The 54,878-nt window shown below is 73.3% G+C and carries 62 protein-coding genes and 3 pseudogenes (1 of these 65 only partly in view); 37 read left to right on the forward strand and 28 right to left on the reverse strand.

Going from position 1 to position 54,878, the window contains the following annotated elements; genetic code table 11:
* Positions 1-36 precede the first annotated feature (36 nt).
* A complete protein-coding gene (locus AC1VL8_RS08185; protein WP_483074825.1) occupies positions 37-687 on the forward strand; it encodes a hypothetical protein in 651 nt (216 codons plus the stop codon).
* Complete coding sequence (locus AC1VL8_RS08190) at positions 647-1,450, forward strand: hypothetical protein (protein ID WP_483074826.1); 804 nt, start codon at positions 647-649, stop codon at positions 1,448-1,450. Before AC1VL8_RS08185 ends, AC1VL8_RS08190 begins: the two co-directional genes overlap by 41 nt.
* A gap of 31 nt (positions 1,451-1,481) precedes the next feature.
* On the opposite strand, the gene AC1VL8_RS08195 is transcribed toward AC1VL8_RS08190, so the two are convergent.
* Positions 1,482-2,237: an HNH endonuclease gene (locus tag AC1VL8_RS08195; protein ID WP_483074827.1), complete on the reverse strand. Its 756-nt coding sequence runs from the start codon at positions 2,235-2,237 to the stop codon at positions 1,482-1,484.
* Between the two features lie 607 nt (positions 2,238-2,844).
* Here AC1VL8_RS08195 and AC1VL8_RS08200 point away from each other — a divergent pair.
* Positions 2,845-3,879: a hypothetical protein gene (locus AC1VL8_RS08200; protein ID WP_483074828.1), complete on the forward strand. Its 1,035-nt coding sequence runs from the start codon at positions 2,845-2,847 to the stop codon at positions 3,877-3,879.
* A 183-nt stretch (positions 3,880-4,062) separates the two neighbouring features.
* Here AC1VL8_RS08200 and AC1VL8_RS08205 read toward each other — a convergent pair.
* From AC1VL8_RS08205 to AC1VL8_RS08220, 4 genes and pseudogenes are all read right to left on the reverse strand, one after another.
* Positions 4,063-5,220, reverse strand: a pseudogene (locus AC1VL8_RS08205) (hypothetical protein).
* Between the two features lie 161 nt (positions 5,221-5,381).
* On the reverse strand, positions 5,382-5,909 hold the full coding sequence (locus AC1VL8_RS08210; protein WP_483074829.1) for an SMI1/KNR4 family protein: 528 nt from the start codon (positions 5,907-5,909) through the stop codon (positions 5,382-5,384).
* Between the two features lie 66 nt (positions 5,910-5,975).
* On the reverse strand, positions 5,976-6,587 hold the full coding sequence (locus AC1VL8_RS08215) for a hypothetical protein (protein WP_483074830.1): 612 nt from the start codon (positions 6,585-6,587) through the stop codon (positions 5,976-5,978).
* Positions 6,584-7,105 (reverse strand): hypothetical protein, encoded by a 522-nt coding sequence (locus AC1VL8_RS08220; protein WP_483074831.1) that lies wholly within the window; start codon positions 7,103-7,105, stop codon positions 6,584-6,586. Before AC1VL8_RS08220 ends, AC1VL8_RS08215 begins: the two co-directional genes overlap by 4 nt.
* 270 nt (positions 7,106-7,375) lie before the next feature.
* Here AC1VL8_RS08220 and AC1VL8_RS08225 point away from each other — a divergent pair, with 270 nt between their 5' ends.
* From AC1VL8_RS08225 to AC1VL8_RS08235, 3 genes are all read left to right on the forward strand, one after another.
* A complete protein-coding gene (locus AC1VL8_RS08225) occupies positions 7,376-7,513 on the forward strand; it encodes a hypothetical protein (protein ID WP_483074832.1) in 138 nt (45 codons plus the stop codon).
* Between the two features lie 68 nt (positions 7,514-7,581).
* Positions 7,582-7,959 (forward strand): hypothetical protein, encoded by a 378-nt coding sequence (locus AC1VL8_RS08230; RefSeq protein ID WP_483074833.1) that lies wholly within the window; start codon positions 7,582-7,584, stop codon positions 7,957-7,959.
* 201 nt (positions 7,960-8,160) lie between these two features.
* On the forward strand, positions 8,161-8,874 hold the full coding sequence (locus tag AC1VL8_RS08235) for a hypothetical protein (RefSeq protein ID WP_483074834.1): 714 nt from the start codon (positions 8,161-8,163) through the stop codon (positions 8,872-8,874).
* Positions 8,875-9,057: 183 nt separating this feature from the next.
* Here the strand turns inward: AC1VL8_RS08235 and AC1VL8_RS08240 are convergent, their stop codons facing one another.
* On the reverse strand, positions 9,058-9,591 hold the full coding sequence (locus tag AC1VL8_RS08240; RefSeq protein WP_483074835.1) for a hypothetical protein: 534 nt from the start codon (positions 9,589-9,591) through the stop codon (positions 9,058-9,060).
* A 161-nt stretch (positions 9,592-9,752) separates the two neighbouring features.
* Positions 9,753-10,301, reverse strand: a complete 549-nt coding sequence (locus AC1VL8_RS08245; RefSeq protein WP_483074836.1) for a thermonuclease family protein — start codon at positions 10,299-10,301, stop codon at positions 9,753-9,755.
* A 442-nt stretch (positions 10,302-10,743) separates the two neighbouring features.
* On the opposite strand from AC1VL8_RS08245, the gene AC1VL8_RS08250 reads away from it, so the two are divergent.
* Complete coding sequence (locus tag AC1VL8_RS08250; protein WP_483074837.1) at positions 10,744-11,280, forward strand: hypothetical protein; 537 nt, start codon at positions 10,744-10,746, stop codon at positions 11,278-11,280.
* 186 nt (positions 11,281-11,466) lie between these two features.
* The gene (locus tag AC1VL8_RS08255; RefSeq protein WP_483074838.1) at positions 11,467-11,751 is read left to right on the forward strand and encodes a hypothetical protein; all 285 of its coding nucleotides are present in this window, start codon (positions 11,467-11,469) and stop codon (positions 11,749-11,751) included.
* A gap of 332 nt (positions 11,752-12,083) precedes the next feature.
* Here the strand turns inward: AC1VL8_RS08255 and AC1VL8_RS08260 are convergent, their stop codons facing one another.
* From AC1VL8_RS08260 to AC1VL8_RS08275, 4 genes are all read right to left on the reverse strand, one after another.
* A complete protein-coding gene (locus tag AC1VL8_RS08260; RefSeq protein ID WP_483074839.1) occupies positions 12,084-12,470 on the reverse strand; it encodes a hypothetical protein in 387 nt (128 codons plus the stop codon).
* A gap of 93 nt (positions 12,471-12,563) precedes the next feature.
* Positions 12,564-12,836, reverse strand: a complete 273-nt coding sequence (locus AC1VL8_RS08265; protein WP_483074840.1) for a type II toxin-antitoxin system RelE family toxin — start codon at positions 12,834-12,836, stop codon at positions 12,564-12,566.
* Complete coding sequence (locus AC1VL8_RS08270) at positions 12,833-13,108, reverse strand: type II toxin-antitoxin system Phd/YefM family antitoxin (RefSeq protein ID WP_483074841.1); 276 nt, start codon at positions 13,106-13,108, stop codon at positions 12,833-12,835. Before AC1VL8_RS08270 ends, AC1VL8_RS08265 begins: the two co-directional genes overlap by 4 nt.
* Before the next feature lie 90 nt (positions 13,109-13,198).
* Entirely contained in the window at positions 13,199-13,615 is a 417-nt protein-coding gene (locus tag AC1VL8_RS08275) for a hypothetical protein (protein WP_483074842.1), read from the reverse strand.
* A 16-nt stretch (positions 13,616-13,631) separates the two neighbouring features.
* On the opposite strand from AC1VL8_RS08275, the gene AC1VL8_RS08280 reads away from it, so the two are divergent.
* The 5 genes from AC1VL8_RS08280 to AC1VL8_RS08300 all read left to right on the forward strand — a co-directional run bounded on the left by AC1VL8_RS08280 (position 13,632) and on the right by AC1VL8_RS08300 (position 15,951).
* Complete coding sequence (locus AC1VL8_RS08280) at positions 13,632-14,396, forward strand: hypothetical protein (protein WP_483074843.1); 765 nt, start codon at positions 13,632-13,634, stop codon at positions 14,394-14,396.
* A 186-nt stretch (positions 14,397-14,582) separates the two neighbouring features.
* Positions 14,583-14,951 (forward strand): hypothetical protein, encoded by a 369-nt coding sequence (locus AC1VL8_RS08285; protein WP_483074844.1) that lies wholly within the window; start codon positions 14,583-14,585, stop codon positions 14,949-14,951.
* A 180-nt stretch (positions 14,952-15,131) separates the two neighbouring features.
* Positions 15,132-15,527 (forward strand): hypothetical protein, encoded by a 396-nt coding sequence (locus AC1VL8_RS08290; protein ID WP_483074845.1) that lies wholly within the window; start codon positions 15,132-15,134, stop codon positions 15,525-15,527.
* A gap of 71 nt (positions 15,528-15,598) precedes the next feature.
* The gene (locus AC1VL8_RS08295; RefSeq protein ID WP_483074846.1) at positions 15,599-15,856 is read left to right on the forward strand and encodes a hypothetical protein; all 258 of its coding nucleotides are present in this window, start codon (positions 15,599-15,601) and stop codon (positions 15,854-15,856) included.
* On the forward strand, positions 15,829-15,951 hold the full coding sequence (locus AC1VL8_RS08300; RefSeq protein WP_483074847.1) for a hypothetical protein: 123 nt from the start codon (positions 15,829-15,831) through the stop codon (positions 15,949-15,951). Before AC1VL8_RS08295 ends, AC1VL8_RS08300 begins: the two co-directional genes overlap by 28 nt.
* A gap of 10 nt (positions 15,952-15,961) precedes the next feature.
* Here AC1VL8_RS08300 and AC1VL8_RS08305 read toward each other — a convergent pair whose 3' ends face one another.
* The 3 genes from AC1VL8_RS08305 to AC1VL8_RS08315 form a co-directional block, all read right to left on the reverse strand.
* Complete coding sequence (locus AC1VL8_RS08305) at positions 15,962-16,213, reverse strand: PTS sugar transporter subunit IIB (RefSeq protein WP_483074848.1); 252 nt, start codon at positions 16,211-16,213, stop codon at positions 15,962-15,964.
* Positions 16,210-17,055: a PRD domain-containing protein gene (locus tag AC1VL8_RS08310; protein WP_389225571.1), complete on the reverse strand. Its 846-nt coding sequence runs from the start codon at positions 17,053-17,055 to the stop codon at positions 16,210-16,212. Before AC1VL8_RS08310 ends, AC1VL8_RS08305 begins: the two co-directional genes overlap by 4 nt.
* Positions 17,056-17,172: 117 nt before the next feature.
* A complete protein-coding gene (locus AC1VL8_RS08315; RefSeq protein ID WP_483074849.1) occupies positions 17,173-19,104 on the reverse strand; it encodes a beta-glucoside-specific PTS transporter subunit IIABC in 1,932 nt (643 codons plus the stop codon).
* Positions 19,105-19,509: 405 nt separating this feature from the next.
* Here AC1VL8_RS08315 and AC1VL8_RS08320 point away from each other — a divergent pair, with 405 nt between their 5' ends.
* The 5 genes from AC1VL8_RS08320 to AC1VL8_RS08340 all read left to right on the forward strand — a co-directional run bounded on the left by AC1VL8_RS08320 (position 19,510) and on the right by AC1VL8_RS08340 (position 22,568).
* Positions 19,510-19,785: an HPr family phosphocarrier protein gene (locus AC1VL8_RS08320; RefSeq protein ID WP_483074850.1), complete on the forward strand. Its 276-nt coding sequence runs from the start codon at positions 19,510-19,512 to the stop codon at positions 19,783-19,785.
* 54 nt (positions 19,786-19,839) lie between these two features.
* Positions 19,840-21,261, forward strand: a complete 1,422-nt coding sequence (locus tag AC1VL8_RS08325) for a glycoside hydrolase family 1 protein (RefSeq protein WP_483074851.1) — start codon at positions 19,840-19,842, stop codon at positions 21,259-21,261.
* Between the two features lie 141 nt (positions 21,262-21,402).
* Complete coding sequence (locus tag AC1VL8_RS08330) at positions 21,403-21,681, forward strand: ribbon-helix-helix domain-containing protein (RefSeq protein WP_483074852.1); 279 nt, start codon at positions 21,403-21,405, stop codon at positions 21,679-21,681.
* A complete protein-coding gene (locus AC1VL8_RS08335; RefSeq protein WP_483074853.1) occupies positions 21,663-21,941 on the forward strand; it encodes a toxin in 279 nt (92 codons plus the stop codon). The genes AC1VL8_RS08330 and AC1VL8_RS08335 overlap by 19 nt, the downstream gene beginning before the upstream one ends.
* Positions 21,942-22,052: 111 nt before the next feature.
* The gene (locus AC1VL8_RS08340; protein WP_483074854.1) at positions 22,053-22,568 is read left to right on the forward strand and encodes a hypothetical protein; all 516 of its coding nucleotides are present in this window, start codon (positions 22,053-22,055) and stop codon (positions 22,566-22,568) included.
* A 79-nt stretch (positions 22,569-22,647) separates the two neighbouring features.
* On the opposite strand, the gene AC1VL8_RS08345 is transcribed toward AC1VL8_RS08340, so the two are convergent.
* Together AC1VL8_RS08345 and AC1VL8_RS08350 are read right to left on the reverse strand one after the other, a co-directional pair.
* Positions 22,648-23,184 (reverse strand): SMI1/KNR4 family protein, encoded by a 537-nt coding sequence (locus AC1VL8_RS08345; RefSeq protein ID WP_483074855.1) that lies wholly within the window; start codon positions 23,182-23,184, stop codon positions 22,648-22,650.
* 22 nt (positions 23,185-23,206) lie between these two features.
* Positions 23,207-23,722, reverse strand: coding sequence for a hypothetical protein (locus AC1VL8_RS08350; protein WP_483074856.1), 516 nt, complete (start codon positions 23,720-23,722; stop codon positions 23,207-23,209).
* A 173-nt stretch (positions 23,723-23,895) separates the two neighbouring features.
* On the opposite strand from AC1VL8_RS08350, the gene AC1VL8_RS08355 reads away from it, so the two are divergent.
* Genes AC1VL8_RS08355 through AC1VL8_RS08385 form a run of 7 tightly spaced genes read left to right on the forward strand, consistent with a single transcriptional unit; the run spans position 23,896 to position 28,237 of the window.
* A complete protein-coding gene (locus AC1VL8_RS08355; RefSeq protein WP_483074857.1) occupies positions 23,896-24,393 on the forward strand; it encodes a hypothetical protein in 498 nt (165 codons plus the stop codon).
* A 25-nt stretch (positions 24,394-24,418) separates the two neighbouring features.
* Positions 24,419-24,715, forward strand: a complete 297-nt coding sequence (locus AC1VL8_RS08360; RefSeq protein ID WP_483074858.1) for a hypothetical protein — start codon at positions 24,419-24,421, stop codon at positions 24,713-24,715.
* Positions 24,715-26,013 carry a hypothetical protein gene (locus AC1VL8_RS08365; protein WP_483074859.1) on the forward strand — a complete coding sequence of 433 codons (1,299 nt, stop codon included), beginning with the start codon at positions 24,715-24,717 and terminating at the stop codon, positions 26,011-26,013. The genes AC1VL8_RS08360 and AC1VL8_RS08365 overlap by 1 nt, the downstream gene beginning before the upstream one ends.
* Positions 26,010-26,798, forward strand: a complete 789-nt coding sequence (locus tag AC1VL8_RS08370; RefSeq protein WP_483074860.1) for a hypothetical protein — start codon at positions 26,010-26,012, stop codon at positions 26,796-26,798. Before AC1VL8_RS08365 ends, AC1VL8_RS08370 begins: the two co-directional genes overlap by 4 nt.
* A complete protein-coding gene (locus AC1VL8_RS08375; RefSeq protein ID WP_483074861.1) occupies positions 26,795-27,397 on the forward strand; it encodes a hypothetical protein in 603 nt (200 codons plus the stop codon). Before AC1VL8_RS08370 ends, AC1VL8_RS08375 begins: the two co-directional genes overlap by 4 nt.
* Positions 27,394-27,906, forward strand: a complete 513-nt coding sequence (locus AC1VL8_RS08380; RefSeq protein ID WP_483074862.1) for a hypothetical protein — start codon at positions 27,394-27,396, stop codon at positions 27,904-27,906. The genes AC1VL8_RS08375 and AC1VL8_RS08380 overlap by 4 nt, the downstream gene beginning before the upstream one ends.
* A 43-nt stretch (positions 27,907-27,949) precedes the next feature.
* The gene (locus tag AC1VL8_RS08385) at positions 27,950-28,237 is read left to right on the forward strand and encodes a hypothetical protein (protein WP_483074863.1); all 288 of its coding nucleotides are present in this window, start codon (positions 27,950-27,952) and stop codon (positions 28,235-28,237) included.
* 142 nt (positions 28,238-28,379) lie between these two features.
* Here AC1VL8_RS08385 and AC1VL8_RS08390 read toward each other — a convergent pair whose 3' ends face one another.
* Positions 28,380-28,691: a hypothetical protein gene (locus tag AC1VL8_RS08390; RefSeq protein WP_483074864.1), complete on the reverse strand. Its 312-nt coding sequence runs from the start codon at positions 28,689-28,691 to the stop codon at positions 28,380-28,382.
* 170 nt (positions 28,692-28,861) lie between these two features.
* Here AC1VL8_RS08390 and AC1VL8_RS08395 point away from each other — a divergent pair, with 170 nt between their 5' ends.
* The 3 genes from AC1VL8_RS08395 to AC1VL8_RS08405 all read left to right on the forward strand — a co-directional run bounded on the left by AC1VL8_RS08395 (position 28,862) and on the right by AC1VL8_RS08405 (position 31,868).
* The gene (locus AC1VL8_RS08395) at positions 28,862-29,596 is read left to right on the forward strand and encodes an alpha/beta fold hydrolase (protein ID WP_483074865.1); all 735 of its coding nucleotides are present in this window, start codon (positions 28,862-28,864) and stop codon (positions 29,594-29,596) included.
* 209 nt (positions 29,597-29,805) lie between these two features.
* Positions 29,806-30,519 carry a LytR/AlgR family response regulator transcription factor gene (locus AC1VL8_RS08400; protein WP_389225619.1) on the forward strand — a complete coding sequence of 238 codons (714 nt, stop codon included), beginning with the start codon at positions 29,806-29,808 and terminating at the stop codon, positions 30,517-30,519.
* Entirely contained in the window at positions 30,516-31,868 is a 1,353-nt protein-coding gene (locus AC1VL8_RS08405) for an ATP-binding protein (RefSeq protein WP_483074866.1), read from the forward strand. Before AC1VL8_RS08400 ends, AC1VL8_RS08405 begins: the two co-directional genes overlap by 4 nt.
* Before the next feature lie 32 nt (positions 31,869-31,900).
* Here AC1VL8_RS08405 and glf read toward each other — a convergent pair whose 3' ends face one another.
* A complete protein-coding gene (gene glf, locus AC1VL8_RS08410) occupies positions 31,901-33,088 on the reverse strand; it encodes a UDP-galactopyranose mutase (RefSeq protein WP_483074867.1) in 1,188 nt (395 codons plus the stop codon).
* Between the two features lie 542 nt (positions 33,089-33,630).
* Here glf and AC1VL8_RS08415 point away from each other — a divergent pair.
* From AC1VL8_RS08415 to AC1VL8_RS08435, 5 genes and pseudogenes are all read left to right on the forward strand, one after another.
* Positions 33,631-35,676 (forward strand): annotated as a pseudogene (locus AC1VL8_RS08415) (glycoside hydrolase family 3 C-terminal domain-containing protein); the annotation flags it as partial.
* Between the two features lie 151 nt (positions 35,677-35,827).
* A complete protein-coding gene (locus AC1VL8_RS08420; RefSeq protein ID WP_483076210.1) occupies positions 35,828-36,322 on the forward strand; it encodes a hypothetical protein in 495 nt (164 codons plus the stop codon).
* A 323-nt stretch (positions 36,323-36,645) separates the two neighbouring features.
* A pseudogene (locus AC1VL8_RS08425) lies at positions 36,646-38,862 on the forward strand (glycoside hydrolase family 3 C-terminal domain-containing protein); the annotation flags it as partial.
* 35 nt (positions 38,863-38,897) lie between these two features.
* Entirely contained in the window at positions 38,898-39,536 is a 639-nt protein-coding gene (locus AC1VL8_RS08430) for a hypothetical protein (RefSeq protein WP_483074868.1), read from the forward strand.
* The gene (locus AC1VL8_RS08435; RefSeq protein WP_483074869.1) at positions 39,533-40,564 is read left to right on the forward strand and encodes a glycosyltransferase family 2 protein; all 1,032 of its coding nucleotides are present in this window, start codon (positions 39,533-39,535) and stop codon (positions 40,562-40,564) included. The genes AC1VL8_RS08430 and AC1VL8_RS08435 overlap by 4 nt, the downstream gene beginning before the upstream one ends.
* Positions 40,565-40,700: 136 nt before the next feature.
* Here AC1VL8_RS08435 and AC1VL8_RS08440 read toward each other — a convergent pair whose 3' ends face one another.
* Genes AC1VL8_RS08440 through AC1VL8_RS08455 form a run of 4 tightly spaced genes read right to left on the reverse strand, consistent with a single transcriptional unit; the run spans position 40,701 to position 44,515 of the window.
* A complete protein-coding gene (locus AC1VL8_RS08440; protein ID WP_483074870.1) occupies positions 40,701-40,970 on the reverse strand; it encodes a hypothetical protein in 270 nt (89 codons plus the stop codon).
* Positions 40,936-41,685, reverse strand: a complete 750-nt coding sequence (locus AC1VL8_RS08445; protein ID WP_483074871.1) for a S24/S26 family peptidase — start codon at positions 41,683-41,685, stop codon at positions 40,936-40,938. Before AC1VL8_RS08445 ends, AC1VL8_RS08440 begins: the two co-directional genes overlap by 35 nt.
* A gap of 41 nt (positions 41,686-41,726) precedes the next feature.
* Positions 41,727-42,380: a hypothetical protein gene (locus AC1VL8_RS08450; RefSeq protein WP_483074872.1), complete on the reverse strand. Its 654-nt coding sequence runs from the start codon at positions 42,378-42,380 to the stop codon at positions 41,727-41,729.
* 29 nt (positions 42,381-42,409) lie between these two features.
* The gene (locus tag AC1VL8_RS08455) at positions 42,410-44,515 is read right to left on the reverse strand and encodes a putative bifunctional diguanylate cyclase/phosphodiesterase (protein WP_483074873.1); all 2,106 of its coding nucleotides are present in this window, start codon (positions 44,513-44,515) and stop codon (positions 42,410-42,412) included.
* A 167-nt stretch (positions 44,516-44,682) separates the two neighbouring features.
* Here AC1VL8_RS08455 and AC1VL8_RS08460 point away from each other — a divergent pair, with 167 nt between their 5' ends.
* From AC1VL8_RS08460 to AC1VL8_RS08475, 4 genes are all read left to right on the forward strand, one after another.
* Complete coding sequence (locus AC1VL8_RS08460) at positions 44,683-45,336, forward strand: PilZ domain-containing protein (RefSeq protein WP_483074874.1); 654 nt, start codon at positions 44,683-44,685, stop codon at positions 45,334-45,336.
* Positions 45,337-45,413: 77 nt separating this feature from the next.
* Positions 45,414-47,045 carry a DEAD/DEAH box helicase gene (locus AC1VL8_RS08465; RefSeq protein WP_483074875.1) on the forward strand — a complete coding sequence of 544 codons (1,632 nt, stop codon included), beginning with the start codon at positions 45,414-45,416 and terminating at the stop codon, positions 47,043-47,045.
* Positions 47,046-47,237: 192 nt separating this feature from the next.
* The gene (gene msrB, locus AC1VL8_RS08470) at positions 47,238-47,654 is read left to right on the forward strand and encodes a peptide-methionine (R)-S-oxide reductase MsrB (RefSeq protein WP_389225657.1); all 417 of its coding nucleotides are present in this window, start codon (positions 47,238-47,240) and stop codon (positions 47,652-47,654) included.
* A 65-nt stretch (positions 47,655-47,719) separates the two neighbouring features.
* Positions 47,720-48,616, forward strand: a complete 897-nt coding sequence (locus AC1VL8_RS08475; protein ID WP_483074876.1) for an NERD domain-containing protein — start codon at positions 47,720-47,722, stop codon at positions 48,614-48,616.
* 27 nt (positions 48,617-48,643) lie between these two features.
* Here the strand turns inward: AC1VL8_RS08475 and AC1VL8_RS08480 are convergent, their stop codons facing one another.
* From AC1VL8_RS08480 to AC1VL8_RS08505, 6 genes are all read right to left on the reverse strand, one after another.
* Positions 48,644-49,114: a MarR family winged helix-turn-helix transcriptional regulator gene (locus AC1VL8_RS08480; protein WP_389225663.1), complete on the reverse strand. Its 471-nt coding sequence runs from the start codon at positions 49,112-49,114 to the stop codon at positions 48,644-48,646.
* A gap of 79 nt (positions 49,115-49,193) precedes the next feature.
* Positions 49,194-50,927 (reverse strand): MFS transporter, encoded by a 1,734-nt coding sequence (locus AC1VL8_RS08485; protein WP_483074877.1) that lies wholly within the window; start codon positions 50,925-50,927, stop codon positions 49,194-49,196.
* A gap of 113 nt (positions 50,928-51,040) precedes the next feature.
* Positions 51,041-51,541, reverse strand: coding sequence for a MarR family winged helix-turn-helix transcriptional regulator (locus AC1VL8_RS08490; protein WP_483074878.1), 501 nt, complete (start codon positions 51,539-51,541; stop codon positions 51,041-51,043).
* 311 nt (positions 51,542-51,852) lie between these two features.
* Entirely contained in the window at positions 51,853-53,688 is a 1,836-nt protein-coding gene (locus AC1VL8_RS08495) for a gamma-glutamyltransferase family protein (protein ID WP_483076211.1), read from the reverse strand.
* A 103-nt stretch (positions 53,689-53,791) separates the two neighbouring features.
* Positions 53,792-54,376: a YdeI/OmpD-associated family protein gene (locus AC1VL8_RS08500; RefSeq protein WP_483074879.1), complete on the reverse strand. Its 585-nt coding sequence runs from the start codon at positions 54,374-54,376 to the stop codon at positions 53,792-53,794.
* Positions 54,312-54,878: the end of an APC family permease gene (locus AC1VL8_RS08505; RefSeq protein WP_483076212.1), read on the reverse strand. 1,032 nt of this gene lie beyond the right edge of the window; 567 of the gene's 1,599 nt are visible here — the last part of the coding sequence; its start codon lies beyond the right edge, outside the window; it ends in the stop codon at positions 54,312-54,314. The genes AC1VL8_RS08500 and AC1VL8_RS08505 overlap by 65 nt, the downstream gene beginning before the upstream one ends.

Here is a 54,878-nt window from a genome sequence, read left to right on the forward strand (position 1 = left end):
ACGAACTGGGTGGAGGGGTTGTGCCAGGGTGAGCTCGTGCTCCGCGATGACGACCTGTTCTTCGTCCCCGCCTCGACGACCGCGGAGGCTGCCTCGCGCCTGTTCTCGCTGACCGGACGCCGGGACCCGGGGACGCGCGGCCCGAAGCGCGCGCTGGAGGCGCTGGCGGTGAGCCTCGGGCTGGACGTCGACCTCGCCGCCACCAACGCGGTGCTCGGCGGTCAGGTCGCAGCCCACCTCGGGACGACGTGGCGGGCGGGTCGCGACTTCACGGACCTGCAGATCACCCTCGACGGGATCAACCGGCTGCTCCTCGCGGCCACCAGCAGGCTGCGTGACCTGTCGCGCCGGACCTCAGTCGACGCGTCGGCGTACGAGCAGGTCCTGCGTGCGTTCCCAGCGTTCGAGCCCGCGCGCGGGAAGCAGGAGGCGGTGAACCGGCTGAGCGACCTCGCCTGCGTCCCCCGCGATCTGCTGGGCCCGGGCGGCAAGGAGCACCGGGTGACCTTCGAGGCACTCGCGAGCTGGGTCGCTCCTGAGCTTCCTGGAGCCCCCCGTGCCTCCGACCAAGCACGCGATGGTGCGCGCACTGTGCGAGCGGCTGGACGTTCCGTGGCTGACGACGGCGGCGTCGACAGGTCAGAGCGTGACGCTCCAGGGCCTGAACCTGCTGCTGGCTGGCGCTGAGCGGCGGTTCGGGCAGCCGTCGTCCGGCTGGGCCTCCGCGGCCGAGGAGGGAGCCGCACTCGTCAGCGCGATCTTCCAGGGGCTGCCTGATCAGTGGGACGGTCGCGAGACGGTCGAGGCCATGCGCGAGGAGGGCTCGCGCAGCTGGCGGCAGACGGAGTGGCCGGGCTTCTTCTTCGAGGAGCAGGTCCGGACGATCCTCAACCACGCCTACCCGACACCGCCGGTCGGCGGCCCCCGCCGCGCGTACGGCGCGACGGCGTTCGACTACGCCTCCGCCACCCGCGTCTGGGACGCCAAGGCGCACACCGTGCTCAAGCGCATGGAGCCCTCGGGAAGGCAGGAGGGCACAGCCTCGTCGTCCGCGATCCTCAACGACAGTGAGGCGATCACCACCTGTCTCGCAGAGCAGGGGCTGGGCTTCCTGGTGGTGGACGGCGCGGCGACGTTCGACGAGACGGGGGCCTTCGACGACTGGCACCGGCAGTACACGCGCGAGGGACGACAGGCGGTCGAGGTGAGGGCGAACGCGGGCTGGCGGCGGCGGCGCAAGCAGGCTTTCACTCCGTTGGTGCTCCGCGCTCTCTGGATCGACGGTCTGGATGACCTCAACGCCGGTGTCGCCGGTGGCTGGATCAGTCGTGAGAGGCAGGGCGCGCAGCCGGTGCGTCCCGGGCAGGAGCGCGGAGCCGGACGGCGCGACAAGTTCCACCTGAAGGTCCACCGGGCGGCACCGTGGGTGGTTTCTCAGCGGACGTGGTGAGGTCCGACACCCGGACGACGAAGGGACGCGCTCAGAGCTCAGCCCACTCGCGCTGCTGCCGGAGCGACTCCGGGGACGGCAACTGGGACGGCTTCACGGGGATCCTGACCCGTCGTCCGGCGAGCGAGGCGTAGTCGGTCGTCATCAGCCGGTCGGCCAGCAGGACCTGGAAGCTCGACTCGTGCACGGCCATGAGGCCGGTGTCCCAGAGGCGGTGCAGGTCCGCGCGGAGCAGCAGCCCGTTCGCCGCGACGTTGGTTCTCGGGCCTCGGTACGGCCGGATGTGCGCGGCTTCCAGAGTCTGGGGGACATCGGAGCCTGTCACGGCGCACCGGCCCTGGTAGGCACTGAAGACCGTCTCGCGGAAGGAGCCCTGGCCCTCGCGGACGACGACCTCCCGCAGCGCGCGCTTGCGCTCGTCAGACAGGTTCAGGGGATCGAAGACGCCGGGGTCGGCTTCCTCGTCGTAGACCGCTGCGGCAATCCGCGCTGCGACTCCTCCGTCGGTCAGGGACACCTTGGCGAGACCGCGCTGTGAGATCCCCTCGAGGACCGCCGCGAGAGCCTTGTTCGTGATGGTCCCTCCTCGGGAGCGGAAGGTCTGGGGATCCTCGTCGCTCACGAGCTCAATGAGCCCGAGGAGCAGCTCGTCCTTGTTGGCAAAGCGGCGGCGCGAGCCGTCGATCCCCAGAGCGCCTGCGACGGCCTCGAGGAAGGGCCGCTCGACGGTTAACCCTCGTGCGCACGTGAAGTGCTCGATCTTCAGTGCGTCCGAGATCGCGGACATGAGCGGACGTTCTGGCTCGCGGGCGCCCTGGCCCTTCCCTGCGCGTACGGATGCCATGGGCAGGACGGTAGCCCTTTCCCAGGGGTGTGAATGCGCGCGCGTGAGCATTTGTGGCTTTTGTCTTCAAGGTCCGAACCGCGGCGCAGCCGTGGGAGGTACGGCGGTGCCGGCGCGCGTTGCCTCGGGAACCTGGTGCTGGAGCAAGTTCTCACCGATCCGGTCTGGCTGAGTGGGCGCCTCGCCGAGGCGAGCACCGGCGCACCGCAGAGCGTGCTGTTCTCGGGGTGCCCAGCGGTTCGGTCTCTGCAACCGACTTCGACAGCGCGATCGCGCAGCGCCTCCTACAGAGGTGGAGGCTGAGGGCGAACGACGAGCGCATCGGGACGCTCGATGAGGCCGGGCGTCGTCGGTCCGGTGCCCGGGCGGCGGGGGCCGCGCGCGAGTTGTCGTCCTCGTGTGGTCCGCCAGGCGGGTGAATGGAGGCGGCTCAAGCCGGAAAGCGCCCTCCCTAGCCTCAAGCAGCCCCGCACGTGGCCGATGCCTTCGTCATCGAAGCCGGACGTAGTCCGTTCGTCTCGGCGCCGACGACGACGGAGACGACGCGCTGATGACGACAGTCCTGATCCACCCCTCGCGCGGAGCGAAAGACGGTCGCGAGAACCTCAAGAAGTCTCTCGACGCGAGGGTGGACTTCCGGTCCACGGAGCTCGGCGGGACGCTCTCGTCCGAGGAGCGCCAGGAGCTCGACCAGCGGCACCCGGACGGGCGGGCGCACTTCTGGGGAACTTACGGGTACAACGAGGCCAAGATCGCCCGAGTTCACGAGGGTGATGTCGTGCTCTTCACCGGGCAGAACGAGGTCTGGGCGATCGGTGTGGTCGGCTACTGCTTCGACAACAGCGACTTCGCAGCAGGGCTGTGGAACGTCCACCCCGACAAGGGGACCTACCGGCACGTCTACGCTGTCACGCGCCTCGAGCGCGTGAGCGTCCCCTACGCGGTAGTGAACCGCGCTCTGGGGCTGAAGGAGAACAACCACTTCCAGCAGATGGTCGTGTACGAGGGCTCGCAGGCGGACGCGCTCGTCGACGTCCTGCATCTCGCTCTACCGGCACCGCACGGACAGGACTACGCGTCGCGTGACCGGGCTCTCGCGGACGAGCTGGAGCACGACAAGCTGTCGAGCAGCCCGCTGCTCGCTATCGAGCAGGTGCACTCGACGTCAACGACCTACCAGGTTCCGGCTTCAGAGCGTGTGGTGCTCCGGGGGGAGGGGACGCTCGTGCAGTCGTACGCTTCCACGCTCCCCCCGGGCGCGATCATCGGCCGGCAGCCAAACCCCGCGGGGATGCCCGACCTCTGCATCGACTATGGAGACCACACCGAGCTCGTGGAGGCGAAGAGCGCTGCGGATCGCGCGTACGTTCGCCAGGCGCTCGCCCAGGTGCTCCACTACGGCCCCGAGCTCGAGCCGCTTCCCGACGTGGCGAGCGCGCTGTTCCCCTCGCGGCCAGCGAAGGACGACGTGGCGTTGCTTCACCGGTACGGCATCGACTGCCTCTACCGGGCTGGCGTCGACCAGTATGTCCGCCTGCCCGCCGGGGACGTGGCTCGGACGCGGCTGCGGGAGTCGTGGACCTAAGGTCACACGGTTGCAGATCGGGTGCGCGCTCGCGATGAGGAGCTGCCAGCCGCGTGCGTGAGGCGTTGACGCCGAGCCGGGCGGCGGTGCCCGCTCCGGACAGCCTCGAGGAGCGGGCGGCCGCCGCGCCCCCCTCTCGGGGCCGACACGTCGCGAAGGATCCGGGGTGCGGAGCGGATCGGTCTAGCGCCCGCGCCCGGCCCGGCCGCGCGCCGGGAACGTCGCGTCAAACTCCAGCGTGTCGACCTGCCCTCGCGTCGCGTGGAGGCCGAGCTCGACCCCGATCTTTTTCAGCCGAGCTGGCACCTCGACGTTCGTCGAGATCGAGTCGTCCCGCTTCACGGTGATCCTGACGGCGGTCGCGCCGTTGCGGAGCACGCCCTCGATCGCTGCTTCGATACCCGGCTCGGTAGGCCACCGCAGCGGTCGCGGGTCAGCGGGTGTGCCGCCCGAACCGGTGTACTCGTAGTCGAAGTGCGAGTTGCGCGTGTGCTCGCGCTTGAGGTCGCCGCCGGTCCTGCCGACGCCTATGCGCGCTCCGAGTCCTCGTGTGCGCTGACGGTGGGAGCTGCACCGGATCCACGACGCGCCCAGCGCGGTGAGCACGCGTAGCGTCTCGTTGAACTTGTCCTGGAGGACGAACTCGTCGTACTCATTGAACGGGATGAGGAACTGCGGGTAGTGCGGGTGCCGCACGTATGCGAGCCTCGCGCTGAACACATCGCGGTGGAATCGATAGGCGACGCGCCGTTCCAGCGGTTCCACGTCCACCACCGGGTCGGACTCGAGCTTCTTGAGCCCGGCCCAGTCCTCGTCTGGGCGGAACACCACCACGTCTGCCATCGAGAGACCTCTCCTCACCGCCGCGTCGGCGATGAGCTCGCCAGCTGCACGTCGTGCGCAACCTATCGCGGCGACCGTCCTGCAATCGGCGTCCGTGCGACAGACCCCGCAGGTGCGCCCGCGTTCAGCTCCGCCTATAGTCGGCTGCTGCCTGCCGCGACAGAACACCCTTCTCCCGGAGCCGTCCCCCACCCCCGACTTCCGCCAGAAGTAGCTCCGCACCTGATCCCGCCAGTCCACCGCAGACCGCCGCTGCGCCGCCAACCGCTCCCGCACCCGCGCGTCGAACCCCTCCGGCACGGCCCCGCCGACGAGGTCCCCCAGCGACTCCCACGCCGCCTCCACGCCGGCCAGCGCGTCCACCGCCAAGGCCCGCGAGTCTTAGATGTGCTGGATCACCGTCTTCCCCGACCGCAGCACGTGGGTGTACGGCACGTGGTGGAAGAACGGCAGCAGCCGTCGGGGCAGGTCTCCACGGACTCGTACACCTCGGACCACGGCGACTGCCGGTGGTGTTCGTGGTGGCGGGGAAGCAACTGGTATCGGGGGCGGTGAAGGGGTGAGGTGGACTCAGAGCCGGCGGTCGGTGGCCAGGGCACGCGACCGTCGCCGGGGTCGCTGCGCGCGCGTCTGGAAGCACTTGGCGCCGGGCGTCATGTTCAGGAGCCCCCATGATTCGCGATCGAGATCTGGTTGAGGGCGATCGTTGCCAGGCAGTAGCCGAAGACGTTGGACCACGTGTCAACGACCTCTCCGTGCAGCCAGTAGACCGGGCAGCCCTGGTCCGTTGCGGGTCCGCCACGCCAGATCACGAACACGTCGAGATCGGAGACGTGGAACGGGTAAACCGCGTCTCGCGGTGGGAACGACTCGAACGGCCCGTCCTCGTACATGACGTCGAGCAGCTGCTGAGCTGCGGACCATCGCGGACCGGCCCCCAGGTCGGCGGTCGCGAGCAGGTCGCCGTTGCCGAAGACGTCGTCCCACCCATCGATCTCGCGCAGCAAGGCCGCGTGCTGAGGATCGAGCTCGAACCCGAGGCGGTGCTCGGCTCTGGCGATGTCCTCGTCGGACGCGTGCGGCCCGGGTGCGGGCATCGGACGCACTCGCGGTGCGACGTCGCCCGCAGCGATGCGCGCCTGCAGCATCTGGCCGAGCGTGATTCCCCATCGGCGCCGGTCGATCATCCTGGACTCCGATCCTCGCTTCCTCGCCCGATGGTGCCATCCGCCACGATCAGGGAACGCCACTGCTCAGAGCACGAACACGTGCCCCGACACCGTTGCCTCGAGGGCCACGGCGAGCGCGAGGTCCCGCGCGTCGGCCCCGGGCTCCGGGCGGAAGCGCAGGCGCGGCACCAACGTCACGACGGGCGAGCCGTCGCGCCGGAACAGCACGCCGCGTCGTCCCGTGGCTGCCATCGTCCACTCCGTGCCCGGCCTGGTTCTCGGCGCGGCCCTGGCTGCCTCGGAGCGCGACCGCGGCGGCTCCTCGCCGGTGCCGATGCGGGCGCTGACGGCCTTGCCCGCCCGCGTCAGGCTGCGGGGCAGGTCGCGCAGCGGCCGGCGCAGGGCGGGCTGGTCCACCACGCCCCGCTGCGAGCCCACGGTCAGGGCGAAGCCGTGCCAGGGGAACGCCTCGAACCCGGTGGTGGTCTGCGGTGCGCCCGCGCGCTCCCGGCCGACCACGTCGAGGATCGTCACCGTGGGGACGCCGTCACCCCAGGTCACCGTGCCGTGGTCCTCGAGGGACCACGCCGCGAACACGTCGCCGAACGGCGAGGGCACGCGCAGGTGCGCCGAGGCGCCGAGCGGGCCGGCGGGGCCCTGCCCCGGGCGGAGCTGCTGCGCGATCAGCTCGGTCACCCGGGGCCTCCCGCGAGCCGGTCCCCGCGCACCTCGCTCGCCGCGGACATCGAGCCCAGTGACTCGATCGCGACCTCGTTCAACCGCACGATCCCGCGGCAGAAGTCGCTGACGTTCACCCACTGGTCGACGAGTCCGTCCCCGATCCAGAGCACCGGGTGGCCGCCGGCGGTCAGAGCGCCGTCGCGCCAGACGACGAAGATGTCCTGCGCGGACGTGTGGATCGGGTAGACCTGATCGCGCGGGGGGTAGGTGCCCGCGGGCGAAAAGAGGTAGAAGTCGTCCAGGACGTCGCCGGCGAGCGACCAGCGTGGACCCGCACCGAGGTCGGCAGTCGACAGCAGGTCGCCCATGCCGAACGCCCCGACCCATCCGTCGGCCTGACGGAGCAGGGCGGCGTGCTGGAGGTCGAGAGTGAAGCCGAGGCGGTCCTCCGCCGCGCGGATGGTGTCACGCGCGGGCCGGGCACCGGGGAGTGCCATCGGGTAGATGGCCGGGGCGGCGCGTGCGAGGGACATCCGGCTCTCGATGAGCTTCGCCCACGAGGGCGCTCCACTGCTCGGCCGTGTCCACTCCGGTGTCCTCTCTCCGCTGCCTCGACCCAGGGTGCCATCAGCAGGGCGGCCACCGGTGGGGTACCGGCGAGCGACGGGCGGCCGGGCGGGTGAACGGTGCGTCGACGGCCCGCCGGCGGTTCCGGCGGTCGTCTACGGTGCAGGCGGTGCCCGGGGCGGATCGCTCGACCTCGTGCGCCCCGCAGCCCGCCGGTACCGCCCACGAGGAGACCCATGAGACCCGCCTCCCGTGGAGCCGGCTCCCGGGCGACGACCGGCGGCAACCGGGAGGTCGTCGAGGGCGAGGCTGCCAAGGTCAGCGTGCACGTGGTGTCGGCGTGCCTCGACGCGCCGGATGGCATGGGCGAGTGACGCGGATGCGTGCGCCGCGCGTGTCCGTGTCCCGCGGCCGCCGAGGCGCCACTCCCACGGGGGTCCCGGTGACCGACGTCATCCCGGCCCGCCGGCGTCGACGGTGGCTGCGGCGTTCGGTCGTCGCCGTGGTCGTCGCGCTGGCTCTCGCCGCGCTCGCCGTCGCCGCCTCCGACGAGTGGTCGTTCCGGGGCGAGACGCGCACGGTCCGGAGCGGGGTCGACAACCGCCTGAACGGCGCGAGCGTGCTCGTCGCCGGGTCCGACGGCGAGACCGTCGTCCTGGGCGTGCGGCGGGGCGAGGCGGACGTCGTCGCCACGCTCGCCGCGGGCGACACCGTGCGCCTGGCGTGGTGGGGCGGTCTCACCGTCGAGCGGATCGACGTCGACGGCGAGCCCGGCGACGTCGGGGGAACCGCGCAGGTCCGGGTGCGCGTCGGGCCCTGACCGCATCAGCACCGGCGACGACCGAGACGGAGTGTGCGTGGACAACGTGGAGTGCGACCTGTGAGCCCTGTACCCCTCACCCCCGAGCAGTGCCGGGTGATCGGTGGTGCCCTCTCGCAGGTCGCGCCGCCGGGGTGGGTGGCGGTGGACCTGACGGTCGTCTGCGTCGGTCCGGAGACGCGCAGCCGGCTCACCGCTCGCATGCCTGACGGGCGTAGCGTCGCGGCCGGCGGCCCGGTGCCCCGTGACGTCACGGGGCTGCTCCGTGCGCTGCGGCGTGCGGCCTACCGCCCGGGCCGGGGCACGTGGTTCACCGCCCACGTCCTCGTCGAGGCCGCCGGCAGGATCGTGCTCCACGTCGACGACGACGACCCGCCTCCGCTGGAACCGGCACCGAACTCCTGGGTCGATGAGCTCCGGCGCTACCCGAGGGAGCCGCAGCACGTGCCGTCGTGGCTCGCGCAGCTCGCTCGGGGAGGGTGCGAGTGGCTGGGCGCTCGCTGGCAGGTCGAGCTGCGACCGGCCGATGCCCCGGCCCGAGCGGCGTCGTCGATCGACGCGACGACCACGCCGGAGGCGCACGTCTGGGCGGCGACCGTCGTGGAGCGCCTGTCGGCTGCGGGGATCGACGTGACGGTGCGGCAGGACGACGGCGAGGACGGTCGCGGGAACCCCACGACCTACGACGCGCTGGCGGTCACCGTCGGGCAGGGGCACATGGCGCTGGCCTTCTGGCGCGACCTGGTCGTGTGGACCGTCGACGTCTACCCGGAGCAGACCGACCGCGGCACGTTCACCGCGGTCGCGACCCGCGTGGTCCACGCCGCCCAGGAGGTCACCGGCTACTCCGCGGACCTGGGGGCGTGGGGTCCGTACGAGCGGGCACTGATCGGGGACGCTGCGCCTCCGGCGTGACGCCGTGCACGGGACGACGCACGCGACGGCGAGAGCCAGCTGCACGCTCGGGTCGACCGCGAACGTGACCACCGTCCCGACGGACACGGGCGCCAGGATGCCGACCGAGCCGGCCCTGGTAGCCCGCAGCACCGCCCCGGTCAGGAGCGGTGCATCCGTCCGGTCAGGCAGACTCGCGCACGTTCACCGACGTGTCGAGCTGCGTTCTCCAGGCCCCTGGTCGGTCAGCTCGAGGACGTGCGCGAGCGAGACCTCCTGGAGGTCGAGCATCCTCAGCCACCACTGCCGGAGGTGGGGCCATGTGTCGACGACCTCGCCCGAGAAGGAGACGACCGGGTGCCCGCCGTCGGTGACCGGTCCGCCGAGCCACAGCGCCGTGACGTCGGAGTCGTGGGGCGAGGCGTGGACCGGCACGAGCTCGCCGCGCGGCGGCCACCCGGTCGCGTCGCCTTCAGCGTAGAAGACGTCGAGGGACGCGTTCGCGTCGGTCCACAGCGCGCCCTGCCCGAGGTCGTGGGTGCCGAGCAGGGTGCCGCTCTGGAACGCCGACTGCCACCCGTCGACCAGCCGGAGCAGTGTCTCGTGCTGCGCGTCGAGCGGTCGACCGAGCCGTTCTGCCGCGGCGGCGATGCTCGCAGGATCGGCACCCCGCCCGGGCGCGGTGTGCGGGAACGCGGCGGGAGCAGCCTGCGTCAGCTTCGCAGACGCCCTGACCATCTCGTCCAGCAGCGTCTCCCACCTCGGGGAGGCACGAAGCGGTCGCATGCAGGACCTCGTTCGACTCGGGCTGGTCCCGGCAACCCGACACGGGACCGAGGACATCGTAGGCGCGGCGCGCGCGGTGCCTGATCCGGTGCTGACCGCCGCACGACTCTCCATCAGCAGCTGCCCCACAGCCCGGCCCCGGCGTCCTGTGCCGTGGTCTCCGCCTCGGCCAGCGTCGCCTGGTACGCCCCGGGGACGTCGTACGTGTACTCCCGCGCGTACCCCTCCGCGACGAGTGTCCGGTTGACCATCGTCGCGTCGTCCAGCCAGACGTAGGCGAGCGTCCGCCCGTACTGGTCCACGGCGCCCTGCGTGGGGTCGGCCTCGAGCCAGACCGAGCGGCCGGACGCGAGCTCGGCGGTGCGTGCGGACGCCTCCGGGCCGAAGCACTCGACCGGGCTGTCGGGCTTGACGCTCTCCGGGGTGTCGATCCCGAGCAGCCGCACGCGTTCCTCCGTGCCGTCGCGCAGCACGATCAGCGTGTCGCCGTCGACGACGCGACCCACCGGGAGGGGGCCCGTGGCCGAGGCCGGCCGCGCGACGGGAGCCGCCGGAGGTGGTGGGACGTCCGCCGCGTCGGTGAGCTGCCACCACGTGACGGCCCCCGCGACCGCGACGACGACCAGGACCGCCGGGCCGCAGCCGCTGCGTCGGCGCGTCATGCGTCCGCCGTCGTCTCTGTGCTCGTCATGCCTCTTCCCGATTCGCCCGGCGCGCTGCCCCTACGACGGGCAGGCTAGGGCGCGCCGGAAGGTCCGCGGTGCTGAATCGCGAGGCGACGTCGCACGACCGGGTGATGCGCCGCCACGAGATCGCTGAGGCGGCGTACGAGGCGGCCCACCCCGGCGCGACCTGTCAGGAGGCGCACGTGCACGCGAACACGATCGCCGGCTGGGAGTCTCTTCTCGAGGAGGCACGGCGCGAGCAGTGCGTGAGCACGAGAAGACCGGGACATGGCCCGAGTGGGCCTCGATCTTCACAGGTTGATGCCACGGACGCGCGACGCACATCAGCGCGCTGGTACGAGCCGCGGGTTCGGCAGGCTTGGCCAGTATCGGTACCCGTTCACGGACCCACGTTCACTCCGACCACGAAGGACGTCCCATGACACGCCTCGATGGTCCTCGAGCTGTCCCCAGCGTGTGCGCGCTCCTGCTCCTGGCCGCCTGCTCGGCCGGCCCGAGCCAGGGGGAGCGTCAGGCAGCCTCGGACGCCGCAGCGTCGCAGGTCGAGTCGGTCGCCGACCAGGTCGTCGACGAGCTCGTGCGGACGTACCCGGGCTCGGAGTTCGCCCTCGAGCCTGCGGGATCATCGGGCTACCAGCACTGGAGCGACTGCGACAACCTCGTCCCTCCCGCCGACGGTCCGTCGAACGTCCAGTGGATCGCCCGCCGGTCGTTGGTGGTCGAGCCGCAGCAGGAGACGTTCTCTCTGCTCGCTCCGGTCGTGGAGGCGATGCAGGCGGACGGCTGGGCGACGGTGACGGCTCGTGCCGATCCGGATCACGTGGTCGTCCTGGAACGGGACGGGTACGCGTTGACGATCGGCGGCGATCTCGAGGTCGACGAGGGGCGCGTCTCCAAGGTGGGCCTGGACCTGGTGTCCCCGTGCATGGCTGCGCCGGACGGCCTCGGAGCCTGACCGGCTGCGGCGCCCGCTGGACGGCATCGGGCAGAGGGTCGGCGTCGGAGGGCGGAGTCAGCACGCTCGTCGTGAGCCCATCGCGGCGGCGGTCGTCCCGTCGGTGGAGCCGGGACAGCCCCGGTGCCGGCGACGATATCGTCGCCCGAGCACCTAGCCGCGACCAGTCACCCGGAGGACGGACCCGTGAGGTCTCTGCTGTCGAGCCGCTGGCTCTGGCCGGTCGCGGCGAGCCCCCTGCTCCTCATCGGCGTGCTGGTCGCCGTCGGCGGGGGGATGCACCGGCTCGTCGCCGGAGCGGCGCTGGTCCTCGGGTGGGGTGTGACCATCCCGTTCGGCGCGGCCGAACGCAGGTGGCGGGCGAACCCCACGCCGCAGCTGCAGCTCCTCGCCGCCGGGTGGGCGCTCCTCGTCGTCGTGGTGGTCGTCGGCGGGCTGTGGTGGGGAATGTCACTCGACGCCGAGGCCTGAGGCATCTCGTCGAGACGTCCCGCTCCCGGCGGCTCCAGCCCCGGACCATCCCCCGTACGGCACAGCCCGAGCAGCACCACCCGGAACTGCCCCGCCTGCCACGCCACCGTCACCACCCCGGGCACGGCCCGGACCCGTCCTCGTCCACGGCCCCGAAGTCGTGCAGCACGAGCCGCACCGCGCAGGCCGTCACGGCCGCGATGTTCACCACCCCTCTCCCGGTGGACCACGTCGAGAATCGTCACCTCGAGTACTCGATGATCAGGCGAGGGCGGTCATCCCGGGGGATGCGTCTGGCGGCTCGCCGACGCTGGCTACCGGTCCCTCGGCAGTCACCCCTCGGGCGAGTTCCGCACCTCCCGATCGAAGTCGGCGGCGCTCATCCCGGGAGTCAGGTCGACCTCTGCCGTGAGGCCGGAGTAGAACGCGACGACCCGGGGACCGTCTACTGGCATGAGCGTCCGCAGCCAGACGGCGACGTCGGTGTTCTGGTCCGGCGTGCCGTCCAGGTTGATCGAGGAGAAATCGTGCGTGGCGGTGATGGAGAAGCCGGGCCCCTCGGCGATCACGTCGAGGCGCAGTGCGATCGTGCGCGGGTCCTCGTCCACCACGCGAACGCCGTCCGGCCAGCGCGCCTGTGCCGCCTGCAGCAGCACGTCGGCGGTCAGTGGCAGGGGGAGCGCGTCGTCCTCGCACGCGATGATCAGGTCCTGGAGCACGGCTCTCCTCACGAGTTCGTGGGCGTAGTACACCTCGATGTCGACCCCGCAGGGGTACGGCGTGCACCTCTATCCCCTCGGTCACCGCCCACATCACCGGTAGGCGTCGGCCCGGTGCGAGATGCGCACGATCAGCAGCACGCGCGCGTCTTCGTCTGCCTGGAACAGCACGCGGTAGTCGCCCCGACGCGCGGACCGGAGACCTTCGAGCTCGTAGCGCAACGGCTTGCTCATCCGAATGGGGTTGGTCGGGAGCGTTCCCGTGATGAACTCGACGACGGCGGTGGCGATCTTCTCCGGCATGCGGGCGAGGGATCGCTCGGCGGGCGGGGCGACCTCGACCCGCCAGGGCTCCTCCGTCGTCATCGAGGCGGAAGGCCGTACCGGGCGCGCAGGTCGCCACCGCTGGTCGTGGTGCCGCTGGCCGCGGCGGCACGGGCCTCGGCGATGTCGTCGCGCACACCGGCTGAGCTCAGCCAGACGAGCGTCTCGCGCAGCGACTCTAGGTCGTCCTCGCTGATGAGGACTGCGGACGCGCGGCCGTGTCGCGTGATGCGGATGATCTCGTGCTCGTGCTCGGCCTCGTCCACGAGTGCGGAGAGCCGGTCCTTTGCCTCGCTGAGCGCTACGGTCTTCATGACCTGATTCTAGCCGGAAGAGTAGCCCGATGCTAGCCTGAGATCTGGCCGAAGATGCTCGGCGGAGGTGTGCACCGCTGCGCCCACGGATCAGGCGGGGGTCGCCTCCTCGCCGACGTTGCTCGTGTCGGTGTCGGCACCGGCACCGGCATCGGCGGCCGGAGGGCTGCTGTCGCCGCGCTTGCGACGAAGCGCCGCCCCCACCGAGCCGGCAGCGCCGACCGCAGCGCCTCGGACCGCAGCCCCGGCACCCTTCACCGCCGTGAGCGCCCGTGCCTCGTCGGGGATCCCGTCGCCGTCGAGGTCGACGGACCGGAAGGCCTCGGTCGCCCTGGACACCGTGCCCCACACCTCCTCGCCGAAGTCGAAGACGTTGCCGGCGGCGGACTGCAGCGCGACGACGGCGCGTGACGGCTCGGCGGGGGCCTTCTCCGGCTTCTCGAACTCCACGAGCGTCGCCGGGAACGCCGCGACGGGCTCGGGGAACGCGATGCGCGCGGCCTTCACGACATCCCGGCCGAAGGTGAAGCTTGCCGACGCCTCCGATGAGCGCCCCGACCCCGAAGGGCACGGCCTTCCCGAGCGTGCCGGCCCCGAGCTTGCCCCCGACCTTCAGCGCTTCGCGGGCGATCACCGTGAGCACGGGCGCGAGCGCGGAGTCCGGGAGCTGCTGGGTGAGCACCTCGCCCCACCCGTCCGGCATCGCCTTCCCGACCACGCCCGCGGCGAGCGTGCGCGCCTCACCGGTGTCCGCTCCGGGGATCGCGTCGAGGACCAGCTTCGCGACCTGGCTCTGCGACTTCTCACCGAGCAGCATCCCGAGCACGAGCGGCTGAGCGCGGGCGGTGTCGCTCACCTCGATGCCGTTCAGCTCGGCGACCGCGAGGACGTAGAGCGCGCTCGTCTCGTAGAAGAACAGCAGGTCGGCGACGCCGAGCCCCAGGGCGATGGGGATGCCGACCCCGGGGATCGCCGCCGAGGCACCGACCCCCGTGCTCGTGGTCGTGACGGTCGCGACGTAGCGGCGGTCGAGGTCCTTCAGGATCTCGCCTGCGGACGCCTCCGGCTTGTCGCGACGCAGGGAGCGGAGGTACTCCAGCACGACCGGCCGCTGCACGGAGATCGCCTTGTAGATCTGCGCCTGGAAGCCCTCGGCCTGCACAGCCTCCTTGGCCGTGGCGGCGACCGTCTCGGGCGACAGAGCGGTGGACTTCTCAGGCAGTGCAGCGTCGGCCATCGTGCTCCCCGTTCGGCTCCCGGCACCGCGCCGGCACGGTGTGCAGGCTAGGACGGTCGCGCACGCCGCGTGGCGGAATCGCCCGCGCTCGACGAAGTGACCGGGTGAAGCGGGGCCGGACGGACGATCCAGGTCCGCGCTCCGCCCGGCCATCTCGCGAGCACGGAACCGCATACGATCAGCCGGGCCTCGTCCGACACGCAGAATCTCGAGCCCCGCATCCGGGAGAGGTGATCGATGACTGACCCGCAGATCGCCGAGACGTTGCGGCTGGCCCGGGCGGAGTGTCTCTCGAAGGGGTTCCTGGAGGGCCTCGATTTCCACGTCGAGGGGTTTCCGGCCAGCCTGAGCAGCGAGTACTGCGAGCTGGGCCATGCCGACGGGGCCTACGAGGTCCGGTACTGCGACATGGGGGAACGGCGCGTGCTCACGCGTACCGCCTCCGCTGACGAGGCGCGGACGGCGTTCGTCGACGAGGTCGGGGTGCTCGCCGCCGATCGAGGTCACGGCTCCGCGGCAGCTCGGCCGCCCGAGAAGTCGTGGGTCGTCGGGCTGACGGACGAGGAGGCCATGGCGGAGTACAAGCGTCGGTACGGGCTGTCCTGAGAAGCCCGTGTCGCACGGACGTCCGCACGTCCTCCACTAGGCTCGCGGCGGGGGTGGCAGATGCCAGGGGAGTTCACGCGCCGCCTGCGGGCGGTCGTCGCGCTGGCCGTTCTCAGTGCGAGCATGACGGCCTGCGTGCCCGGCTCCGGCTCGGCCGGCCCGACACCCACGGGGAGCACCGTGTCGACCGCATCGCCGGCCAAGGCCGGCACCGGCGAGGTCCGCCACGACCTCACCCCGCTCACGGACCGGAACCCGTCGCTCACGGGGGCGCCGTCGGCAACCTGGATGAGCGGCACGCTCGGGGACGAGCGGGCGCCCGGGCCGTCGCCCTACTGGATCGACGCCGTGGTCGAGCTGCCGGCCGGCAGCGCCGACGCGCTGCGGACCTCCTTGGAGCTCCACCCTGCGGCTGAACGGCCCGACGTCGTCGGTGGCCTCGCCGAGGCGATGCCGGACGGCGTGCTGCTGACCGGGACGGCCCTCGACGACGCGTTCGCGTCCGGCGGCTGGAGCACGACCGCGTACCTGGAGGACGACGGCGACCGCGTCGTCCTGCTGATCGTCGGCGAGTAGGTGGACCGCATCGTCCTCCGGCGAGCCGCCGCGCAGCACGCGGGGGCTCGGTCACCCGCGAGGATGTCCCGGTGACACCCCCGACCCCGTGCGCGCACTGCACCGCCCTGGCCCAGCGCCACGAGCACGAGCCGCTGATCGTCGACGACGCCGCGACCTGGACCCGGCTGTGGCGCTGCTCGCGGTGCAGCACCCTGTGGCTGGAGGGCGACCGCCTGGCCACCCCGATCAGCGAGGCGGACGCCGACGCGCGGGGGCGGTGGCGCGACTACGACCGCTGGATCGCGACGTGGTCGCCCGGATGCCGACGGGGCACGGCATCGTCCTGAACCCGGGCCACGACGTGGGACTGGAGATCCTGCCGCAGGCGATCGGGACCATCACGGAGCGACTCCGGCAGCTGGCGGAGCACGACCGCCGCTGACCCCCCCGCCTCACCCCCCGACCAGCCCCCGCACCACCCGGCTCACCGGGATCGCCCGCGCCCCGAGCACCACCTGCAGCTGCCCGCCCTGCGTCACCACCATCACCACGTCGCCCACGCCGCGCACCCCGTCGGTGTCCACGACCCCGTGGTCGCGCAGCACGAACCGCAGCCGCGACGCGCACGCCGTGACCGCCTCGACGTTCCCGGCCCCGCCGACCAGCCCGAGCAGCTCGGCGCCGAGCTCCGCGTCGGTGCTCACGACGCCCCCACCGCGCCGGCGAGCCGGGACACGTGCAGCGTCAGGTACAGCACCTCGTCGCCGGTGACCGTCCACGCGTACCGCTCGCTGAGCAGCTCCTGGATCGCGACCGCTGCGGCGTGCGCGGCGGGGTTGGCCCCGCGCACCGCGTCGAGCAGCACGCCCTGCATGTCGGGCGGGGCGACGCCCTGCTGCTGGCGGACGAACAGGTACCGCAGGTGGGTGATGAACCGGGCGACGTCGATGGACTCCTCGTCGACCTCGATGCCGAGCCGGGTCCGCACGATGCCGAGGACGGCTCCGAACACCTCGGTCATCTCGACGGTCCGGGACAGCTCGCCGGCGCCGAACTGCGCGTTGACGAAGTGCAGCGCGAGCGGGACGGCCTCGAGCGCGGGCAGGTCGACGCCGGTGGCGTCGCGGACCATCGTCAGGGCCTCGCGGGCGAACGCGACCTCGCGGGGGTAGAGGTGCAGCACCTCCCACTGCAGCGGGTAGGTGATCTGCACGTCCTGGCGGGCCCGCTGGAGCGCGAACGAGATGTGGTCGGCGAGCGGGACGACGACGTGGCCGGTGATGTGCGGGCCGAGGCGCTCGCGGGCGGCGGTGACGATCCGCTCGGTGAGGTCGATGTCCTCGGCGGGGATCTCGTCGACGAGGGCGACGATCCGCTCGGGGGTGGTGCTGCCGCCGGCGACGAAGGTCCGCTCGACGACGTCCTCGCGCACGGCGTCGCCGGGGCGGACCTGGAACGCCAGGCCCTTGCCCATCAGCACGACCTCCGTGCCGGCGTCGTCGGCCGCCAGCAGGACGTTGTTGTTGAACACCTTGGTCACGCGCACGCGTGTGCTCCTCTGCCGTCCCGGGCGTCGGCGCCCGGGTGTGCCGCCGCCCCGGACCGGGTCCGGGGCGGCGGCGTCCTTGTTCGTCCTACCAGGTCTGCCTGCGGGCGTCGAGACTCAGATCGTCACCCGCAGCAGGGCGTCACCGGTGCCGACCTGGCCCTCGGCGGCGGTCCGGACCTCGGCGGGGTCGGCCCCGCCGGTGACCACGACGACCGTGCTGGTGTCGTGCCCGGCGGCGCGGACCGCGGCGAGGTCGACGTCGGCGAGCAGGTCGCCGGCCCGGACCTGCGCGCCGGTGGCGACGGCGGGGCTGAACCCGGCGCCGCCCATCTGCACGGTGTCGATGCCGACGTGGATCAGCAGCTCGACGCCGGTGCCGGTCCGCAGGCCGTAGGCGTGCGGGAGGACGGTCACGACCTCGGCGTCGACGGGGGCGACGACCCGGCCGTCGCTGGGGACGACGGCAGCACCGGCGCCGAGCGCGCCGGAGGAGAACACCGCGTCGGGGACGGCCGCGAGCGGGACGACGGTGCCGGCGACGGGGGCCAGGACCTCGAGCACCCGGGTCGCGGTGAGCGTCGCCGTGCCGCCCGACGAGACGGGGGCGGTGTCCTCGGCGGGCGCGGGCGTGGGCCGCGCGGGGGCGGTCGCGGCGGGCGGGTTGGGGATGTCCGTGAACCCGAGCACGAGGGTGAGCACGAACGCGATCGCGATCGCCAGGCCGCTGCCGAGCAGCTGCATCCCGAAGCTGCCGATGCCGATCGTCGAGGTCAGCGTGATCGCGCCGGGCAGGATGAACCCCTCCGCCGCAGAGCCGCCGGCCGCGGCGATCGCGCCGCCCACCGCGCCCCCGAAGCACGCGTAGATGAACGGCTTCTTGAGGCGCAGGGTCACGCCGTAGATCGCGGGCTCGGTGACGCCGGCGAGGAACGCCGAGACGGTCGCGGGGCCGGCGACGCCCTTGAGGTCGCGGTTGCGGGTCTTGAGGAACACGGCGGCGGCGGCGCCGGACTGCGCGAGCACCGCGGGGAACAGCGCGCCCATGAGCGGGGAGTAGCCCTGGCTGACGATGTCCTGGAGCATCACCGGGACGAGGCCCCAGTGGACGCCGAAGATGACGAACACCTGCCACAGGGCGCCCATGATCGCGCCGCCCGCGGCGGGGCTCAGGTCCCACAGCCAGTTGACGCCGGAGGACAGGCCGCGGCCGACCAGGTCGGAGACGGGGCCGATCGCCAGGAACGTCAGCGGGACGATGACGAGGATCGTCAGCATCGGGTTGAGGAAGTTGCGCAGCGTCTCCGGGAGCACGCGGGTGAGCAGCCGCTCGACCTGGGACTGGGCGTAGACGGCGAGGATCGTCGGGATGACCGCCGACAGGTAGCTGATCATGACGACCGGGATGCCGAAGAACGTCAGCTCGCCGCCGCCGGACGCGAAGGCGTTCAGCGTGACGGTGGCGCCGTCGGGTCCGGGGACGACCGCGATGGTCGACGAGTACAGCAGCGCGCACGCGATCGCGACGGACACGTACACGTTGGCCGTGAACTTCTTCGCCGCGGTGATCGCGAGCAGGATCGGCAGGAACTGGAACACGGCGTCCGCGGCGGAGAACAGGATCGCGTACGACGACGTGGCCGCCCAGTCGGGGGAGGCCTTCACGACGACGGCGAGCAGCGCCTTGAGCAGGCCGGTGCCGGCGAGCACCCACAGGAACGGCGTGAAGATGCTGGTGATGAGGTCGATCGCCCGGGCGAGGAACCCGCCGGACGAGGCGGCGGCCTCGGTGGCCACGCCGCGGGCGTCGATCGCCTGGTAGACGTCGGCGACGGTGTTGCCGATGACGACCTGGAACTGCCCGCCGGCCTCGACGACGGTGATGACGCCCGGGGTCGCCTCGACGGCGGGCCGGTCGGCCAGGTCCCGGTCCTTGAGCCGGAACCGCAGCCGGGTCGCGCAGTGCGTCACCGACGCGACGTTGTCCGCGCCGCCGACGCCGCGCAGGACGTCGTCGGCGATGGTCTGGTACTTGCTGGCGGATGCCACGATTCCTCCTCGAACCCGTGTCCACGCCGGCTGGAAGGTGTCCCCGGGCAACAAAAAAACCCGAGTCGGCGGAGGCGGGGCGTGAATGCCCTGCTCGTCCACGACTCGGGTTTTGCCTGTCGCCAGTAACAATCCCGGTCCTGCGCGGTCGCCGATGTCACGGTGACTGGCGCAGAACCTAGGGGTGCCGGGCGCGGCCTGTCAAGGCCAGTTCTGGAGCGGGTCCTCGGGCGGGGTCGGTCCGCCTTGACGCCCGGGCATGGCCGCGGGTAGGAATGGCGTCGTCCCCCAGGATTGTGACTGACCCGATCAGGCAAGACCTGCGATGCGCCGGCGTTCCCCGCCCGGTGCGCGCAGGTCTTTTTTGTTGCCCGGACCAGGCGCTCGACCGCACAGGAGCTGCTCGTGCCGCACCGCACCGTGACCATCGCGACCACCACCGGGCTGCACGCCCGCCCCGCCGGAGCCTTCGCCCGGGAGGTCGCCGCGACCCGGGTGCCCGTCCGCATCGGCCGACCCGGCGCCGAGCCCGTCGAGGCGGCGAGCCTGCTGCTCGTCATGGGCCTGGCGCTCCAGCACGGCGAGGCCGTGGAGATCAGCGCCGAGGGCGACGGCGCGGACGCCGCGCTCGACCGCCTGGCCGACCTCCTCGCGACCGACCTGGACGCCGTCACCGCCTGACCGGCGGACCCCCACGCAGCCGCACCACCGTCCCGCACGCAGAGAGGCGTCACCGTGACCAGCACCGACACCCCGTACCCGCCCGGATTCCTCTGGGGCGGCGCGACCGCCGCCAACCAGGTCGAGGGCGCCTACGACGAGGGCGGCAAGGGCCTGTCCATCCAGGACGTCATGCCGCGCGGCCTGATGGCCCCGCCCACCGACGGCCCCACGCCGGACAACCTCAAGCTCGCGGGCATCGACTTCTACCACCGGTACGCCGACGACATCGCGCTGTTCGCGGAGATGGGCTTCGGCGTCTACCGGTTCTCGATCGCGTGGAGCCGGATCTTCCCGCGCGGCGACGAGGCCGAGCCGAACGAGGAGGGCCTCGCGTTCTACGACCGGGTGCTCGACGAGTGCGAGAAGCACGGCATCGAGCCGCTGGTGACGATCTCCCACTACGAGACGCCGCTGCACCTCGCGCAGACCCTCGACGGCTGGGTCAGCCGCGACATGGTCGACCACTACGCCCGCTACGCGCGGACCCTGTTCGAGCGGTACGGCTCGCGGGTGCGGTACTGGCTGACGTTCAACGAGATCAACTCGGTGCTGCACGCCCCCCTGCTCAGCGGCGGCATCCTCACCCCCAAGGACCAGCTCACCCCGACCGACCTGTACCAGGCGATCCACCACGAGCTCGTCGCCAGCGCGCTCGCCACGAAGATCGCCCGCGAGGTCGCCCCGGACGCGCAGATCGGCTGCATGCTCATCGCGATGCCGACGTACCCGATGACGCCCGCCCCGGCGGACGCGCTCGCGGTGATGCACGCCGACCACCTCAACCTGGCGTTCGGCGACGTGCACTGCCGCGGCGAGTACCCCGGCTACCTGCTGCGGCACCTGCGGGAGATCGGCGTCGAGCTGGACGTCACCGACGAGGACCGCGCGACCCTGCGGCACACCGTCGACTTCGTGTCGTTCTCCTACTACATGAGCGTCTGCGAGACCGCCGACCCCGAGCTCCGCCAGGCCGGCGCGGGCAACATCATGGGCGGCGTCCCGAACCCCACGCTCCCGGCGAGCGAGTGGGGCTGGCAGATCGACCCCGTGGGCCTGCGCGTCGTGATGAACCAGTTCTGGGACCGCTGGCGCAAGCCGCTGTTCATCGTCGAGAACGGCCTCGGTGCCAAGGACGAGCTCGTCGAGGTCGACGGCGTCCCGACCGTCGTCGACGACTACCGGATCGCGTACCTCAACGACCACCTCGTCCAGGTCGGCGAGGCCCTGCGGGACGGCGTCGAGGTGCTCGGCTACACGACCTGGGGCTGCATCGACTGCGTGTCCGCCAGCACCGCCCAGATGAGCAAGCGCTACGGGTTCGTCTACGTCGACCGGCACGACGACGGGTCCGGGACGCTGGCCCGGCACCGGAAGAAGTCGTTCGGGTGGTACCGCGAGGTGATCCGGACCAACGGGGGGAGCCTGGTGGGCTGAGCACGATCGCCGCCGTCCGAGTCGTCAGCGCCCGTTCAGCCGGGAGGCGGCGGCTCGGGCGCTGCGCGCCTGGGTGACGTGCGGGGCTGCACGTGGTCGACGGCTCTCGAGCCGCGCGGGATTTTCGTGTACGTTATTTGCATGAGTGAAGAGCCGATGGTGCACGGGACCATCCACGGAGTCCCGATCGACGACGCCCAGGTCCAGGCGTGGGCCGATGAGGCCGAGGCCGGGTACGACCTCCCGATCACCCGGCGACGTGGACGACCGGCAGCGGGGCGCGGCCCGGGACGTCCGGTGACCGTCCGCCTGGACGACACGCTCTTGGCCGCGTTGACCGAGCGGGCCAAGGAGGAGGGGCTCACCAGCCAGTCCGACGCGATCCGCGCGGCGGTCCGCTCGTGGACGCGGATCGCGTGATTCTGCACGATGCGGCGCGCAAGCACTTCGCGCGGGACCACCTCGACGACGACGGCGTCCTCCATGCGTCCGAGAACGTCATCCACCGTGAACCGCTCGACGACGAGGACGACCCTCGGCGGTGGCTGCTCCTCGGGTACGACCGGGACGTGCGCATCCTGGAACTCGTCGTCCTCGTGTTCGACGATCCGGCGCGCCGCCCGCCGCTGGTCATCCACGCGATGAAGGCCCGCCCGCAGTACCTGGCCCTGCTCCGCTGACCGCGGCAGGTCGTTCCCCGCCTGCCTTGGTACGCGTGACGACCGCGTGTCCAGCACCGGCATCGTCGCGAATGGACTCGGTGCCAAGGACGAGCTCGTCGAGGTCACGGCGTGCCGACCGTCGTCGACGACGACCGGATCGTGTACCTCTCCCGGGTGCTGCCGTCGACGACGGCGGAACCGCTGCGGTCGACCGTGTGGACAGCCCGATCGCCTGGGCGCGAGGTTGAGATCCCCATGCCTCCGGGGACTCGTTCCTGGTCAAAGACCTCGAGACCGACCCGCGAGGTGTCGTTCGCCCCGAGGTGGAGGAGTGTTGTGAGCGACGAGATGGAACCGGCGGGTCCCGCATGGCGTGCACTCAGCCCCGCCGAGAAGCAGCGTGTGTTCTCAGAGTGGGCCGCGCGGCGTGAGGCCGAGCTGGCGGAGGTGTACGGACCTGTCCGGGACGACGAGCTCGGTCTGAGCAAGGCGCGGGTGCCGATCGCCGGCGAGGTGACGGGCCGCCTGCGCGCGGACGGGACCATCGAGCCGGTCACCCGAGCACCGGGCGCACCGATGGGTGTCGCGCCCGAGCGGCACCGCGACGACCCCCGTCGCCATCGCGACCGACCGGAGCGTCCCTGAGCATGCCCGGTCCCGCCCACGCCTTTTCTCAGCGCGATGGAGAAGCTGCCCCGGTCGAGGGCGTCGACCTCGGGCCGCGTCAGTCGGCCCGACGTCCGAGCCGCGACCGGAGCCGGTCCAGCATCGCCAGCCCCGCTGACCAGTAGCCGGCGGTGTTCGGCCACGCGCCCAGCAGCTCGTCGGACAACCAGAACACCGGGTGCCCACCGTCGGTGACGGGGCCCGAGCGGTCGACCACGAACACGGCCCGCTCGCACACGTGCACCGGGTAGATCCCCTCGCGCGCGGGAAACCCGGGCGGCGCGCCGTCGTCGTAGAAGGCGTCGATCGCGGTCCACCCGCGATCCCAGCGCGTGCCCGCTCCCAGCTGGTCGACCGCGAGGAGGTCGCCGTACGCGAAGACGTCCGGCCAGCCGTCGACCTCGCGGAGCACCGCTAGGTGCTGGGCGTCGAGCGGGAAGCCCAGCCGCTGCTCCGCGGCGGCTACGCGGTCGCCCGTCGCCGGGGCGCCCGGCACCGTCTCGGGGAACAGGTCCGGAGCGGTCCGGGCGAGCGCGGTGCGACGTGCTCGCATCTCGCCGACTAGGGCGCGCCACGGCGTCGGCTCGTCCGTCATCCAGGTCTCCGATCTCGGCCGGTCAGCGCCCGAGCAGCCGGGCGGCGACCGACTCGGGCGGTGTGTCCAGCGCCGAGACGGGGTACGTCCGTCGCTGGGAACCCGGTCCGCGGAGCACCAGCTGCTCGCCGACCACCGGCACCGTCCGTACCTGCACCGCGGTGAGCGACCGAGGCCAGACGGCAGCCGGAGCAGTCCCGAGCGCGGAGTTGGTCGACGGCAGCGCGGCGACGTGGACCTCATCCCCGTCCACGGTGAACGCGATGTCACCGAGCACCGCGGGCCTGCGATGCAGCAGCGTGCGCCGACCCCGTCGGACGAGTGCGACCGGCACGATCAGGACGAGGAGCAGGAGCAGGCTCCGCGGCGCGAAACCCTCGCTGAGGTTCGCCGCCACCCACGGCACGAGCAGCAACGCCGAGATCAGGACGGCGAGTGCGATCGCGGCCTTCCCACGCCGTGCGAGGCCGCGCGCGGCACGCCGCTCGAAGTCCCGCAGTGCGTCGTCGTGGAACCTGACGACGAGCGGTTCATCCACGCGCGGGCTCCGTCCTGGGTCGTGCGGTGGGTCGGCCGGTCGGCCGAGGCTCGGGACATCGTGGCAGATCAGCGGGCCGGTCCAGGGCTGACCGGCGACGACCTGCCCCCCGCAGACAGCTCACCCGCAGCCGCCGGGCCGCTCCCGGGCACCCTTGGTACCGTGACGCCCGCGTGTCCAGCACCGGCCCCGGGGGAGTCATCGACGTGAGCAGCACCGCAGCATCGAGCGGCGTCGTCGCCGTGCGCGCCCTCGACCCGGCCGCGGGTGGCGCCGTCGTCGCGCGCCTTGACCGGGGCACGGGCGTCCTCGACCCGGTGCGCCACTCGCTGCGGAACCGTCCGGTCGACCTGAGCCGCGGGGCCTCCGTGGTGCTCACCTCGGACAAGCGCCGCACCGAGCTCATGGCGTCGCGCGGCCTCGGGTGGACGTACGCGGTCGTGCCGCTGATCGAGGTGCACGGCGGGACCGCCTACGGGGTGCCGGCCGACGTGGCGCGCGCCCTCGCGGACGAGCTCGTGGCCCGCGGCGTGCGGGAGACCACGGCCGTGATCGCCCCGCTGCGCGCGCACGCCGACCACCTGGACCAGGGCCTGCCCGTGGCGTCGTCGCCCCTGGGTCGGTACATGGGGCTCGGCGGCGGGGGCCTGAGCGCCCTCGGAGACTTCTGAACCCGGACGACGGAGGTACACACCGATGAGCGTGGACGTCTCGATCGCGGCGCTGGACACCGCGGCCACGGACCTGGAGACGGTGGCGGCGGCGCTGCAGGCGGTGGACGTCGCCGGCGCGTTCGGCGGGATCGAGGCGGCGCTGCCCGGCTCGGCGGTCCCGGACGCCGCGGTGTGGGTGTCGACCCGGCTGGGTGCGGCCGTGCAGGTGCTGGGCGACAACGTCCGGGGGATGTCGGCGAGCGCGTCCGGGTCCGCGGACGGGTACCGCGCGGCGGACACCTCGGTGCAGGACCGCTTCGGCACGATGGTGCCCCGCTGATGGCGGCGCTGACGCTCGAGGTCGTCCGGAGCTGGCGGCCTGAGGTGCTGGCCGACGCCGCCACCGGGGTCGGGACCGCGCAGGAGGCCGTCGACGCGCAGGTGCGCGCGGCGAAGACCGCGATGACCCGGCTGACCGACCACTGGGACGGCGACGCCGCGCAGGCCGCCGCGCAGCGGATGGCGAGCGAGGCGACGACCGGGTTCGCGCTCGCGGACGCGCTGGAGTCGGCGCGCACGGCGCTGTCGTCGGGCAGCACGGACCTCGCCCGGGCGAAGTCGGCCCTGCTGTCGACCGTCGACACCGCGACCGCCGGCGGGTTCCGCGTCGACGCCGACGGCCGGGTGACCGCGCCGACGCTGCCGCCGGTGATGACCGCGCCGGGCGACCCCGAGGGTGCGGGGGCGAAGCGCGACGCCGACCAGCGGGCCCTGAACGACGACGCCCAGGTGCACGCCGACGCGATCGCGACCGCCCTGCAGGACGTGGCGACCACGGACCAGCGGGTCGCGGACACGCTCGCCGCCGTCGAGGTGCCGCAGACCCTCCAGTCGGCCGTCGACGCCTACCTGCAGCGCGCGTTCGCGAGCGGGGACGTCATCGGCGCGTTCGGGAGCGTGACCGCGGGCGGCATCGCGCTGGCGCAGGTCATCAAGGGCGTCCTGAAGTCGGCGTCCAAGGGCAAGGCGTTCCTGGACTTCCTGAAGGCGTCCTCGGCGCCGATCACGCACTACGCGGCGATGGTCGAGAACTTCGCGAAGGCCGACGCCGCGCTCGACGCGTTCAAGAACGGCAAGGCGGTCAACCCCCTGGTCGCCCGGCTGCTGGGCCCGGGGGCGGCCAACGCGATGCGGGTGGCGGGCAAGGCGTTCCTCCCGCTGACGGTCGCGACCGGCCTGATGGACACGGTCACCGGCGGCGGCTACGACGGTGCCCGCGGCTGGGCGACGCGCGGCTTCGGGCTCGCCGGCGCCGCGGGGGCCGGTGCGCTGATCGCCGCCGGTGCGGGCGCGCTCGCGCTCGGTCCGGTCGGGCTCGCGGTCGCCGGCGGCGCCGTGCTCGCCTACGGCGCGTGGAGCCTCGGCAACCTCGTGTGGGACAACCGGGAGGCCATCGGGGACTTCTTCGTCTCCGCCGGGGGCGCGGTGAAGGACGTCGCGGTGGGGGCGTGGAACGCGACGACGGACGCGGTGTCGAACGCCGCCGACTGGGCGGGAGACCAGGTGGACAAGGCCAAGGACGCGGTGACCGACTTCGGCAAGGGCGCGCTCGACGTGCTCTCGTTCGGGCTGCTGTGAGCGCCGCCGACGCCCCGGTGGCCGTGCCGGTCGAGGTGCTGACCGACGAGGAGCTGGCGATCCTCGCCGGCCCCGGCGGGCTGGTGGTCTCCCCGTACCTGGCGACGCTCGCCGACGCCGACCGCGAGGTCGCGCTCCGCACCGCCTACCGCGGGCTGCTGGCGCGCGGCGTCGTCGACCCGCCGACCGTCGAGGCGCTGGCCGCCGCCGTCGGCGAGCCGACCGTGGAGCTCCAGGTCCGCGAGGACGTGCTGTCCCTGGTGACGCTGCGTCGCGGGGCCGCGGCGACGGTGTGCGTGGCGCGGACCACCGTGCTCGGCCAGGACTACTGGTACGCCCACGTGGTCCGTGACGTGGTGCTCGTGGAGCAGGTGACGACCGACGGGCAGCACCGGTTCTCCCTCGCGCCCGCCGACGTCCTGGGCGACCTGCTGCTCGACGCGGTCGCGCACCCGGAGACCGGCGACGGCACCGGGCCGGCGATCGAGCTGACCGACCCCGCCGAGCCGCCGGACGCGGTGGTCGAGGCGCTCGGGCACGCGCTCGTGCGCGCCGACGTCGTGGTCCGTACCGCCGACGACCGGGAGCCCGAGCTGCTCGGGCTGTTCACCGGCCCCGGCGGGGCGTGGGCGCTGTCCGCGGCCGCCGGGTCGGGATCGGCGGTCGTCGCGACGCCGACCACCCGCGCGGTGCTCGACGCCCGGGTGCACGACCTGGCGCGTCGTGCGGCGGCCGTCGCAGCGGCCGTCGCGGCCGCAGCCGCCGGGGAGGCCGGGGCGCCGTGACCGGCGACCTGGTCCGCATCCCGGGGTTCAGCTCGCGGTCCGCCCGCGGGTGGACGGTCGCGACGGTCCTCGCGGTCCTCGCGGTCGGCGGGTACGTCGGCGTCACCCAGCCCGAGAACCGGGTCTACGTCGTGACCGTGCTCCCCGCGCTGGCGGTGTTCCTCGGCGTGCTCGTCTGGCAGTCGACGTGGCTCGACCCCGACGGCGGCACGCTGCTCCGCGTCCGGTGCCGCACCTGGCGGCGGGAGGTCCGTCTCGCCCCGGGCACGACCGTGTCCCTGGTGCCGAACGGCGGCGGGACCCTGCTGCTCCGGGCCGCACCCGCGCAGGGTCGTGGCCTGCACGTCCAGCTCGTCGCCCGGACCGACTACCTCGACGCGTCGCAGCCACCCGCGCTGCTCCGCCGGATCGCCGACGCCGTCGAGTCGCACCGCGCGGGCGGCGCCGAGCCGGTCGCGGTGGCGCTGCGCAGGCAGGCCGACCACCTCGACGCCGGCGGCACCGTCGCGGGCTCGCCGCTCGCGGGCCTGATCACGACGGGCGTGCTCGGTGCGGCGAGGGCGGGCGGCGCGGGCGCGATCGGCGGGCACCTCGGGTGAGCATGTGGCGCACCTGGTCGTTCCGCATCCCGCTGCGGGCCGACCTCGACCCGGTGACGCTCCGCGTGCTCGAGGCGGTGGCCCGGGACACCGCCCCCGCCTCGGAGGACCTCGCCGGCCTGCACCCCGTGGTCGCGCACTACCTCGGGGACTGGACCCGGTTGCTCACCGGCGAGGAACCGCCCTTCGTCGGCCCGCCGTTGCGCCTGTCCGGGCACTGGTCGGGCGAGCGCGTGCTCGCGGTGGACTTCAGCCAGCACGACGACGAGTTCGCGAACTGCGGCTACGTGCTGTGGGCCTGGGCGCTGCAGCTCGTCGCGCGGCCCGGACGCGGACGCGTGCTGATCGGGCACCACGCGCCCGACCGTGACGACCTGACCTGGTACCCGATCGTCGCGGACCCCGACGGCGTCGACGAGGGACGCGGCCGAGTCCTCACCTGGGCCGAGATCGAGCGCGGCTGGGCGGAGACGCGCGACTCCCCGTCGTGGGCGACGTACCCGGACTGAGCGACGCCCGGGCGTCTCGCCGGAGCGACCTACACTCGAACGCGTGTTCGACCCGTCCCGCCACGTGCCGCCGTGGGAGGGCTACCGCTCCCTCCCGACCGCGGCGTGCGGCGAGCCGGTCCTGGCGGCACGACAGCCGATCCCGGTGCAGGTGTGGGTGATCGACGCGACCGGCAAGGACCGCTGCATCCACGCGCAGGCCACCGCGTGGACGCCACGCGCGGTCCGCGTGACGTACACCGACGACCGGGGCCGGATCGGAATGATCTGGGTCTGGGCGTCCGCGGTGGCCCGCGACGCCCCGTCCCCCCGCTACCGCTCCCGCCGCTGACCGGCCCGAGCCCCCGGCTCCCGCGTGCCCCGCGCGCCCCGCGTCCCGCGAGGGCGTACGAGACACCGCGAGGGCGTACGCCAGGGGATGCGCCCTCGTGGTGTCTCGTGCGCCCTCGGGGTGCTGCGCAGCGGCGTCGCGGTCAGCGGCGCTTCGCGCGGCTGGCGCCGAACGGGCCGCCGAACACCAGCGAGATGCCGAGCACGAACCCGACGTCGTACCAGTTCCCGTTGTTGAACACCGCGTAGGGCGTGACGGTGTCGGTGAACAGCGACACGATCCACGTGACCGGCAGGATCGCCCCGTGCCACACCCCGAGCCAGAACCCGGCGGGCTCGGTCGCGCCGGGCGCCACGGCCCCGGTCTGCGGGTTGACCCCGGCGGCGCACGCCGACAGCAGCAGCACCACCGCCACGACACCCAGCACGGCACGGACTCGGGTACGCGGCTCCACGCGCCCCATCGTGGCACCCTCCCTCGCGGCCCCACCCCCGACGGCGCACGAGACACCACGAGGGCGTACTCCCCGGATTGCGCCCTCGTGGTGTCTCGTGCGCCCTCGCGGTCGGGAGCGGGGCGCGGGCGGGGCGGGGCGGTGTCGGGGGGCGGGGCTACCGTCGGGGGATGAACGTGGTCCTCATCCCGGGTTTCTGGCTCGACGCCTCCTCGTGGGCGCCGGTCTCCGCGGCTCTCTCGGCCGCCGGACACACCCCGCACCCCGTGACGCCCCTCGGGGCGGGTGGCGCGGCGGAGCAGGTCGCGACGATCACCCTCGCCGACCAGGCGGCCGCGGTGGTCGAGCTGGTCGACGGTCTCGACGGGCCCGTCGTCGTGGTCGGGCACAGCGGCGGTGGCGCGGTCGCGCACGCGGTCGCGGACGCCCGGCCCGACCGGGTCGAGCAGGTGGTCTACGTGGACAGCGGCCCGCTGGCGGACGGCGGGGTCGTCAACGACGAGCTGCCCGTCGTCGACGGCGTCGTCCCGCTGCCGGACTGGGGCGTCTTCGAGGAGGAGGAGCTCGACGGCCTCACCGACGAGATCCGCGCGGACCTCCGGGCGCACGCCCTGTCGGTGCCGCCGCTCGTGGCGGGCGGGCCGCAGCGGCTGCACGACGAGCGGCGCTACGAGGTCCCGGTCACGGTGATCTCGTCGACGATGCCGGAGGCCGTGCTGCGGGACCTCATGGCGAAGGGCCACCCGTACGTCGCTGAGCTGGCGAAGGTGCGGGACGTGACCGTCGTCGAGCTGCCGACCGGCCACTGGCCGCAGCTGAGCCGCCCCGACGACCTGGCGGCCGCCGTGGTGCGCGCGGTCGACGGCGAGCAGGACGCGGAGGAGGCGATGGCCGTACCGACGTGAGCCGACCCACCCGCGCCGACCCACCCCGCGCTCACCCGGACGCGCCGCCGCCCACCAGCGTGGATGACACGTCAGGGGCGTCTCGCCTAGCATCGGCGCGACTCGCCGGAGCCCGCCCGCGACCAGGGGACCGTCGGGCTGCAGCACCTGGGCTCCGGTCGGCCGACGTCCCCCGCGCCGCGGGGGCGCAGACCCCGGGGACCAGCATCGTGATCAGGATCGGCATCGTCGAGGACGACCCGGCGAGCTCCGCGCTGCTCGTCGACCACCTCGCCCGGTACGAGCGCGAGCACGGCGAGACGTTCGCCGTGACCCGGTTCCCGGACGGTGCGGACGTCGTCGCGGGGTACCGGCCGGTGTTCGACATCCTGCTGCTGGACGTCGAGATGCCGGGGCTCGACGGGTTCAGCGCGGCGGAGCGGATCCGGCAGGTCGACCGGGACGTGGTCATCGTGTTCATCACCAACATGACGCAGCACGCGATCCGCGGGTACGAGGTCGACGCGCTGAGCTACGTGCTGAAGCCGGTGCCGTACTTCGCGTTCTCGCAGGAGATCCGCCGGTCGGTCGCGCGGCTGCGCCGCCGGTCCGCGGACTACCTGCTGCTGGCCGTCGACGGCGGGCTGGTGCGGGTCGCGACGGACGACATCGTGTTCCTGGAGTCGGCGAAGCACCGCACGACCGTGCACACCGTGGACGGCCGGTACTCCGTGGTGAGCCCGCTCAAGGGCCTGGAGGCGGAGCTGGCCGGCAAGAGCTTCTTCCGCAGCAACAGCGGGTACGTGGTGAACCTCCGGCACGTCCTCGGCGTGCAGGGCAGCAGCGCGCTGATGGTCGGCGGGCACGACCTGCTGATCAGCCGGCCCCGCAAGAAGGCGTTCCTCGCGGCGTTGACCGACTACCTGGGGGCGCTGAGCTCGTGATCGTCGAGACCCTGCCGGACATCCCCCGGGTGCTGACCGGCCTCGCGGAGTGGGCGGCGTGCCTGGTGTACGTGCTGCTGCGGCGGCACCGGCTGCCGGTCGCGCGCCTGGTCCTCGTCGCGGCGACGGCGCTCGGGGTGGTCGTGGCGGTGCAGGTGCTCGCGGACGAGCTGCCGCGGGCGCTGTGGCCGCTGGGCATGGCGTCGGCGGTGGCGTGCATGTTCGCGTTCATCGTCACGGCCGCGCGGGTGTCGGCCCGGGACGCCGGCTACTTCGCCGCGCGGGCGCTGGTGCTGGCGGAGCTGGTCGCGGCCGCGCACTGGCAGATCCACTGCTTCTTCTTCCTGCCGGCGGACCGGCCGGGCACGGCGTGGCAGGCGGTGTTCTTCGTCGTGGCGTACGGGACCGCGTTCGTCGCGGCGTACCTCATCGAGTCCCGGCACTTCCGGCCCGCGCAGCCCCTCGACGTCACCACCGGGGAGCTGGCCTCGGCCGTCGCGATCGCGCTGGTGACGTTCTTCATGAGCAACATCAGCTTCCTCAGCGCGAACACGCCGTTCAGCGGGCGGCTGGGTCTGGAGATCTTCTACATCCGGACGCTGGTCGACCTGTGCGGGTTCGTGGCGCTCTACGCGCAGCAGGGGCAGCGGCTGCAGCACCACGCCGCGGCCGAGGTGAAGGCGATCGACGAGATGCTCCGCCGCCAGCACGGCCAGTACCTGCAGTCCAAGCGGAGCATCGAGATCGTCAACCGCAAGTACCACGACCTCAAGCACCAGATCGGCGTGATCCGCGCGGAGGGCGACCCGGGCCTGCGCGCGGACTACCTCGACAGCCTGGAGGCGAGCGTCTCCGGGTACGCGGCGCAGGCCGACACGGGCAACGGCGTGCTGGACGTGGTCCTGACGACGAAGAGCCTGGAGTGCGCGGAGCGGGGTATCGACCTGACGTACGTGGTCGACGGCGCGGCGCTGGACTTCATGTCCGCGATGGACGTCTCGGCGGTGTTCGGCAACGCGCTGGAGAACGCCATCGACGGCGTGCTCGCCGTGCCGGACCCGGAGCGGCGGCTCATCAAGGTCGCGGTGTTCGTGCGGGACCGGTTCGTGATGATGACGTTCGAGAACTACTTCACGGGCGAGCTGCGCACCGAGGACGGGGACATCGTGACCCGGCGGTCCGACCGGGACCGGCACGGGTACGGGCTGAAGTCGATCCGGTACACGGCGGAGAAGTACGGCGGCTCGATGACGGTGAACACCGAGGACGGCTGGTTCGTGCTGCGCATCCTGGTGCCGATCCCCGCCACGACGATCCCGACGACGGCGCCCGCGCCGGCCCTGCCCTGACCCGGCCCTCAGGGCCGACGCGCCGGACCCGGTCAGGCCGTCGCGACCACCCGCGCGAGCGCGCCCGCGGCGACGGACCGCTCGAGCACGGCCCCGCTCGCCCACAGCGACTGCGCGGACGCGATCGCCATGTGCATGTCGAGGTACAGGTACGACCCGAGCCGGCCGCCGAAGTGCACGTCGGGCTCGTCGGCGGCCAGGTCGCGGTAGGCGCGCAGGCGCTCGCGGTCCTGCGGGGTGGCGACCGGGTAGTACGGCTCGTCGCCGGCCTGCGCCGCGCGGGACCGCTCGCGCATGACGACGGTGGCGTCCTGCGCGTGCCGGTCCTCGCGCTCCGGGTGGTAGTGCCGGAACTCGTGCACCCGGGTGTACGGGACGTCGAGGTCGGCGTAGTTCATCACGCTGGTGCCCTGGAAGTCCCGGACGGGCAGCGTCTCGGTCTCGAGGTCGAGGGTGCGCCAGGCGAGCGGCCCGGCGTGCTCGTCGAAGTACCGGTCGACGGGGCCGGTGTACACGACCGGCAGCTGCCCGCGGGCGCCGGCCTTGCTGAGCGGCTGCGTGGCGTCGAAGAAGTCGGTGCCGAGCCGCACGTCGATCCGGGGGTGGGAGGCCATCGCCTCGAACCACGCGCCGTAGCCGTGCGCGGGCAGGCCCTCGAAGGTGTCGGAGAAGTACCGGTTGTCGTAGGTGTACCGCACCGGCAGGCGGGCGATCACGGAGGCGGGCAGCGACCGGGGGTCGGTCTGCCACTGCTTGGCGGTGTAGTCGCGGATGAACGCCTCGTACAGGGGGCGGCCGATCAGGGAGACCGCCTTGTCCTCGAGGTTCGTGGCGGTCGCGCCGTCGACCTCGGCGGCCTGCTCGGCGACGAGCGCGCGGGCCGCGTCGGGGCTCATCGCGGTGCCGAAGAACTGGTTGAGCGTGCCCAGGTTGATCGGCAGCGGGTACACGGTGCCGGCGTGCGTCGAGTAGACCCGGTGCCGGTAGTCGGTGAAGGCGGTGAACCGGCGGACGTAGTCCCAGACCCGCTCGTTCGAGGTGTGGAAGATGTGCGACCCGTACCGGTGCACCTCGATGCCGGTCTCGACGTCGACGCTGCTCCACGCGTTGCCGCCGAGGTGGTCGCGGCGGTCGACGACCGTGACGTGCAGGCCGGCCTCGGCCGCGCGCTCGGCGATCGTCAGCCCGAACAGCCCCGCGCCGACGACGAGCAGGTCCATGCGGGGCGCCTTCCGGGGCGGGGGAGCGGCTCGGGTGGCCGCGCGGGCGCCCCGAGTGTAGGACGCGCGCGAGGACCGCGGGACGAACGCCGGGGAACGCGACAGTTCGTGCGCCGGAACCGACAGATCGTGCCCCGGCCAGGGAGGGTGCACCGCCCGGACGGTTGGCTGGCCCCAGCCTCCGCACCGCCCGGCGTCGCTGTCGGACCGGGGGCCTACACCCACGACAGTGTTCGAAGGAGAGACTCCTCGTGAGCAGCAGAGCGGCGAAGAGGCCGATGTCCAACAAGAAGTTCCTGGCGATCTGGGCACCCGTGCTCGGGCTGGTCCTCGTCATCGCGATCGTGGCGAACATCCTGCTCGGGGTGTACTCGAACTGGGTCGCCTCGCAGCTCGGCACGGGCACCTACACGGTGACCAACCCCGACGGCACCGAGGACTGGGACACCACCTACGACGAGGCCGACTACGCGACCGCCGACGAGGCCGCGGAGGCCGCCGACGCACTGGTGCAGGAGATCGCCGCCGAGGGCATCGTCCTGATGAAGAACGAGGGCCAGGCCCTGCCGCTCACGGGCGACGCCCCGCGGGTGACCCTGCTCGGCCGCACCGCCGCGGACCCGGTGTACGGCGGCTCGGGCTCCGGCTCGACGGACACCAGCACCGCGGTCGACGTCCGCCAGGGCCTCGAGAACGCGGGCATCGCCGTCAACGACACGGTGTACGGCGAGCTCGAGGCGTTCGCGAAGGACGCCCCGAAGACGAACATCGTCATGGACCTGCCGGCCGACTCCGTGTACACCATCGGCGAGATGCCGGTCGCGGACTACTCGGACGAGGCGCGCGCGAGCTTCGCGGACTTCTCCGACGCCGCGGTGGTCGTCATCGGCCGCGCCGGCGGTGAGGGCGGCGACCTGGCGACCTCGATGGAGGGCTGGGACGACCACTACACCGAGGGGCAGCACCAGCTGGAGCTGAACCAGGACGAGAAGGACCTCCTCGCCCTCGCGAAGGACAACTTCGACACGGTCGTCGTCGCGATCAACGCCTCCACCAGCATGGAGCTCGGCCCGCTGGCCGAGGACGCGGGCGTCGACGCGGTGCTGCAGATCGGCTCCCCGGGGCAGAGCGGCCTGAACGCGCTCGGCCGGGTGCTGACCGGCGAGGTCAACCCGTCCGGCCGCACGGTCGACATCTACCCGGCCGACTTCACCGCCGACCCGACGTTCCAGAACTTCGGCAGCTACCAGTACGAGAACATCGCGGGCCTGAGCACGGACGCCGCCAAGGGCGTCGACGGCGGCGCCTACTTCGTCCAGTACGAGGAGGGCATCTACGTCGGCTACCGGTACTACGAGACCGCGGCCGTCGAGGGCTTCCTCGACTACGACCAGGCCGTCGTGTACCCGTTCGGCCACGGCCTCAGCTACACCACGTTCTCCCAGGCCGTGACCGGCACCGAGCTCGGCGCCGTGGACGGCGAGATCAGCGTGGACGTCGAGGTCACCAACACCGGTGCCGTCGCGGGCAAGCAGGTCGTGCAGCTCTACTACTCGGCGCCGTACACGCCGGGCGGCATCGAGAAGTCCTCCGTCGTGCTCGGCGCGTTCGGCAAGACCGACGTCCTCGAGCCGGGTGCCTCCGAGACCGTGACGCTGACGCTCGCGGTCGAGGACATGGCGTCGTACGACTACCGGGACGCGCGGGCCTACGTGCTCGACGCCGGCGACTACGTGCTGACGGTCCAGGACGACTCGCACACCGTGACCGCGGGCACCGAGCCGATCACCTACACGGTCGACGAGACGGTCACCTACTCCGGTGACGACCACCGCGCCTCCGACGAGGTCGAGGTCACGAACCAGTTCGACGACGTGAGCGCGGCGTTCGTGGACACCGCCGAGGAGGGCAAGATCCTCAACCTGTCCCGCGCGGACTTCGCCGGGACGTTCCCGACGGCGCCCACCGCGGCCGACATGGTCGCCACCGACGAGACCGTCGCCGCGTTCGAGAAGTACGACGCCGCCGCGGCGGCCGAGGCCTCCGAGGCCACGATGCCGACGCAGGGCGCCGACGGCGACCTCGCGCTGATCGACGTGCGCGGGCTGGACTACGACGACCCGCAGTGGGACGCGCTGCTCGACCAGATCACGGTCGACGAGATGACGAGCGTCATCCTCAACGGCGCCTACAACTCCGGCGCGATCAACTCGATCGCCAAGGAGGTCGCGAACGACTACGACGGCCCCGCCGGCTTCAGCTCGTTCATCAACGACGCCATCTCCGGCGTGGCCTACCCGTCCGAGGTGCTGCTCGGCCAGACCTGGAACGCCGACCTGGCGCACGCGATGGGCGTGTCCATCGGCAACGAGGCGCTGACCCTCGACGCCAACGGCTGGTACGCCCCGGCGGTCAACCTGCACCGCTCCCCGTTCGCGGGCCGCAACTTCGAGTACTACTCGGAGGACCCGGTGCTGTCCGGCGTGCTCGCGACCTCGGTCGTCGAGGGGGCCGCGACCAAGGGCGTCTACACCGCGATGAAGCACTTCGCGATGAACGACCAGGAGACCAACCGCGTCAACCACGGCGTGTCCACCTGGGCGAACGAGCAGGCGATCCGCGAGATCTACCTCAAGGCCTTCGAGCTTCCCGTTCAAGGACGCGACGGTCGAGATGGACTACATCGCGGACGACCAGGGCACCGTCGAGACGCGGGAGATGCGCGCCGCCACGGCCGTCATGAGCTCGTTCAACCGCATCGGCAGCACCTGGGCCGGCGGCTCCGAGGCGCTGATGACGAACGTGCTGCGCGAGGAGTGGGGCTTCCGCGGGTACGCGATCACCGACTTCAACCTGTACGAGTACATGTACCCGGACCAGGCCATCAAGGCCGGCTCGGACCTCATGCTCACGTTCCAGCCGATGAAGTCGCTCGAGGACACGACCTCCGCCGAGGCCGTGACCAACATCCGCACCGCGACCCACAACATCCTGTACACCGTCGCGAACTCCAACGCGATGAACGGGGTCGCCTCCGGCGCGACCCTCGACTACACCCCGCCGACCTGGCGGTACGTGCAGATCGCGGTCGACGTGGTGCTGGGTCTGCTGCTGGTGCTCGGCGCGGTGTACGTGGTCCGCCGCGTCCGCCGCCACCGCGGCACCGAGGCCGAGGCCGCCACGGCCGACGCCGACGTCACCTCCGAGGACCCCGCGGGCACCACCGCCCGCTGAGCCCTACCGGGGAGGGACCCGGCCGGCTCGGCACCCGAGCCGGCCGGGCCCCCGACCGGTCAGCCGCACCACCCCGCCGCGCGGCGTCGCCGTCGCGCGGCACCCGCAGCACCACCGCGCACCCGAGGACGCACGCGATGATCGAGAACCTCACCCTGCTGGAGAAGGCCGCCCTGCTGACGGGCAAGTCCGTCTGGGAGACCCACGACCTGCCACGCCACGGCGTGCGGTCGCTCTGGCTGGCCGACGGCCCGCACGGGGTCCGCAAGCAGACCGGGGCCGCGGACCACCTCGGCATCGCCGAGTCCCAGCCCGCCACCTGCTTCCCGACCGCGGCCGGTGTCGCGAGCACCTGGGACCCCGAGCTGGCCGAGGAGGTCGGGCGCGCGCTCGGCGCCGAGGCCGCCGCCCAGGACGTCGACGTGCTGCTCGGTCCTGGCCTGAACATCAAGCGCTCCCCGCTGGGCGGGCGCAGCTTCGAGTACTTCTCCGAGGACCCGCTGCTCGCGGGCCGGATGGCCGCCGGCATGGTCCGCGGGATCCAGTCCCGCGGCGTGGCGGCCTGCCCCAAGCACTTCGCGGCGAACAGCCAGGAGCTGCGCCGCATGGTCTCCGACTCGGTCGTGGACGAGCGCACCCTGCGCGAGATCTACCTGACCGGCTTCGGCATCGTCGTCGAGACCGCGCAGCCGCGCACGATCATGTCGGCGTACAACCTGGTCAACGGCACCTACGCCCACGAGGACCCGTTCCTGCTGCAGCAGGTGCTGCGCGACGAGTGGGGCTTCGACGGCGCGGTCGTGTCCGACTGGGGCGGCTCGAACGACGTCGTGGACGCGGTCCGCGCCGGCGGCACGCTCGAGATGCCCGCCGCCGGGCTCGACTCCGTCCGGCAGATCGTCGAGGCGGTCCGCACCGGGCGGATCAGCGAGGCCGACGTCGACGCCCGCGCCGCCGAGGTGCTGCGCCTGGTCGCCGACGCCCGCGAGCCCGGCACCGCGCCCGCCGTCGACACCGACGCGCACCACGCGCTCGCCCGGCGGGTGGCCGCCCGGTCCGCCGTGCTGCTCCGCAACGAGGACGCGACGCTGCCCCTGGCCCGCGGCACCCGCGTGGCCGTGATCGGCGACTTCGCGCGCACCCCGCGCTACCAGGGCGCCGGCTCGTCGGCGGTCAACCCGACCCGGCTCGACTCCGTGCTCGACGTGATCGGCGACTCCGGCCTGGAGATGACGGCGTTCGCGCCGGGATTCCGCCGCAACGGCACCCCCGACGCCGCCCTGCGCGCCGAGGCCGTCGCGGCCGCCCGGGGCGCCGACGTGGCGCTGCTGTTCCTCGGCCTGGACGAGATCGCCGAGTCCGAGGGCCTGGACCGCGAGCACCTGCGCCTGCACGCCGCGCAGACGGAGCTGCTGGCCGCCGTCGCCGAGGTCAACCCGCACGTCGTCGTGGTCCTGTCCGCGGGCGGCGTGGTCGAGATGCCGTGGCTGGCGCAGACCCGCGCCGTGGTGCACGGGTACCTGGCCGGGCAGGCCGGCGCGGGCGGGCTGCTGGACGTGCTGACCGGCGCCGTGAACCCGTCCGGCCGGCTGGCCGAGACCGTGCCCGCGCGGCTCGCGGACACGCCCACCGCCGCGACGTTCCCGGGCCGGCACCGCACCGCGGAGTACCGCGAGGGCCTGTACGTCGGCTACCGCTACTACACGTCCGCCGGGGTGCCGGTGACGTTCCCGTTCGGGTTCGGCCTGTCGTACACCACGTTCGCGTACGCCGACCTGGTCGCGACGCCCGATGCCGCGACCGTGACCGTCACCAACACCGGGACGGTCGCCGGCGCCGACGTCGTCCAGGTCTACGTCCGCCGCGAGACCCCCGGCGTGCACCGCCCCGACCGCACGCTCGCCGGGTTCGCCCGCGTCGAGCTCGCGCCGGGCGAGTCCGCGACGGTCACCGTCCCGCTCGGCGACGCCGCGTTCCGGCACTGGGACCTCGGCACCGGCGCGTGGCAGGTCGAGCAGGGCACGTACGCCGTGCTCGCCGGCGCGCACGTCGACGACCTCCCGCTGGCCGCGTCGGTGGCCGTCACCGGCACCACGGCCGCGGTCGTCGACGCGCACGTCCCCGACCGGTACCGCACCGGTGACGTGGCCCAGGTGCCGGACGCCGACTTCGCCGCCCTGCTCGGCCGGCCGGTGCCGGACGCCGCGTGGGCCGGCGAGCTCACCGCCAACGACGCGCTCGGCCGGATGCAGCACGCCCGCAGCCCGCTCGCGCGCCTCGCCTACCGGGTGCTCGCGGCGCTCCGCGACCGCGCCGACCGCAAGGGCAAGCCGGACCTCAACATCCTGTTCCTGCTCAACATGCCGCTGCGCGCCGTCGGGAAGATGACCAACGGGATGGTCAGCGCCGAGATGGTGGACGGCCTGGTCCGGATCGTCAACGGCCGGTTCCTGGCCGGCGCCGGGGCCACCCTGCGCGGGTTCGTCCGCAACCGCCGCGCCAACCGCGCCACCGCCCGCCGGCTGCGCGGCGACGTCTGACCCGTCCGAGCCCCGGAAGAGAGAGAACCACCCCCATGCTCACCCGTCTGAAGGCCTCGTGGAGCGCCTTCGCCGAGAAGCGGCCCGGCGTCGCCCAGTTCGTCGTGTTCTTCGTGCTCAGCAACGGGATCACCGTGCTGCAGCTCGCCCTGATGCCCGCGATCAAGTGGCTGTTCGGCATGACCTCGCTGGTCGACACCACGTTCCAGGTCTGGCCGATCGGGTCCAACCCCGACGGCTCGCAGTACTTCGTGTTCGACTACGCCGCGGGCGCGCTGCCGGCCGGCGGCGGCGGGCTGGCATACTTCCTGGCCGTGCAGATCACTCTGCTCATCGCCCAGATCATCAACTTCTTCGCCCAGCGCACCATCACGTTCAAGTCGAACAGCTCGATCGCGAAGGCGGCCACCTGGTACGCCATCGCCTACGTCGTCATCACCCTCGTGGCCGCGGCGCTGCAGGGCCTGTACAAGGCCCCGATCTACGAGCTGTTCATCGACTCGTGGGGCCTGGGCGGCACGGGGGAGACGCTCGCGGACGTGGTCACCATGATCATCAACGCGGCGATCTCGTTCTGGGTGTTCTTCCCGATCTTCAAGGTCATCTTCAAGCAGGAGCCCGAGGATGGCGCACCGGCCGCGGCCGGTGATCCCACGGAGGTGCGCGCGGCGTGACACCCACGGCGAGCCCGGTCCTGTCGGTCGTCGTCCCCGCGTACAACGCGGAGGCGTACCTGGCGCGCGCGCTGGACTCGCTCGTCGGGTTCGGTCCGCAGGTGGAGGTCGTCGTCGTCGACGACGGCTCGACCGACGGGACCGCGGCGCTCGCCCGCACGTACGTCGACCGGTACCCCGGCGAGGTGCGGCTGCTGCGCAAGCCCAACGGGGGCCACGGGTCGGCGATCAACGCCGGCCTGGACCACGCCCGCGGGGCCTACCTCAAGGTCGTGGACGCCGACGACTGGCTGGACCGGGACGCCCTGGTCGAGGTCCTCGCGACGCTGCGCGGGTTCCTCGACCGGGAGCGCCCCGTCGACCTGCTCGTGTCGAACTTCGTCTACGAGAAGCAGGGCAAGAAGACCAAGACCGCCGTCCGGTACCGCGGCGCCCTGCCTGCCGACCGCGTGATGGGCTGGTCGGCGACCCGCGGGTTCGGCAAGCGGCAGTACCTGCTGATGCACGCGCTGATCTACCGCACCGAGGTGCTGCGGGCCGCGGGCCTGCGCCTGCCCGAGCACACGTTCTACGTCGACAGCCTCTACGCCCTGGTGCCGCTCGCCCACGTCGAGACGCTCTCCTACCTCGACGTCGACCTGTACCGGTACTTCATCGGCCGCGCGGACCAGTCGGTGCAGGAGGCGGTCATGCTCCGGCGCATCGACCAGCAGCTCCGGGTCAACCGGCTGATGCTCGACCACGTCTCCCGGGTCCGGGTCACCGACCGGCGGCTCCGTGCCTACCGGCTGCACTACGTCCAGCTGATCTGCGTGGTCTCGTCGATCCTGCTCATCCGGTCCGGCACGCGCGCGTCCCTCGCCGAGCGCGACCGGCTCTGGTCCGAGCTCCGGCAGCAGGACTTCTGGCTGTACCGGAAGGTGCGCTGGACCGTGCTCGGGCAGCTCGCGAACCTGCCCACGCCCGCCGGTCGGCGCGTGTCGGTGCTGGCGTACCGGGTGGCGCAGCGGGCGATCGGCTTCAGCTGACGCCTGGGCCGCAGGTGTCGCCGAGGTAGGACCGCCGCGTCGACGTAGGACGCTGCGCCGACCTGTCTCGGCGCGGGCGTCCTACATCGACGAGCGCCGACGCGCGCCGACCGGCGGCGGGCGCGCGCCGCGTGCGTCAGGGGAGGTCGGGCGGGGTGTCCAGGGTGGCGGTCGGCTCCGCGGTCGGGGTGGCCGTGGGGGCCGTCGGGGGCACGGTGATCGAGATGGTCACGGTCGCCTGGCTGCCGAACTGCGCCGACGCGTAGCCGACCGCGGGTCCGAGCAGCGCCGCGCCGACCAGCAGCGTGCCCAGGACGAGCCGCGCCCAGCGCCCCAGCACCGGCCCGTCGCCCGGGTCCCCGGTGCGGGCGTCAGCCGAGGAGGAGCGCATCGTCGTGGAGCTCACGGGCGGAGGGGCGAGGCTCGCCGGCCTCGCGGCGGGCCCGGCGGTCGTCGACCAGGGACAGCACCTCGAGGGTGGCCAGGGCGGCGAGCGGCGGGGCGAGCATCGCGGCGCGGCCCTGCGCGGACCCCGCCCAGTCGAGCACCCAGCCCCAGCGCGGGTAGACGTGCAGGATGATCCCGCGGACCTGCGACAGCGGCGTCGCGTCGGGGTCGGGGTCGGCGTTCGCGTCGCCCTTGGTGAAGATGTACGGCCGGGTCAGCGCCTCGCCGGTGGTCGGGTCGACGGTCTGGACCATCTTCCCGGTCGCGAGGTCCTGCTGCATGACCGGCAGGTTGCGCAGCGCGATGATGCGGTGCGTCACCAGCTGGTCGGACCCGGCGGGCCAGAACGTCGCGACCTGCCCGACCCGCAGCTGCGACGGGTCGTCGATCCGCCGCATCACCACGGCGTCGCCCGCGTCGAACCCGCCCTGCTCGGACCCGGCCATCGACCCGGAGGTGACGATCAGCAGGCGCTGCCCGTTCGCCTGGAACCACAGCGGCACCGCGAGGGACCCGGCGTAGGCGAGCCCGCAGACGACGATGACCGTCCACAGCGCCGTGCGCAGCGCGCGCCGGGGCGTCGTGCGCAGGGCCGCGCGCAGCCCGGCCGCGTGCCGGGGCGGGTCCGCGTGCGGCGCCCGGCGCTCGACCGTCGGGTCCGGCCTGTCGGTCATCGAGGGGTCAGCGCCTCACCTGTCGTCGTCGGTCGGCTGCGTCAGGGGGTGGTGCGGTGCGGGTCCGTGGGGTCCTGCGTCGCGAGGAACGTCAGCGCGATGTCGGCGCTGCTGTTCTGGTACGCGTTGCCGAGGTCCTCCGGCAGCGACACGCGGACGCACAGGTCCTCCGCGGCGCCCGCGATCAGGCTGCGGTCCCCGTCGACGACGAGCGTGGGCGTCCCGGCGAGCGGCGCGGCGGCCGAGCCGATCGCCGTCGCGGCGGCGACCCCGTCGGTGGTGCAGGACGCGGCGGGCAGCGCGAACACGTCGAGCGACAGCGCGCCGGCCAGGCCTGCGGCGTCGCTGCTGGTCGCCGCGTACTGCACGTCGTAGACGAGCGCGAGGGAGCCGGCGTTGGTCACGGTGACGGGGCTGACGACCTCGTCCCCGGGGGCGAGGTTGCCGGGGGGCAGCGTGAAGGACGCGTCCTCGCCGGCGGTGATGTCGACGCTGCCGGTGGTGATGCCCGACCGGCCGGTGTCGTCGTTGTCGGTGAAGATCGCGGAGGTCACGAGCGACGTCATGCCGAGCCCGGCCATGCCGAGGATCGCGACGGTGGTGATCAGGCGTCGACGCCGGGCGGGATCGCGCCGCGGGGCGGGCGGCGTGATCATCTCGCGGAGCAGCTCGTCCATCCGGGTGGTCATCCTCACGGGTGAGTCGAAATCGGGCGTACCAGGCTCTATCGGTCCGATGGTGGCTCACCTTGAGCCGTTCTGCCCGATTCGCGGGTGACGGCCGTGACGGCGGGTCGCGGCACCCGGTCACGGGGCAGGTCCTCGGGGCGCAGCTGGTCGGCGGGCACGGCGCGGGAGTAGAGGTAGCCCTGCGCCTGGTCGACGGTGAGCCGCCGCAGCACCTCGACCACCGCGAGGTCCTCGACGCCCTCCGCGACGACCTGCAGGCCGAACGAGTGCGCGAGGTCGACCATCGCCTTGACGATGACCTCCGAGCCGTCGCGCCCGTCGCCGTGCAGGTCGGCGACGAACAGCCGGTCGATCTTGAGGCCGTGCACCGGCAGGTCGCGCAGCTGCGAGATCGATGTGTTGCCGATGCCGAAGTCGTCGATGGACACCCGCACGCCGATCTCGCCGAGCCGGTGCAGGACGGGCACCACCCGGGACGGGTCGCTGACCAGGGCGGTCTCGGTGATCTCGACCTCGAGCAGCCGGGCCGGGACGTCGTGGCGCAGCAGCAGGTCCTCGATGACGTCGACCACGGCGTGCGACGTGACGTCGTGCGCGGACAGGTTCACGGCCACCGGCACCGGGTCGCCCTGCTCTGCCCAGTCCGCGAGCTGCGCGACGCAGATCCGCAGCGCGTACCGGGTCAGGTCGTGGATCAGGCCGGACTGCTCGGCCAGCGGGATGAACAGGTCGGGCGGCAGCATCCCGCGGGTCGGGTGGTGCCAGCGCATCAGCGCCTCGAGCCCGACGGTGCGGCCGGTGCGCAGGTCGATCTTCGGCTGGTAGTGCAGCTGCAGCTCGTCCTCGACCCCGAGCGCGCGGTGCAGGTCCCCGAGCAGCACCAGGCGGGCGGGTGAGGAGTCGTCCTCGTCCGGGGAGTACACCGAGACCCCGAGCCGGTGCGTCTTCGCCGTGTACATCGCGACGTCGGCCATCCGCATCAGCGACGACGCGTCCTCGGCGTGGTCGGGCAGGCACGCGACGCCGATCGAGGTGTCCACGTGCAGCGCGAGGTCGCCGAGCATGAACGGCGGGACGAACAGCTGCCGCACCCGGCGGGCGGTGGCGTCGGCGTCGGCGGGGGACCGGACGTCGGGGAACAGGATCGCGAACTCGTCGCCGCCGAGCCGGGCGACCATGTCGTCCGACCGCAGGGCGTCGCGCAGCCGGTGCGCGATCTGCTCCAGCAGCTCGTCGCCGCGGTCGTGGCCGAGGGAGTCGTTGATGTCCTTGAACCGGTCGACGTCGAGCAGCGCGAGGCCGACGGTGGTGCCGGAGGCGCGGGAGTCGGCGATGGCGCGCTCGAGGCGGTCGGCGAGCATCCGGCGGTTCGGCAGCCCGGTGAGCGAGTCCAGCAGGGCGAGCCGGGCGTTCTCCAGCGCGGACGACTGCAGCCGGCGGGAGGCGTTGAACACGGTGCGGAACAGCAGCAGCCAGAGGAGGACGAGCCCGCCGGCGACGACCAGGGTGACGGTGCGGGTCGCCGAGGCGACGGCGTCGGAGGTGCCCTGGTAGTCGAGCATCACCTCGGCGGCGCCGACGACCATGCCGTCGTGCTGCACGGGGACGTAGACGTCGAGCAGCGTGGACTCGCTGCCGCCGAACTCCTCGCCGCGCACCTCGGTGACGACCTGCGCGTCGGGCTCGCGCTGCCGGACGGCGGCGTCGAGCCGGTCGCCGTCGGGGAACCCGGTGGTGTCGGCCTGGGAGTCGTAGAGCAGCGTGCTGTCGACGGTCCACAGCCGCAGGCGGCGCAGCTCGCGGAAACCGGCGACCTGCTCGGTGATCCGGGCGGATTCGTCGGGCGGCAGCACGCCCACGGTGAAGGCCTCCTGCGGCACGCCGCCGGTGGCGTACGACTCGATGCTGCGCGCCAGGGCCACGCCGTCGCGCCGGGCCTGGTCCTGCATGACGTTCGCGGTGACCAGCACCAGCGTGACCCCGAGGGCGAGCATGGCGACGACGCTGACGACGGCGAAGTACCGGGTCAGCGGCCAGCGGCGGTGGGCGGTAGCCAGCTCGGGCCTCGAGTCGTGCGCAGGGGCGGGGTCGCTCCGGGTCCGGGCGGCCTCGCTGCCGACCCTACGGGCGAGATGTCGCATATGGCGAGAAGATCCTCGTTGCGGCGTTTCGTCGGATTTGCCCAGGGGATGAAATGCCCGGTCACAGGTGCTCGCACCCGTCCGGCGCCTCCCGCGGGCGCGCCCGGGGAGGTAACGTCCCGAGCGCCCTTGCCCCGATCACCTCACCCCGGACGGACCCCGCCCCCATGCACGAGCTCGCCCTCTGCGCCGTCGAGACGGACGACCGCACCGTGCTGAGCGGGTACGTCCGGACGTTCGAGGACGGCGTGCTCTGGGTCGGCACCGAGGGTCTCGTGCGCGGCGTCGGCGAGGACGAGACCTACCTGCTGCGCGTCCTGGACGACGCCCGTGGCGAGTGCGTCTACCAGGGCACGGTCGCGCGCGTCTCCGGCGACACCGTCGCGTTCGTCGAGGTCGAGCTGCTGTCGACCCTGCAGAAGCGCGAGGTCGCCCGGGTCGCCGTGTCCGTCGAGTGCGAGGGGTACGCCCGGGTCGCGACCGACGACGACGGATCCGCGGGGCACGCCCCGGACCCCGAGGACGGGGACAAGGACGCCGACGAGATCCGCGTGACGTTCACCGTGCTCGACGTGTCCGCGCACGGGATGCGTATGATGAGTCAGACCGTGCTGCCGGAAGGCAGCATGGTGAGGTTCGTCTTCCCCGAGCTGTCGGACGCGTTCTGGCTGCAGGCGGTCGTCGTCCGTGCCCAGCCCTCGCGCACCGGGACGCACTACGGCTGCCGGTTCGTGGAGACCTCCCCGCGGGAGACGGACGAGCTCTTCCGTTACGTCCTGCGCACGCAGGGCGCCCTGCGCCGCCAGCAGAAGCTCGCCTGACTGAGCCGCCGGCGCCGGTCGCCGCCCCGTACGTGGGGACGACGGACCCGACCCGACGCCGGAAAGGCGACCCCTTCATGCCCAGCTTCACCGACCTCGGTGTGCCCGCCGCGCTCGCACGTTCCCTCGAGCAGCGCGGCATCACCGAGCCGTTCCCCATCCAGGCGGCCACGCTGCCCGACACCCTCGCCGGCCGCGACGTGCTCGGCCGCGGCCGCACCGGCTCCGGCAAGACCATCGCGTTCGCGCTGCCGGTCGTCGCCCGCCTGTCGGACTCCAAGGCGCAGCGCGCCAAGGCCCGACCGCGCGCGCTGATCCTCGCGCCGACCCGCGAGCTCGCCACCCAGATCCACGCGACCATCGAGCCGCTGGCCGCCGTCACCCGCCTCAGCTCGACCACCGTCTTCGGCGGCGTCGCGCAGAGCCGCCAGGTGTCTGCGCTCAACGGCGGCATCGACATCCTCGTCGCCTGCCCCGGCCGGCTCGAGGACCTCATCAAGCAGGGCCTGTGCTCGCTCGACTCCGTCGAGATCACCGTGCTCGACGAGGCCGACCACATGGCCGACCTCGGGTTCCTGCCCGTCGTGAAGCGCCTGCTCGACCAGACCCCCCGCGGCGGCCAGCGGCTGCTGTTCTCCGCGACGCTGGACAACGGCGTCGACACGCTGGTCAAGCGGTACCTCGACCGGCCGACCACGCACTCGGTCGACCCCGACGCCGCCGCGGTCAGCACGATGACCCACCACGTGCTGGTCGTCTCCGACGCGGACGCCAAGAAGTCGGTCGTCACCGAGCTCGCCTCCGGCGTCGGCCGCCGCGTGCTGTTCACCCGCACCAAGCACCAGGCCAAGAAGCTCGCCAAGCAGCTCACCCAGGACGGCATCCCCGCCGTCGACCTCCAGGGCAACCTCGGCCAGGGCGCGCGCGAGCGCAACCTCGCGGCGTTCACGTCCGGCGAGGTCAAGGTGCTGGTCGCCACCGACATCGCCGCGCGCGGCATCCACGTCGACGACATCGAGCTCGTCGTGCACGTCGACCCGCCGGCCGAGCACAAGGCGTACCTGCACCGCTCCGGGCGCACCGCCCGCGCGGGCTCCGGCGGCGACGTCGTCACCGTGCAGCTGCCCGAGCAGGCCGGCGACGTCCGCGACCTGACCCGCAAGGCGAAGATCACCGTCACCCCGCAGCGCGTCGCCCCGGGCTCGCCCGTGATCGCCGCGCTGGTCGGCGACGTCGCGGCCCGGGTCGCCCCGTCCGCGGCCCCCACGGTCCCGGCCCCGGCGCGCCAGCGCGCCGCGGGCACGGGCCCCTCCGGCCCGGGTCGGCAGCGCCGGCGTGGCGGTGCCGGCGGCGGTCGCCCGGCCGAGCAGTCCTCCCGTCCCGCCGAGGGCGGTCGCGGGCGCGGCGGCTCCGGCGGCGGCGCGGCGTCGGGCGGCGCGCGCTCCGGCGGTGCCGGTCGCGGTCGCGGCCAGGGCGTCCCGGCGCTCGGCGGCTCGATGGTCCGGTGGAGCTCCGGCGGCGACACCCCGTCCACGGGCGGCTCCGGGCACGCCGGCGGCGGCGCGCGGTCCGGCGGTGCCCCGCGGTCCGGTGCGGCGCGATCCGGCGCCCCGGCGCGGTCCGGCGGCGGCGCACGGTCCGGCGGCGGCGAGGGCGGCGGGCGCGGTCGTGGTCGCGGCGGCGCCGGGCGCGGTCGCGCGGGCCAGTAACGAGCCGAGCAGCACGTCGTCGACGGGCGGCGCGGGGACCGGCGGACAGCCGGCCCGCGCCGCCCGTCGGCGTCTGCGCGACCCCGGCCGCGCGCCGCGAGCGCGCGGAACACCCGGGCGCGCCACGATGTTCACCCACCTGCGTGCACCGCGGCCGACCCGGTCCGGTGCCGTCACGAGAGGAGTGCCGCGATGACGGAGCAGAAGGCCTACGAGGTCACCAAGGACGAGCAGGAGTGGCGGGTCGAGCTGAACCCCGCCGAGTTCCAGGTGCTGCGCCTGGCCGGCACGGAGCGGCCGTGGACCGGCGAGCTGCTCGACGAGAACCGCGAGGGCGTGTACCGCTGTCGCGGCTGCGGGAACGAGCTGTTCCGCTCGGACACGAAGTTCGACTCCCACTGCGGGTGGCCGAGCTTCTTCTCGCCGCTCGCCGGGGACAAGGTCGAGCTGATCGAGGACCGGTCGCTCGGCATGGTCCGCACCGAGGTGCGGTGCGCCCGCTGCGGGTCGCACCTGGGGCACGTCTTCGACGACGCGCCGCAGACACCGACGGGTGACAGGTTCTGCATGAACTCGGTGTCGCTGACGTTCGAGCCCGCCGTAAACTGACCGCCATGTGGGGGAGGGCGGCGCGGATGCTTCAGGGACGGTCCGGCGCTGCCGATATCCCGGACGTGGAGCAGGCTCTGATCGTCCGTCGGTGGCGCCGTTACGGTGCCGACCGGCTCTACGTCACGGCCGAGACCGGGGCGCCGCTGGGCAGCGTCGACCTGGCGACCGGCGAGGTCGCCGTCGAGCCCGACGTGGCCGCCCTCGAGGGCGCCGGCGTCGAGGACGCCGTGCGCGGCGCCGCGCAGGCCTACCTGCGTGCGGACGTCCCCGAGCTGGTCCTGCCCGCCTCCGCCGTCCTCCCCGAGGACACCGAGCCCGAGCCGGAGCCGGTGCGTCGCCCCCGCGGGCGGCGCGCCGCGCCCGGGTCCGCGGACGCGGTCGTCCTCGACCCCGGCTGCGACGACGAGCAGCCCGGCCGCGGCCGGCACCGCGCGGTCGACCTCGTCAGCCCACGCGCCGACGGCGAGCCCCGCGGCATGGACGAGACGCTGTGCGACCGGCTGGACCGGCTGCAGCTCGCCGGTTGGCACGTGCTGCACGACGTCCCCGTGGGCCGCCAGGGCTCGGTCGTCGGGCACCTGCTCATCGGGCCCCCCGGCGCGTTCGCCGTCGCGGAGCGCCCCCGCTCGGACGAGGAGGTGTTCGTCGTCGACGGCCGGTCGCTGTCCGCCGACGGCCACGCCGTCTCCGACCTGCGCGCCGTCCGCCTCACCGCCGCCCGCGCGGGCTCGCTGCTGCGCACCGCCGTCGGCACGCCGGTGGCCGTCCGGGGCGTGCTCGTGGTGCACGGCATCGTCGAGGTCCGCCGGCCCTCGCCGTACGAGTCCCTGGTCGTCGACGACGCGCAGGTGCCGGACGTCTTCACGTCGATGCCCGGGCACTGGACGCCCGGCCGGGTGGACGCCGTCACCGCCATCGCCCGTCGCCGGAGCACCTGGGCGCTCGACCGCGCGCTCTGAGCGGGGCGCGCAGCAGCCTGGGCGTGCCTAGACCCCCGGGGCCGCCGGCCGCGGCGGGTTCGCGGTCATCGAGTCGTTGAGCCGGTGCATCTGGTCGGCGAGCAGCTCCCGCTCCTGCGGCGACCACGACTCCAGCACGCGCCCCAGGTACGCCCAGCGCGCCTCGCGGGCGGCCTCGACGCGGCGTCCGCCCTCGGGCGTGACGCGGATCAGCTGACCGCGGGAGTCGTCCGGGTCGGGCCGGCGCTCGATGAGCCCGATCTGCTCCATCCGCCCGAGCTGGCGCGACATCGTGCCGCGGCCCACGCCGATGTGCTCCGCGAGCTCGCTGGCCCGGACGTCGGGCTCCCGCTCGATCCGGGCGAGCAGCGGGTACGCCGACGGCTCCAGGTCCGGGTGCACGCTGCGCGCGAGCCGCTCGGCCGAGGCGCGCGCCCGCCGCAGCAGCAGGCCGAGCTCGGACTCGAGGCGCACGACGGGGTCGTCAGGGGTGTCCACCCGGCCATTGTGGCCGACACGCACGACGCCCGGGCCGTCGGGGGACGGGCCGGGCGTCGTGCGTCGTGCGTGCTGCCGGTCAGGCGCGGGTGCCTGCCGGGGCGTCGGCGGTGCCGGGGGCGGTGGCCTGCGCGGCCTCGGCCTCGGACTCGGCCTGCGCACCGGCTGCCTGCTGCGCGCCGGGGGTGCCGGCCTCGGCGACGTCGGCTGCCGTGTCGGAGTCGAGGAGCTGCTCCACGCCGCTGCGGCGGCCGAGCGGGACCTCGCGGAGGAACAGCACCGCGATCAGCGCGACCACGCCGAGCGGGACCGCGTAGAGGAACAGGTCCGCGATGCCGTGGCCGTACGACGACTCCACGATCGACCGCACCGGCTCCGGGATGCTGGACACGTCGGGCACCGAGGAGGTGCCGCCGCCCAGCGCCGACGGGTCGATGCCCGCCGCGAGCAGCCCGTCGGTCAGGTACGCGGTGATCCGGTTGCCGAGCACCGCGCCGAGCGCCGAGACGCCGATCGCGCCGCCGAGCGTCCGGAAGAACGCGACCGTGGCCGTGCCGGAGCCGATCTCGGAGACGTCCAGGATGTTCTGCACCGCGAGCACGAGGTTCTGCATCAGCATGCCGACGCCCGCGCCCATGACGAACATGTACAGGCTGACCAGCACGAAGCTCGTGTCGAACCGGATCGTGCCCATCAGCGCCAGGCCGGCGGTCAGCGCGACCGCGCCGGCGACCATGAAGCCCTTGTAGCGGCCGTACTTCGTGATGAGGCGCCCCGCGACCGTGGACGACAGGAACAGGCCCAGGATCATCGGGACGGTCAGCAGGCCGGACTCGGTCGGCGTCTTGCCGCGCGCCACCTGCATGTACTGGCTGAGGAACACCGAGGTGCCGAACATCGCCACGCCCACCGCGACGGACGCGATGACGGACAGGACGACGGTGCGGTTCTTGAACAGGTGCATCGGGATGATCGGGTCGGCGACCTTGGTCTCGACCACGACGGCCACGGCGAGGACGACGAGCGCGCCGAGCACCATCACGGCGGTCTGCCAGGACAGCCAGTCGAAGTTCGTGCCCGCGAACGTCACCCAGAGCAGCAGGGTTGCGATGCCCGCCGAGATCAGGGCGGCGCCCCAGTAGTCGATCGAGACGACCTTCCGGGCGCGCTTCGGCAGGTGCAGGGTGCGCTGGAGCACGATGATCGCCGCGACCGCGAACGGCAGGCCGACGAAGAAGTTCCAGTGCCAGCTCAGCGTGTCGGTCAGGACGCCGCCGAGCAGCGGGCCGCCGACCATGCCGACGCCCATGATGCCGCCCATCAGACCCATGTACTTGCCGCGCTCGCGCGGGCTGAGGATGTCGGCGATCAGCACGGTCGCGAGGGCCGTGAGGCCACCGGCGCCGATGCCCTGCAGGGCGCGCATGCTGATGAGGAAGCCGACGCCCTGCGAGAACCCGGCCGCCGCGGAGGACAGCACGGAGATGACCAGCGCGAGCTGGATGAGGAGCTTGCGGTCGACGAGGTCGGCCAGCTTGCCCCAGATCGGGGTCGTGATCGTGGTGGTGAGCAGGGTCGCGACGACGACCCAGGTGTAGGACGACTGGGAGCCGTTCAGGTCGCTGACGATCTTCGGCAGCGAGCTCGACACGACGCTCGTGGCCAGGATCGACACGAACATCCCGAGCAGGATGCCGGAGAGCGACTCCATCACCTGACGGTGGTTCATCGCGGGGGCGGGGGCGTCGGTGGGGGACGCGGTGGCCGGGGAGGTCACCGGTGCGGGGCTCTCGGCCCGGGTGGTGCTGGACATGGGGACTCTGCTTTCGACGGTGGTGCGGTGCCCGGCGTCGGCGGCGGACGTGAGGGTGGTGGTGCTGCGCGCCCGGGGGGACGCGTGATCGGTGGGGCGCGGGGCCCGGTGGCTCAGGTGGCCGTGGCGACGAGGTCGCGGTCGTCCGCGACGTCGTCGGTGAGCGCGGGCCCGATGCCGGCGACGGAGTCCGACACCCGCTCGATCACCGCGACCGCCTCGGCGAGGTCCTCGGGCGTCCAGGCGCCGAAGATCCGCGCGGCGCGCTCGTCGAGGGTCCGCTTGGTCGTCGCGGTGAACTGCCGGCCCTGCTCGGTGAGGCGGACGGTGCGGACGCGGCGGTCGGTGCCCGGCGCGTCCGGGGTGGTGCGCTCGGCGTACCCGGCGTCGACGAGCTGGCTGGCCTGGCGGCTGGCCACGGAGATGTCGACGTGCAGGTGCTGCGCCAGGTCCCCGATGCCGAGCGCCCCGCGCTTGTCGAGCAGCCACAGGGTGCTCAGGGCCGCCCGGGGGCAGTCGAGCTCGCGGGCCATCTCGGTCGCGACCTCGCGCTGTACCCGCTGCAGGCGGGCGATCGCGTCGACGAGCGCGCGGTGGGTCAGGGTGCTGGGCACAGGGGGGACCTCTCTTGGTTGCTGCAGGCAAACTATCACAACGGTTGCGTGGGGCAACTTGTTCCCCGCGGCGGCGGTCCTGGGTCGGGCTGCTGCCCCGGGTGGGTCCACCCGGGGCGTGGAGTCACCGCGACGGCGCGAGTCGGCGAGTCGCCCCGGGTGGATCCATACGGCGCGAGCTGCCGCGGGGTGTGGAGTCGAGCTGACGGCGCGCGTCGGCGAGTCGCACCGGGTGGATCCACCCGGGTGGGGTGGGGGGGTGGGCTGGCTGGTGGGGACCGGGTGGGCGGGGCGGGGCCCCGGGGGTGGGGTCAGCGGCCGGCGGCGTAGCCCTGCATGCCGCGGGGGTTGGCGGCGGCGTGCAGGAGGCCGTCGGGGCGGCGGCCCGCGGCGCTGACGCGGCCGAGCGACCACGGGCCGGCGTCGTGGACGGCGTGGCCGCGACGGGTCAGGTGGGCGAGCACGTCCGCGCCGAGCCGCGACTCGACCTCGACTCCCCGCCGGGTGCTGGTGCGCGGGTGGAACGAGGACGGCACCTGCGTCGAGTGCCAGCCGGGCGCGTCGATGGCGGCCTGCAGGTCGAGCCCGCCGATCAGGTGGTGCAGCAGGAATGGGATCGTCCACTGGTCCTGCTGGTCGCCGCCCGGGGTGCCGAACGCGAACCCGCTGCCGTCCGGGCGCAGCACCAGGCCGGGGCTCAGGGTGGTCCGGGGGCGGCGGCCGGGGGCGAGCGACGACGGCAGCCCGGGCTCGAGCCAGAACATCTGCGCGCGCGTCGGCAGGCCGAACCCGAGGCCCGGCACGACGGGCGAGCTCTGCAGCCAGCCGCCGGACGGGGTCGCGGACACGAGGTTGCCCCAGCGGTCGACGACGTCGACGTGGCACGTGTCGCCCCGGGTCTCGCCGCCGGGCCGGACGTCCAGGGCGGGGCCGTCGACCGGCGTCGGCAGAGGCCCAGGCCCGCGGGTGGGCTCACCCGTCCCGACCGCGCCGACCGTACCCGCGTCCTCGAACCGGCCCGGCCACACCGGCGCGCCGTCGGGGCCGGCGGCGGGCGTGCCGAACAGGGCCGCGAGCCGCGGGGTCCGGCCGCCGGGGGAGCCGGGGCGCACGCCGTCGGCGGCCTCGGGCCCGACCAGCCGCGCGCGCTGCGCGGCGTACGCGGGGTCGAGCAGCGCGGCGAGCGGGACGTCGCCGTCCGCGGGGTCGCCGTACCAGGCCTCCCGGTCGGCGAACGCCAGCTCCGTGACCTCCAGCGCGGTGTGCACGAGCTCCGCCGACCCGAGGTCCGCGTCCGCGACGCCCAGCGCGTCGAGCATCTGCAGCTGCTGGAGCAGCACCGGCCCCTGGCCCCAGGCCGCGGTCTTGTGCACCCGCACGCCGGCGAAGTCGACGGCGACGGTCGGCTCCTCGGTGGCGCGCCAGCCGGCGAGGTCGTCGGCGGTGAGCAGCCCGGCGTGCGCGGTGCCGGACGAGTCGAGCACCGGGGTCCGGACGTGCGCGGCCACGGCCTCGGCGACGAACCCCTCGTAGAACGCGCGCCGGGCCGCCTCGATCTGCGCCAGACGGTCGGCGCCCGCGGCCTGCGCCTCGGCCAGCACCCGGGTGTAGGTCGCGGCGAGGTCGGGGTTGGTGAACCGCGCGCCGGCCTCGGGCACGGACCCGCCGGGCAGGTAGACCGCCGCGGAGGTGGGCCAGTGCTCGGCGAACAGCCGCTCGACGGTCCGGATCGTCCGCACCGCCGCGGGCACCAGCGGGTAGCCGTCGCGCGCGTAGCCGATCGCGGGGGACAGGACGTCGGCCAGCGGCAGCGTGCCGTACCGGGCGAGCAGGTCGAGCCACGCCCCGAACGCGCCCGGCACGACCGCCGCGAGGTGCCCGGTGCCGGGGACGACGTCGAGCCCGAGGTCGGTGTACGCCTCGATGGTCGCGCCGGCGGGCGCCGTGCCCTGGCCGTCGACGACGAACGTGCGCCCGTCGGCCGCCCGGTGCCCGATGATCGGCGCGTCGCCCCCGGGGCCGTTCAGGTGCGGCTCGACCACCTGCAGCGTGAACCCCGCGGCGGCGGCCGCGTCGAACGCGTTCCCGCCCGCCTCGAGCACGGACATCCCGACGGCGCTGGCGAGCCAGTGCGTGGAGGCGACCATGCCGTGCGTGCCGACGAGCTCGGGGCGGGTGGTGAACACGGGCGGCTCCTCGCGAGCGGGGGTGGGGGCGGTGCCGTCCACCGTACGTGCCCGACCGCGGTGGTCACCGCCGCGCGGGCACGCCCTCGGCCGCCAGCCGCGCCGCCTCCGCCACGCGTGCCGCCCGGGTCCCGGGGCGCCGCGCGTCGACCAGCCAGCGCAGCACCGCCTTGCGCGCGCCGGGCCGGAACCCGTCCCAGCGGTCCCGTGCGCCGGGGAGGGCGTCGAGGGCCGCCACCAGGTCGTCGGGGAGGACCAGCGCCTCGACGTCGTCGTGCCGCGTCCACGACCCGTCGGCGCGCGCGGCGGCGATCACCGCGGCGCCCGCGGGCTGCATCCGGCCCGCGGCCTCGAGGCGGGCGACCCGCTCCTTGCTGAGCCGGGACCAGACGCTGCCGGGCCGCCGCGGGGTGAACCACAGCAGGGTCACCTCGTCGTCGGGCGCCCAGGCCTGGCCGTCGATCCAGCCGACCGCGAGGGCCTCCTCGACCATCGCCTCGTAGCCGAACGTCGGCCGGCCGGTCGCGGGCTTCCACCGCGCGAGCCACACGCCGGCCGAGGTGCCGTGGTGCTCGGCGAGCCAGTCACGCCACCGCTCGGGCGTCTCCGCGTGGAAGCGGGGCGCGTCCCGGAGCCGGCCGGTCGGCACGGTCGGGCCTCAGTGCCCGCCGGTCGGGGCGGGCAAGCTCGTCGGCCGGGTCGGGTGCCTCGCCGCGGCCGACCCGCGAGTGCCGGTAGGAGTACAGCGCGTAGATGACGATGCCGACGGCCAGCCACGCGGCGAACCGCAGCCAGGTCAGCGTCGTCAGGTTCGACATCAGCCACAGGCAGGCGACGCCGGAGATGATCGGCAGCGCGGGCGACCACGGGACCTTGAAGCCGCGGGTGAGGTCGGGCCGGGTGCGGCGCAGGATCGGGATGCCGAAGCTGACCAGCACGAACGCGGACAGCGTGCCGATGTTGATCATCTCCTCGAGCAGCTCGACCTTCGACAGCCCGGCGATCGCCGCGACGACGATCCCCGCGCCGACCTGCAGGCGGATCGGCGTCTTGTACTTGCGCGAGGTGCGGGAGATGCCGCGGGGCAGCAGGCCGTCGCGGCTCATCGCGAACACGATCCGGGTCAGGCCGAGCAGCAGCACCATGATGAC

Source organism: Cellulomonas sp. KU4C (assembly GCF_056868065.1).

Excerpts from the sequence above, each read along its gene's own strand:
- AC1VL8_RS08225 (WP_483074832.1), top strand. The coding sequence starts at position 7,376 with ATGAGACCCGCCTCCCGTGGAGCCGGCTCCCGGGCGACGACCGGCGGC.
- AC1VL8_RS08285 (WP_483074844.1), top strand. The coding sequence starts at position 14,583 with ATGACTGACCCGCAGATCGCCGAGACGTTGCGGCTGGCCCGGGCGGAG.
- AC1VL8_RS08240 (WP_483074835.1), bottom strand. The coding sequence starts at position 9,591 with ATGGTCAGGGCGTCTGCGAAGCTGACGCAGGCTGCTCCCGCCGCGTTC.
- AC1VL8_RS08220 (WP_483074831.1), bottom strand. The coding sequence starts at position 7,105 with ATGTCCCTCGCACGCGCCGCCCCGGCCATCTACCCGATGGCACTCCCC.
- AC1VL8_RS08265 (WP_483074840.1), bottom strand. The coding sequence starts at position 12,836 with ATGACGACGGAGGAGCCCTGGCGGGTCGAGGTCGCCCCGCCCGCCGAG.
- AC1VL8_RS08460 (WP_483074874.1), top strand. The coding sequence starts at position 44,683 with ATGCACGAGCTCGCCCTCTGCGCCGTCGAGACGGACGACCGCACCGTG.
- AC1VL8_RS08250 (WP_483074837.1), top strand. The coding sequence starts at position 10,744 with ATGACACGCCTCGATGGTCCTCGAGCTGTCCCCAGCGTGTGCGCGCTC.
- AC1VL8_RS08485 (WP_483074877.1), bottom strand. The coding sequence starts at position 50,927 with ATGTCCAGCACCACCCGGGCCGAGAGCCCCGCACCGGTGACCTCCCCG.
- AC1VL8_RS08420 (WP_483076210.1), top strand. The coding sequence starts at position 35,828 with ATGAGCTCGTTCAACCGCATCGGCAGCACCTGGGCCGGCGGCTCCGAG.
- AC1VL8_RS08300 (WP_483074847.1), top strand. The coding sequence starts at position 15,829 with ATGCCGACGGGGCACGGCATCGTCCTGAACCCGGGCCACGACGTGGGA.
- AC1VL8_RS08195 (WP_483074827.1), bottom strand. The coding sequence starts at position 2,237 with ATGTCCGCGATCTCGGACGCACTGAAGATCGAGCACTTCACGTGCGCA.
- msrB (WP_389225657.1), top strand. The coding sequence starts at position 47,238 with ATGACGGAGCAGAAGGCCTACGAGGTCACCAAGGACGAGCAGGAGTGG.
- AC1VL8_RS08395 (WP_483074865.1), top strand. The coding sequence starts at position 28,862 with ATGAACGTGGTCCTCATCCCGGGTTTCTGGCTCGACGCCTCCTCGTGG.
- AC1VL8_RS08360 (WP_483074858.1), top strand. The coding sequence starts at position 24,419 with ATGAGCGTGGACGTCTCGATCGCGGCGCTGGACACCGCGGCCACGGAC.
- AC1VL8_RS08235 (WP_483074834.1), top strand. The coding sequence starts at position 8,161 with ATGCCTGACGGGCGTAGCGTCGCGGCCGGCGGCCCGGTGCCCCGTGAC.
- AC1VL8_RS08200 (WP_483074828.1), top strand. The coding sequence starts at position 2,845 with ATGACGACAGTCCTGATCCACCCCTCGCGCGGAGCGAAAGACGGTCGC.
- AC1VL8_RS08455 (WP_483074873.1), bottom strand. The coding sequence starts at position 44,515 with ATGCGACATCTCGCCCGTAGGGTCGGCAGCGAGGCCGCCCGGACCCGG.
- AC1VL8_RS08210 (WP_483074829.1), bottom strand. The coding sequence starts at position 5,909 with ATGATCGACCGGCGCCGATGGGGAATCACGCTCGGCCAGATGCTGCAG.
- AC1VL8_RS08245 (WP_483074836.1), bottom strand. The coding sequence starts at position 10,301 with ATGACGCGCCGACGCAGCGGCTGCGGCCCGGCGGTCCTGGTCGTCGTC.
- AC1VL8_RS08430 (WP_483074868.1), top strand. The coding sequence starts at position 38,898 with ATGCTCACCCGTCTGAAGGCCTCGTGGAGCGCCTTCGCCGAGAAGCGG.
- AC1VL8_RS08345 (WP_483074855.1), bottom strand. The coding sequence starts at position 23,184 with ATGACGGACGAGCCGACGCCGTGGCGCGCCCTAGTCGGCGAGATGCGA.
- AC1VL8_RS08365 (WP_483074859.1), top strand. The coding sequence starts at position 24,715 with ATGGCGGCGCTGACGCTCGAGGTCGTCCGGAGCTGGCGGCCTGAGGTG.
- AC1VL8_RS08445 (WP_483074871.1), bottom strand. The coding sequence starts at position 41,685 with ATGACCGACAGGCCGGACCCGACGGTCGAGCGCCGGGCGCCGCACGCG.
- AC1VL8_RS08495 (WP_483076211.1), bottom strand. The coding sequence starts at position 53,688 with ATGGTCGCCTCCACGCACTGGCTCGCCAGCGCCGTCGGGATGTCCGTG.
- glf (WP_483074867.1), bottom strand. The coding sequence starts at position 33,088 with ATGGACCTGCTCGTCGTCGGCGCGGGGCTGTTCGGGCTGACGATCGCC.
- AC1VL8_RS08330 (WP_483074852.1), top strand. The coding sequence starts at position 21,403 with ATGAGTGAAGAGCCGATGGTGCACGGGACCATCCACGGAGTCCCGATC.
- AC1VL8_RS08465 (WP_483074875.1), top strand. The coding sequence starts at position 45,414 with ATGCCCAGCTTCACCGACCTCGGTGTGCCCGCCGCGCTCGCACGTTCC.
- AC1VL8_RS08270 (WP_483074841.1), bottom strand. The coding sequence starts at position 13,108 with ATGAAGACCGTAGCGCTCAGCGAGGCAAAGGACCGGCTCTCCGCACTC.